Annotated in this window: 57 protein-coding genes and 1 riboswitch (1 of these 58 only partly in view); of the genes, 32 read left to right on the top strand and 25 right to left on the bottom strand. The window is 68.5% G+C overall.

The window, feature by feature from the left end; translation table 11 throughout:
* From VGC47_06260 to bmt, 3 genes are all read left to right on the top strand, one after another.
* A protein-coding gene (locus tag VGC47_06260; protein ID HEX9854897.1) for an electron transfer flavoprotein subunit beta/FixA family protein crosses the window boundary here: on the top strand, positions 1–657 show its 3' portion. It extends 108 nt beyond the left edge of the window; 657 of the gene's 765 nt are visible here — the last part of the coding sequence; the start codon falls outside the window, past its left edge; the stop codon is at positions 655–657.
* Positions 654–1610: an electron transfer flavoprotein subunit alpha/FixB family protein gene (locus VGC47_06255; protein HEX9854896.1), complete on the top strand. Its 957-nt coding sequence runs from the start codon at positions 654–656 to the stop codon at positions 1608–1610. Before VGC47_06260 ends, VGC47_06255 begins: the two co-directional genes overlap by 4 nt.
* A gap of 212 nt (positions 1611–1822) precedes the next feature.
* A complete protein-coding gene (gene bmt / locus VGC47_06250; protein HEX9854895.1) occupies positions 1823–2803 on the top strand; it encodes a betaine--homocysteine S-methyltransferase in 981 nt (326 codons plus the stop codon).
* On the opposite strand, the gene betA is transcribed toward bmt, so the two are convergent.
* Positions 2800–4443 carry a choline dehydrogenase gene (gene betA / locus VGC47_06245; GenBank protein ID HEX9854894.1) on the bottom strand — a complete coding sequence of 548 codons (1644 nt, stop codon included), beginning with the start codon at positions 4441–4443 and terminating at the stop codon, positions 2800–2802. The two genes, bmt and betA, sit on opposite strands and share 4 nt — an antisense overlap.
* 42 nt (positions 4444–4485) lie before the next feature.
* Here betA and VGC47_06240 point away from each other — a divergent pair, with 42 nt between their 5' ends.
* A complete protein-coding gene (locus VGC47_06240; GenBank protein ID HEX9854893.1) occupies positions 4486–4650 on the top strand; it encodes a hypothetical protein in 165 nt (54 codons plus the stop codon).
* A 25-nt stretch (positions 4651–4675) separates the two neighbouring features.
* Here the strand turns inward: VGC47_06240 and VGC47_06235 are convergent, their stop codons facing one another.
* Both VGC47_06235 and VGC47_06230 read right to left on the bottom strand, forming a co-directional pair.
* A complete protein-coding gene (locus VGC47_06235; GenBank protein ID HEX9854892.1) occupies positions 4676–6592 on the bottom strand; it encodes an ABC transporter permease subunit in 1917 nt (638 codons plus the stop codon).
* Positions 6589–7617: a glycine betaine/L-proline ABC transporter ATP-binding protein gene (locus VGC47_06230; GenBank protein HEX9854891.1), complete on the bottom strand. Its 1029-nt coding sequence runs from the start codon at positions 7615–7617 to the stop codon at positions 6589–6591. The genes VGC47_06235 and VGC47_06230 overlap by 4 nt, the downstream gene beginning before the upstream one ends.
* A gap of 55 nt (positions 7618–7672) precedes the next feature.
* Here VGC47_06230 and VGC47_06225 point away from each other — a divergent pair, with 55 nt between their 5' ends.
* From VGC47_06225 to VGC47_06215, 3 genes are all read left to right on the top strand, one after another.
* Complete coding sequence (locus VGC47_06225) at positions 7673–8683, top strand: glycine betaine ABC transporter substrate-binding protein (GenBank protein ID HEX9854890.1); 1011 nt, start codon at positions 7673–7675, stop codon at positions 8681–8683.
* Positions 8684–8810: 127 nt separating this feature from the next.
* Positions 8811–9305 (top strand): SigE family RNA polymerase sigma factor, encoded by a 495-nt coding sequence (locus VGC47_06220; protein HEX9854889.1) that lies wholly within the window; start codon positions 8811–8813, stop codon positions 9303–9305.
* A complete protein-coding gene (locus VGC47_06215) occupies positions 9305–11119 on the top strand; it encodes a hypothetical protein (GenBank protein ID HEX9854888.1) in 1815 nt (604 codons plus the stop codon). Before VGC47_06220 ends, VGC47_06215 begins: the two co-directional genes overlap by 1 nt.
* A 25-nt stretch (positions 11120–11144) precedes the next feature.
* Here the strand turns inward: VGC47_06215 and VGC47_06210 are convergent, their stop codons facing one another.
* From VGC47_06210 to hisC, 4 genes are all read right to left on the bottom strand, one after another.
* Positions 11145–12263: a DUF222 domain-containing protein gene (locus VGC47_06210; protein HEX9854887.1), complete on the bottom strand. Its 1119-nt coding sequence runs from the start codon at positions 12261–12263 to the stop codon at positions 11145–11147.
* Positions 12264–12941: 678 nt separating this feature from the next.
* On the bottom strand, positions 12942–13544 hold the full coding sequence (locus VGC47_06205) for an inorganic pyrophosphatase (GenBank protein ID HEX9854886.1): 603 nt from the start codon (positions 13542–13544) through the stop codon (positions 12942–12944).
* Between the two features lies 1 nt (position 13545).
* The gene (pdhA, locus tag VGC47_06200) at positions 13546–15651 is read right to left on the bottom strand and encodes a pyruvate dehydrogenase (acetyl-transferring) E1 component subunit alpha (GenBank protein ID HEX9854885.1); all 2106 of its coding nucleotides are present in this window, start codon (positions 15649–15651) and stop codon (positions 13546–13548) included.
* Positions 15648–16733 (bottom strand): histidinol-phosphate transaminase, encoded by a 1086-nt coding sequence (gene hisC / locus VGC47_06195; GenBank protein ID HEX9854884.1) that lies wholly within the window; start codon positions 16731–16733, stop codon positions 15648–15650. Before hisC ends, pdhA begins: the two co-directional genes overlap by 4 nt.
* A 247-nt stretch (positions 16734–16980) precedes the next feature.
* On the opposite strand from hisC, the gene VGC47_06190 reads away from it, so the two are divergent.
* The 16 genes from VGC47_06190 to VGC47_06115 all read left to right on the top strand — a co-directional run bounded on the left by VGC47_06190 (position 16981) and on the right by VGC47_06115 (position 34045).
* On the top strand, positions 16981–17475 hold the full coding sequence (locus VGC47_06190) for a GNAT family N-acetyltransferase (GenBank protein HEX9854883.1): 495 nt from the start codon (positions 16981–16983) through the stop codon (positions 17473–17475).
* Between the two features lie 11 nt (positions 17476–17486).
* Positions 17487–19166, top strand: coding sequence for an NAD-dependent malic enzyme (locus VGC47_06185; protein HEX9854882.1), 1680 nt, complete (start codon positions 17487–17489; stop codon positions 19164–19166).
* 108 nt (positions 19167–19274) lie between these two features.
* Positions 19275–19736 carry a prepilin-type N-terminal cleavage/methylation domain-containing protein gene (locus VGC47_06180; GenBank protein ID HEX9854881.1) on the top strand — a complete coding sequence of 154 codons (462 nt, stop codon included), beginning with the start codon at positions 19275–19277 and terminating at the stop codon, positions 19734–19736.
* Positions 19737–19778: 42 nt separating this feature from the next.
* Entirely contained in the window at positions 19779–20654 is an 876-nt protein-coding gene (locus VGC47_06175) for a MoxR family ATPase (protein ID HEX9854880.1), read from the top strand.
* Complete coding sequence (locus VGC47_06170) at positions 20651–21790, top strand: VWA domain-containing protein (GenBank protein ID HEX9854879.1); 1140 nt, start codon at positions 20651–20653, stop codon at positions 21788–21790. Before VGC47_06175 ends, VGC47_06170 begins: the two co-directional genes overlap by 4 nt.
* A 183-nt stretch (positions 21791–21973) precedes the next feature.
* Complete coding sequence (locus tag VGC47_06165) at positions 21974–22285, top strand: XdhC family protein (protein ID HEX9854878.1); 312 nt, start codon at positions 21974–21976, stop codon at positions 22283–22285.
* On the top strand, positions 22282–23067 hold the full coding sequence (locus VGC47_06160) for an XdhC family protein (protein ID HEX9854877.1): 786 nt from the start codon (positions 22282–22284) through the stop codon (positions 23065–23067). The genes VGC47_06165 and VGC47_06160 overlap by 4 nt, the downstream gene beginning before the upstream one ends.
* Positions 23068–23150: 83 nt before the next feature.
* Positions 23151–23564: a VOC family protein gene (locus VGC47_06155; protein ID HEX9854876.1), complete on the top strand. Its 414-nt coding sequence runs from the start codon at positions 23151–23153 to the stop codon at positions 23562–23564.
* A gap of 21 nt (positions 23565–23585) precedes the next feature.
* The gene (speB, locus tag VGC47_06150) at positions 23586–24563 is read left to right on the top strand and encodes an agmatinase (GenBank protein HEX9854875.1); all 978 of its coding nucleotides are present in this window, start codon (positions 23586–23588) and stop codon (positions 24561–24563) included.
* A gap of 149 nt (positions 24564–24712) precedes the next feature.
* Positions 24713–25627, top strand: a complete 915-nt coding sequence (locus VGC47_06145) for a xanthine dehydrogenase family protein subunit M (protein HEX9854874.1) — start codon at positions 24713–24715, stop codon at positions 25625–25627.
* Between the two features lie 14 nt (positions 25628–25641).
* Complete coding sequence (locus VGC47_06140; GenBank protein ID HEX9854873.1) at positions 25642–26112, top strand: (2Fe-2S)-binding protein; 471 nt, start codon at positions 25642–25644, stop codon at positions 26110–26112.
* Positions 26113–26125: 13 nt separating this feature from the next.
* Entirely contained in the window at positions 26126–28486 is a 2361-nt protein-coding gene (locus tag VGC47_06135; GenBank protein ID HEX9854872.1) for an aerobic carbon-monoxide dehydrogenase large subunit, read from the top strand.
* 7 nt (positions 28487–28493) lie between these two features.
* Positions 28494–29462 carry an XdhC family protein gene (locus VGC47_06130; protein HEX9854871.1) on the top strand — a complete coding sequence of 323 codons (969 nt, stop codon included), beginning with the start codon at positions 28494–28496 and terminating at the stop codon, positions 29460–29462.
* 120 nt (positions 29463–29582) lie between these two features.
* Positions 29583–32315, top strand: coding sequence for an ATP-dependent DNA helicase UvrD2 (locus tag VGC47_06125; protein ID HEX9854870.1), 2733 nt, complete (start codon positions 29583–29585; stop codon positions 32313–32315).
* 190 nt (positions 32316–32505) lie between these two features.
* Positions 32506–33204, top strand: coding sequence for a nuclease-related domain-containing protein (locus VGC47_06120; GenBank protein ID HEX9854869.1), 699 nt, complete (start codon positions 32506–32508; stop codon positions 33202–33204).
* A 43-nt stretch (positions 33205–33247) separates the two neighbouring features.
* Positions 33248–34045: an LLM class F420-dependent oxidoreductase gene (locus tag VGC47_06115; protein ID HEX9854868.1), complete on the top strand. Its 798-nt coding sequence runs from the start codon at positions 33248–33250 to the stop codon at positions 34043–34045.
* 66 nt (positions 34046–34111) lie between these two features.
* On the opposite strand, the gene VGC47_06110 is transcribed toward VGC47_06115, so the two are convergent.
* Positions 34112–34537 (bottom strand): SRPBCC domain-containing protein, encoded by a 426-nt coding sequence (locus tag VGC47_06110; protein ID HEX9854867.1) that lies wholly within the window; start codon positions 34535–34537, stop codon positions 34112–34114.
* Positions 34534–34830, bottom strand: coding sequence for a metalloregulator ArsR/SmtB family transcription factor (locus tag VGC47_06105; GenBank protein ID HEX9854866.1), 297 nt, complete (start codon positions 34828–34830; stop codon positions 34534–34536). The genes VGC47_06110 and VGC47_06105 overlap by 4 nt, the downstream gene beginning before the upstream one ends.
* 86 nt (positions 34831–34916) lie before the next feature.
* Between VGC47_06105 and VGC47_06100 the strand changes: the two genes are divergently transcribed.
* On the top strand, positions 34917–35351 hold the full coding sequence (locus VGC47_06100) for an SRPBCC domain-containing protein (GenBank protein ID HEX9854865.1): 435 nt from the start codon (positions 34917–34919) through the stop codon (positions 35349–35351).
* 43 nt (positions 35352–35394) lie between these two features.
* On the opposite strand, the gene VGC47_06095 is transcribed toward VGC47_06100, so the two are convergent.
* Entirely contained in the window at positions 35395–35706 is a 312-nt protein-coding gene (locus VGC47_06095; protein HEX9854864.1) for an AzlD domain-containing protein, read from the bottom strand.
* Positions 35703–36410: an AzlC family ABC transporter permease gene (locus VGC47_06090; protein HEX9854863.1), complete on the bottom strand. Its 708-nt coding sequence runs from the start codon at positions 36408–36410 to the stop codon at positions 35703–35705. Before VGC47_06090 ends, VGC47_06095 begins: the two co-directional genes overlap by 4 nt.
* A gap of 58 nt (positions 36411–36468) precedes the next feature.
* Here VGC47_06090 and VGC47_06085 point away from each other — a divergent pair, with 58 nt between their 5' ends.
* The 4 genes from VGC47_06085 (at position 36469) to VGC47_06070 (ending at position 40873) form a co-directional block, all read left to right on the top strand.
* The gene (locus VGC47_06085; GenBank protein ID HEX9854862.1) at positions 36469–37035 is read left to right on the top strand and encodes an SRPBCC family protein; all 567 of its coding nucleotides are present in this window, start codon (positions 36469–36471) and stop codon (positions 37033–37035) included.
* 96 nt (positions 37036–37131) lie between these two features.
* Positions 37132–37644 carry a (2Fe-2S)-binding protein gene (locus VGC47_06080; protein HEX9854861.1) on the top strand — a complete coding sequence of 171 codons (513 nt, stop codon included), beginning with the start codon at positions 37132–37134 and terminating at the stop codon, positions 37642–37644.
* Positions 37641–40022, top strand: coding sequence for a molybdopterin cofactor-binding domain-containing protein (locus VGC47_06075; GenBank protein ID HEX9854860.1), 2382 nt, complete (start codon positions 37641–37643; stop codon positions 40020–40022). The genes VGC47_06080 and VGC47_06075 overlap by 4 nt, the downstream gene beginning before the upstream one ends.
* 2 nt (positions 40023–40024) lie before the next feature.
* The gene (locus VGC47_06070) at positions 40025–40873 is read left to right on the top strand and encodes a xanthine dehydrogenase family protein subunit M (GenBank protein ID HEX9854859.1); all 849 of its coding nucleotides are present in this window, start codon (positions 40025–40027) and stop codon (positions 40871–40873) included.
* Positions 40874–40929: 56 nt separating this feature from the next.
* On the opposite strand, the gene VGC47_06065 is transcribed toward VGC47_06070, so the two are convergent.
* Positions 40930–42219, bottom strand: coding sequence for a HAMP domain-containing sensor histidine kinase (locus VGC47_06065; protein HEX9854858.1), 1290 nt, complete (start codon positions 42217–42219; stop codon positions 40930–40932).
* Positions 42216–42899, bottom strand: a complete 684-nt coding sequence (locus VGC47_06060) for a response regulator transcription factor (GenBank protein ID HEX9854857.1) — start codon at positions 42897–42899, stop codon at positions 42216–42218. The genes VGC47_06065 and VGC47_06060 overlap by 4 nt, the downstream gene beginning before the upstream one ends.
* Positions 42900–43010: 111 nt before the next feature.
* Here VGC47_06060 and VGC47_06055 point away from each other — a divergent pair, with 111 nt between their 5' ends.
* Complete coding sequence (locus VGC47_06055) at positions 43011–43589, top strand: hypothetical protein (GenBank protein HEX9854856.1); 579 nt, start codon at positions 43011–43013, stop codon at positions 43587–43589.
* A 13-nt stretch (positions 43590–43602) separates the two neighbouring features.
* On the opposite strand, the gene lon is transcribed toward VGC47_06055, so the two are convergent.
* Positions 43603–45912, bottom strand: coding sequence for an endopeptidase La (gene lon / locus VGC47_06050; GenBank protein HEX9854855.1), 2310 nt, complete (start codon positions 45910–45912; stop codon positions 43603–43605).
* Between the two features lie 185 nt (positions 45913–46097).
* On the opposite strand from lon, the gene VGC47_06045 reads away from it, so the two are divergent.
* The gene (locus VGC47_06045; GenBank protein HEX9854854.1) at positions 46098–46688 is read left to right on the top strand and encodes a DsbA family protein; all 591 of its coding nucleotides are present in this window, start codon (positions 46098–46100) and stop codon (positions 46686–46688) included.
* A 46-nt stretch (positions 46689–46734) separates the two neighbouring features.
* Here VGC47_06045 and VGC47_06040 read toward each other — a convergent pair whose 3' ends face one another.
* The 3 genes from VGC47_06040 to VGC47_06030 form a co-directional block, all read right to left on the bottom strand.
* The gene (locus VGC47_06040; GenBank protein ID HEX9854853.1) at positions 46735–48087 is read right to left on the bottom strand and encodes a dipeptidase; all 1353 of its coding nucleotides are present in this window, start codon (positions 48085–48087) and stop codon (positions 46735–46737) included.
* Positions 48087–48338, bottom strand: a complete 252-nt coding sequence (locus VGC47_06035) for a UBP-type zinc finger domain-containing protein (protein ID HEX9854852.1) — start codon at positions 48336–48338, stop codon at positions 48087–48089. The genes VGC47_06040 and VGC47_06035 overlap by 1 nt, the downstream gene beginning before the upstream one ends.
* A gap of 71 nt (positions 48339–48409) precedes the next feature.
* On the bottom strand, positions 48410–49171 hold the full coding sequence (locus tag VGC47_06030) for a dienelactone hydrolase family protein (GenBank protein ID HEX9854851.1): 762 nt from the start codon (positions 49169–49171) through the stop codon (positions 48410–48412).
* A gap of 140 nt (positions 49172–49311) precedes the next feature.
* On the opposite strand from VGC47_06030, the gene VGC47_06025 reads away from it, so the two are divergent.
* Complete coding sequence (locus tag VGC47_06025) at positions 49312–50172, top strand: haloalkane dehalogenase (protein ID HEX9854850.1); 861 nt, start codon at positions 49312–49314, stop codon at positions 50170–50172.
* 94 nt (positions 50173–50266) lie between these two features.
* Entirely contained in the window at positions 50267–50560 is a 294-nt protein-coding gene (locus VGC47_06020) for a hypothetical protein (GenBank protein HEX9854849.1), read from the top strand.
* A gap of 27 nt (positions 50561–50587) precedes the next feature.
* Here VGC47_06020 and VGC47_06015 read toward each other — a convergent pair whose 3' ends face one another.
* The 8 genes from VGC47_06015 to VGC47_05980 form a co-directional block, all read right to left on the bottom strand.
* Complete coding sequence (locus VGC47_06015) at positions 50588–51208, bottom strand: anti-sigma factor (protein HEX9854848.1); 621 nt, start codon at positions 51206–51208, stop codon at positions 50588–50590.
* Positions 51205–51735, bottom strand: a complete 531-nt coding sequence (locus VGC47_06010; protein HEX9854847.1) for an RNA polymerase sigma factor — start codon at positions 51733–51735, stop codon at positions 51205–51207. Before VGC47_06010 ends, VGC47_06015 begins: the two co-directional genes overlap by 4 nt.
* A 401-nt stretch (positions 51736–52136) precedes the next feature.
* On the bottom strand, positions 52137–52547 hold the full coding sequence (locus VGC47_06005; GenBank protein HEX9854846.1) for a hypothetical protein: 411 nt from the start codon (positions 52545–52547) through the stop codon (positions 52137–52139).
* Between the two features lie 79 nt (positions 52548–52626).
* The gene (locus tag VGC47_06000; GenBank protein HEX9854845.1) at positions 52627–53118 is read right to left on the bottom strand and encodes a CoA-binding protein; all 492 of its coding nucleotides are present in this window, start codon (positions 53116–53118) and stop codon (positions 52627–52629) included.
* A complete protein-coding gene (locus VGC47_05995) occupies positions 53115–54416 on the bottom strand; it encodes an O-acetylhomoserine aminocarboxypropyltransferase/cysteine synthase family protein (protein HEX9854844.1) in 1302 nt (433 codons plus the stop codon). The genes VGC47_06000 and VGC47_05995 overlap by 4 nt, the downstream gene beginning before the upstream one ends.
* Positions 54417–54485: 69 nt before the next feature.
* On the bottom strand, positions 54486–55799 hold the full coding sequence (locus VGC47_05990; protein HEX9854843.1) for an O-acetylhomoserine aminocarboxypropyltransferase/cysteine synthase: 1314 nt from the start codon (positions 55797–55799) through the stop codon (positions 54486–54488).
* A gap of 24 nt (positions 55800–55823) precedes the next feature.
* Complete coding sequence (locus VGC47_05985; protein ID HEX9854842.1) at positions 55824–56339, bottom strand: OsmC family protein; 516 nt, start codon at positions 56337–56339, stop codon at positions 55824–55826.
* Positions 56340–56613: 274 nt separating this feature from the next.
* A riboswitch (SAM riboswitch) is annotated at positions 56614–56716 on the bottom strand.
* Positions 56717–56889: 173 nt separating this feature from the next.
* The coding region (locus VGC47_05980) for a thioredoxin family protein (GenBank protein ID HEX9854841.1) at positions 56890–57177 on the bottom strand (288 nt) is incomplete at its 5' end.

Below are 57177 nucleotides of genomic sequence, written 5' to 3'. Positions count from 1 at the left end.
CCGCACGAGGAGTGCGCCGTCGAGGAGGCCATCCGGGTCGCCGAGGCGAGCGGCGGGGCGGCGACCGTGATGACGCTCGGACCGCCCCAGGCCGAAGAGCAGCTGCGCTACGCGCTGAGCCTCGGAGTGGCCGAGGCGGCGCTCGTGGAGACCGACGGGTCCGACTGGGACCCGCAGCGAACCGCGGCGGCGCTCACAGACGCCATCGTGTCCATCGAGGATCGTGCCGGCACGTTCGACCTGGTTCTCTTCGGCAACGAGTCGGCCGACTCCGGCGGCTTCCAGGTGGGCATCCGGGTCGCCACCGCGCTCGGAAGGCCGATGGTGAACGGGATCAAGGGCATCGCGTTGGGTGACGGCGTCGTGACCGCTCGCCGCGAGGCCGGCAACGGGGTCGAGGTCTACGAGCTCCCGCTTCCCGCCGTCGTCGGCGTCAAGGAGGGGATCAACCTTCCCCGCTATCCGACCCTGACGGGGAGGCTGGCATCGAAGAAGGCGCAGGTCGGAATGCTGGTGACTGCAGCCGCTCGAGGTGGCCTGGGACTCGCCGGGCTGCGCCGGCCGGTCGAAGAGGTGAGCGACACGGTGATCCTCGGGGAGGGAGCGGCGGCGGCGCCTGCCGTCGTCGACCTGTTCGAGGAGCTCGGTGTTCTGTGACCGTCCTGGCGTTCGTCGAGATGGAAGGAGCGGCGCCGAGCCAGTCGGGCCTCGAGGCGCTGGCGGCAGCGCGCCGTCTGGCCGGGCGCATGGGCCAGGAGGCTCATGCTCTCGTGATCGGCTCGGCACCGGACGACCCGGCGGCGCTCGGCGTCGACGTCGTCAACGTCGCCGAGCATGAGCTGCTGTCCGACTACGGGCCGGAGGCGTGGGGTGAGACTCTCGCCCAGGGGGTGACGTCGATCGCCCCGACCGCGGTCGTCGCCACCGGTTCGGAGCGCGGCAACGAGGTGCTCGCCCAGGCTGCGGCGCGGCTCGGTCTGCCGTTCGCAGCCAACTGCCTCTCGGTCGATCCGGGTCCGCCCTGGAAGATCGCCCGGGTCCGCTGGGGAGGCTCGCTGATCGAAGATGCCGAGCTCGCGTCGACTTCGACCGCCATCGTGTCCTTCGCCGAGCGCGCCGTCGCGCCCGACGGGGTGACCCGCGGCGCCGAGCTGCGGATGCTGGCGCCCCGGCTCGACCCGTCGCTGGCCAGGACCATCGTGAGATCGCGGGAGATCCGGTCGGAGGGAGTGACGCTGGCGACCGCCCGCGTCGTCGTCGGTGGCGGCCGCGGCGTCGGGTCGGCCGAGGGCTTCGCCGACCTCGAGAAGCTGGCGGGATTGCTCGGGGGCGTCGTCGGCTGCTCCAGGGTGGCCACCAACAACGGCTGGCGCCCGCACTCCGACCAGGTCGGTCAGACGGGTACCAGGATCGCCCCGCAGCTCTACATGGCGTGCGGCATCTCGGGCGCTATCCAGCATTGGGTCGGCGCCATGGGAGCGAAGCACATCCTCGCCATCAACACCGACCGCCAGGCGAACATGGTCGCCAAGGCCGACTACGCCGTCATCGGCGACCTCCACGACGTGCTGCCCGCCATCGTCGCCGAGGTGGAGCGCCGCAGATCCTGAAGGGCGTGGGCTTCGTCCTGGACATCCCGGCGTGCCTCGGATACGCTGCCGGTAGCGCCGATTTGATGTCAGCTTGCGGGCGCTCGAGAAATGCGGCTAAAGCGACGGGCGACCGAACCGCCCGGCGTTTGCTGAGGCGGTTCTCTCGTCTCCTGGCCCCCAGGGACAGACCGCCAACACGACGATTGGAGGTCGCCCTGGAAACGAACCCCTTGCAGGATCTGCTCGACGACCGCGGCGTCCTCGTCGCCGACGGCGCCATGGGTACCACGCTCTTCGCTCTGGGGCTCGAGGGAGGCGGCTCCCCCGAGCTCTTGAACGTGTCCGACCCGCAGCTCGTCGATCGGGTGCACGCCGGTTTCGTGGAGGCGGGCGCCGACGTCATCCTCACGAACACCTTCGGCGCCAACGGGCGGCGGCTGCGCCTCCACGGCCTCCAGCATCGGGTCGCCGAGTTGAACGCCGCGGCGGTCGCCATCGCCCGCCGCGTGGCGGACGCCGCCGGCCGCCAGGTGATCGTTGCCGGCAGCATCGGGCCGACCGGCGACCTGTTCGAACCACTCGGGCCGCTGAGTCACGACGAGGGCGTGGCGGCCTTCTCCGAGCAAGCGGCCGCCCTGGCGGCGGCCGGCGTCGACGTTCTCTGGATCGAGACCATCTCGTCGTGGGAGGAGCTCGCCGCCGCCGTCGAAGCGGCGGTTGCCACCGGCATCCCCTACGTGGCGACCCTCAGCTTCGACACTGCGGGCAGGACCATGATGGGCATCGCGCCGTCGGCCGTCGGCGAGTGGTACGCGTCGCTTCCCGTGAAGCCCGTAGCGTTCGGGGCGAACTGCGGGATCGGCCCGGGTGACGCCGTCGCCGCGGCGTTCGATATCACAGACGCCGTCCCGGGCGCACCCGTCGTCACCAAGGCGAACTGCGGGATCCCCCTCTACGAGACGGATCGTCTTGTGTACCCGGTGGCGCCCGACGGGATGGCCGGCTACGTCGACCTGGCGATTCGCTCGGGCGCCCGCATCATCGGCACCTGCTGCGGCTCCGTTCCGGAGCACACGGCGGCCGTGCGCGCCGCCGTCGATGCCCACCGGCACGGAGAGCGCCCGTCCCGGGCCGAGATCGAGGAGCGCCTCGAGGCGCACGTGCCCGTCGCCGCAGTCGGCCGGGAACGCAGGAGCAGGCGGCGCAGCTAGCCGGGGTGCCGGTACCAGTCGGTGTGCTCGGGCGGCAGGGGCGTGTTCCCGAGGATGAGGTCGGCTGCCCTCTCGGCCAGCATCATGACCGGCGCGTAGATGTTCCCGTTCGTCACGTAGCGCATCGCAGACGCGTCGACGACGCGGATGCCCTCGAGCCCGTGCACCCGCATCGTCGCCGGGTCGACGACCGACATGTCGTCCGTCCCCATCCGGCACGTGCACGATGGGTGGAGCGCCGTCTCGGCATCGCGGGCCACCCAATCGAGGATCTCGTCGTCGGTCGCCACCGCGGCCCCCGGCGAGACCTCGCCGCCGTTGTACGGCGCCATGGCGGGCTGGTTCAGGATGGCGCGCGCCACCCTGATCGCCTCGACCCACTCCCTCCTGTCCTGGTCGGTCGACAGGTAGTTGAAGCGCAGCGCCGGGTGGCGCCGCGGGTCGGAAGACGTGATCTTCACGGAGCCGCGGGCGTCCGAGTACATCGGCCCCACGTGGACCTGGTAGCCGTGCCCACCGGCCGGGGACGATCCGTCGTAGCGGATGGCGAGCGGCAGGAAGTGGAACATGAGATTCGGGTAGGCCACATCCTGGTTCGACCGCACGAACCCGCCTCCCTCGAAGTGGTTCGTGGCGCCGGGGCCTTTGCGGAACAGCCACATCAGCCCGACGATCGGCTTGCGCCACCAGGCCGTCCACGGCTGCATCGAGACCGGTTGGCGGGAGGCGTACTGCACGTACACCTCGAGGTGATCCTGGAGGTTCGCCCCCACGCCTGGCAGGTGGTGCACGACCTCGATGCCGAGGGATCCGAGGTGCTCGGCGTCACCTACTCCGGAGAGCTGGAGGAGCTGCGGCGAGTTGAACGCCCCGCCGCACAGGATCACCTCGCCCGCCGTCGCCGAGCGCCTCGACCCGTGCGTGACGTACTCGACTCCGCCGGCGCGCTTGCCGGTGAATGCGACCCTCGTGACGAGCGCCCGGGTGACGACGTCGAGGTTGTCACGGGACTCGACCGGGTGGAGGTATGCCTTGGAAGCACTGAGCCGCCGGCCGCGATGGATGTTCCTGTCGAACGAGGCGAAACCCTCCTGGCGGTGGCCGTTGACGTCTTCGGTTCGGGCGTACCCGGCTTCGGTGGCAGCCGTGAAGAATGCCTCGAACAGCGGGTTGTCTGCCGGTCCCCGCTCCAGCACGAGCGGGCCATCCCCACCGCGGTACTCGTCCGGGCCGGCGACGGACGACTCCATCTTCTTGAAGTAGGGGAGGCAGTGGGCGTAGTTCCACGTCTCCATCCCGGGATCGGCCGCCCAGCGCTCGTAGTCCATCGGGTTGCCGCGTTGGAAGATCATGCCATTGATCGAGGAGGAGCCTCCGAGGATCCTGCCCCTGGCGTGGTAGATCCGCCTCCCGTTCATGTGCGGCTCCGGCTCGGACTGGTACTTCCAGTCGTAGAGGCGGTTCCCGATCGGGTAGGTGAGCGCAGCCGGCATGTGGACGAAGACGTCCCACCTGCGGTCGCGCCTGCCTGCCTCGAGGACGAGGACCCGGTTCGACGGATCGGCCGAGAGGCGATTGGCGAGGACGCTGCCCGCCGAACCGCCGCCGACGATCACGAAGTCGTAGTGTCCCTGCGCCATGAGCAACGTCGGAAGCTATCACCTGGCGCGGCGGGGAGCCTCGTGACGGGCGGGAGCCGGTGGCTGACTGCGGGTTGGGCCGCCTTCGCGCTGAGCGGCGTGCTCTACCTCGTGTCGGCGCTGCGGTCCAAGGACTGGTGGAGCGGTGCGGGTGCCGTCGTGTGGATCTTCGGGGTCGGCGCCTTCGTGGCCGGCGCTCGACGATGAGTCGGCGCTCGACGATGAGTCGGGCTCAGGTCTCGGCGGGGGGCTGCAGCCGCTCGGCGGCGGCCTGCGTTGAGCGATCCAGGACCATGGCGATGAGCACGATGGCGAGCCCGACCTCTACGCCGTGGCCGAACTGTGACCTCGTCAGGGCGACGACGGTCTCGAAGCCGAGCGCGCCTCCTCCGACGAGCCCGGCGATGATGACCATGGCGAGCACCATCATGATCACCTGATTCACGCCGACCATGATGACGGGTGCGGCCAGCGGAAGGCGCACGCCGAACAGGGTCTGGCGCGGTGTTGCGCCGAACGTCTTGGATGCCTCGATGCTCTCGTCGGGGACGTTCCGGATCCCGAGGGCGGTGATCCGGACGCCCGGCACCATGGCGTAGAGCACCGAGGCGATCACGCCGGGCACGATGCCGACCGTGAAGAGGATGACGACCGGGATGATGTACACCAGGGAAGGGATCGTCTGCAGGGCGTCGAGGATCGGGCCGAGCGCCGACTCGACCCGCGGGCGCAACCCGGCCCAGACGCCGATCGGGACGGCGACGGCGACGGCGATGACCGTGGCGATCATCACCTGGACGAGGGTGTCGATCGACAGCTCCCACATCCCGACGAGCCCGATCATCGCGATGGCGGCGCCCGTGAACAATGCCAGCCGCCATCCCTTCACGCGCCACGACGCATACGCCGCCACCAGCACGAGCACCGGCCAGGAGACCGTGTCAGTCATGAAGTCCCGCAAGGGGATGTAGACGTCGGCGACGATGAAATCGTTGACCGGCCGGGTGAGCCACGTCAAGTTGTCCCGAGACCAGCGAACCGCCCCGTCGATCGGATCGAACACGGTCGTGTCGAACACGTGCGGGAAGGCGACCCAGCCGAGCGCCCGGCCTGCGATCACGGCGGCGGCGACGCCGAGTGCCGCGTACCGGATCGTCCTCCAGCTCACCCGCCTGCCGGGGTCGAGGGTGGCGATCGAGCGCCACACCCGGTCGAGCACCATCGCAACCGCCACGATGGCCAGGCCGGCCGCGATGCCTCGGCCGGTGCGTCTCTGGTTGAGGCTCTGCAGGACGGGCGAGCCCAGTCCGCTGGCGCCGATGAGCGTCGCCAGCACGACGATGCCGAGCGCCATCATGATGGTCTGCGACAAGCCCGTGAGGATGGTCGGGAGCGCCATCGGGAGCTGCACCTTGAGCATCGTCTGGCGGGGCGTCGATCCGAAGACCCGCGACGCCTCGACGGCCTGCGAAGGCACCTGCTTGATGCCCAGGGTCGTCAGCCGGACGACGGGAGGCAGCGCGTAGATCACGGTGGCGACCGCGGCGGGAACGTTGCCGATGCCGAGGAGGAAGAACAGAGGGAGGAAGTAGACGAAGGCCGGAACCGTCTGCATGGCGTCGAGCACCGGGCGCATCAAGTGCTCGGCTCTCCTGGAGAGCGCTCCCCACACACCGAGCGGGACCCCGATGACCACGGCGATGAGGACCGAGGCGGACATGAGGGCCAGTGTCTGCATGGTGGGAACCCAGAGACCGATGATCCCGGTGTAGAGCAGCACGGCCGAGGCGACGAGGCCCTGCTTCCACATCTTCACCCGTGCCGGAAGCATGAACGCAAGCGCCACGACCACGAACCAGGGGAGCCAGAGGAGGAAGCTCCCCAGCCCGCTGATGATCCCGTCGACGACTCCGGTCACCGGGTTGAGGAAACCGGTGAAGAGGGCGTGGCTGCGCCGGTTGGCCCTGATCCAGTTACCGGCGGACTCGACGGGGTTCGAGAGGGTCGTGTCGAGCCACGCCGGGAACGTCTCGGCGGTCGCAAACGCCACTTGGAGGGCGACGACGCCGGTCCCGAGTGCCAGCCACGACCAGAGGCTCCGCAGGCGATCGCTGAGCGCCCATCCGAAGGTGGTCGCAGACGTCGTCACGTGACCTCGCCGAGCATCGATGCCACCGCCGCCCTGTCCACCTGTCCGACGGCTTGGTTGAGCGCATCGACGACGGTGAGCGGGCGCGGGTCCTGAAGGAGCGATGGCAGTAGCGCCTCGACCGTCGTGTCGACCGAGACGGTTCGCGACCCGTCGACACCGTTGGCTTCGTGCATCACGTCCCCCGCCGTCAGCACCTTTGCCTTCGGGATGTCCCTCGTGAACTCCCGCACGTAGTCGGTCGCCGGACGGGTGATAAGCTCGGCAGCCGTCCCGACCTGGTCGAACGCCCCGTCCTTCATGATGGCGATGCGGTCCCCGAGCTTGATCGCCTCGGCGAAGTCGTGCGTGATGAACACCAGCGTCCTGCGCATGTCTTGCTGCAGTCGGATGAGCTCGTCCTGCATGTCGCGCCGGATGAGCGGGTCGAGGGCCGAGAACGGCTCGTCGAAGAAGAGGATCTCGGGCTCGACCGCAAGCGCCCTGGCAAGGCCGACGCGCTGCTGCATCCCACCCGAGAGCTGTTGCGGGTAGTGCTGGTCCCAGCCGCCGAGTCCCACCATGTCGAGCACTGCGAGCGCCTTCTCGTGCCGCTCATCCCGTTTCATGCCCTGTACCTCGAGGCCGTACGCGGCGTTGTCGATGACCCGCCTGTGGGGGAACAGACCGAAGTGCTGGAACACCATCGACAGCTTGCGGCGGCGTAGGTCGCGGAGCGCGGCGTCATTCATGGCGGTGACGTCTTCGCCGTCGATGAGAACGGTCCCGCTGGAAACGTTCGTGAGCCGTGAGACGCACCGGATGAGCGTCGACTTGCCGGAGCCGGACAACCCCATGACCACGAAGGTCTCACCGCGGTTCACGTCGAACGACACGTCGCGCACACCGATCGTGCATCCCGTCGCGGCCAGGACGTCGGCGCGGCTCGAGCCGTCGCGGGACATCTCGAGGGCTCGCTCTTGGCGTGCCCCGAACACCTTCCACACGTTGCGCACCTTGATGGGCATGGGGCCGGTCTCGGGCATCCGGGTAATGTAGTTGGCCAGTCACCCGGCGGTCGGGTGACCCGGAGGAGTACCAATGAAAAGAACCCTGTTGTTGATCGCGGTGCTGGCGTTGCTGGCTGCCGCGTGCGGAGATGATGGCGGAGGTACCACCGCGGCCCCCAGCGGCGATACCACCGCGGCCCCCAGCGGCGATACCACCGCGGCGCCGGCCGGCGACAAGCCGACCATCACGCTGATAGTCAATCCATGGTCTGCATCCCGGCTCAATGTCGAGGTCGCAAAGAACATCATCGAGAGCGAGTTGGGGTATCCGGTCGAGATCACCGAGGTGAACGAGAACGACGCCATGTTCACCGGGATGGCCGACGGCACGCTCGACGCCGTCCTCGAGATCTGGCCGTCCGGTGTCACCGACGCCGAGACGGCTTACTTCGACGACGGGTCGGTCGTCGACATGGGCGAGCTCGGGGCGATCGGAAAGATCGGCTGGTTCGTCCCCAGCTTCGTGATCGACGAGCATCCCGACCTGGCGACCTGGGAGGGCTACGCCGATCCGGCCAATGCCGCCCTGTTCGCCACGGCGGAGACTGGAGATCAGGGCCGTTTCCTCGGAACCGACCCTTCGTACTCACAGTACGACGAGCAGATCATCGAGAACCTCGGGCTTCCGTTCGAGGTGCAGTTCTCCGGGTCCGAGCCTGCGACGGTCGCCGAGCTCGATGCCCGGTTCGCCGCCAACGAGCCGATTGTGATGTACTGGTGGACGCCGACGGCGGCGGTCGCCAAGTACGACCTCGTCAACGTGGCACTGCCCGAGTACACGGAGGAGTGCGGTGCAAGCGCCGCTGCCGGTGACGGGGGCGTGGACTGCGACTACCCGGAGGACGCTCTGTTCAAGGCGGCCTCGGCGATGCTCGAGGAGAAGGCTCCCGACGTCTTCGCCTTCCTGCAGGCGTTCACGATCACGACGGACGATCAGCTCGAGATGCTGCCCTCGTTCGAGATCGACGGGGACGATCCAGCAGCGGTCGCCGCCGAGTGGGTCGCCAACCACGAGGACGTGTGGAGCGCCTGGCTCCAGTAGCAGGCCCGTCCCGCGGGCGGAGTGAGATGGGTGAGGGGCCCCGCCGGGCTCCTCACTCGCGTTCTGGCGCTGACCACTTGGCGACTGCTCGTGCGATTCACTTCGTGTGGCGATGGTCCAGCGACACGTGAGTGACCCGGTTGTCCGGGCGGCTCGGGACTTCGGGCAGTTCTATCGCTCCGAGTACCGGGCGGTGCTCGGGCTGGCCTTCGCCCTGTGCCGTGACCGGGGCGTCGCCGAGGAGCTCGTCCAAGAGGGGTTCACCGCGGCGTTCCGGCGGTGGGACGAGGTCGGCCGCATGGATCACCCGGGCGCCTGGGTGCGCAGGGTCGTGACGAACCATGCCGTGTCGCGGTTTCGCAGGCTCGGGGCCGAGGCCCGCGCCCTCGTGCGGGCGCGCCGCGCCCAGTCGGCGCCGGCGCTGTCGCCGGACGCGGTCGCCGTGTGGGACGCCATCCGGGCGTTGCCCGCCAGGCAGGCCGAGGTGGTGGTGCTGGCGTACTTCGCAGATCTGTCGCACGGCGACATCGCAGACGTCCTCGGTTGCGCCGTCGAGACGGTCAGGAGCCATTTGAAGCGGGGCCGTGCTCGGCTCGGAGCGCTGCTCGGGGAGGAGTCGTGATGCTCGACGAACGGATCCGGCGCAGCCTCGCAGAAGCTGACTCGCTGTTCCCGGACGAGGCGCCCGAGCTCGACGACCGGCGGCGTTCACCTCTGGTCGTCGCTCTCGGCGCGGCCGCCTTCGCCGTGGTGGTCGTGGTGCTGGCGACGGGGCTGTTCCGCGGCTCCGAGGAGCCGGATCCCGTCGTGACCGTCCCGACCACCGCCGGCACCACGGTCACGACGACGGTGCCTACGACGACGGTGCCGTCGACGACGGTGCTGGCCGGTCCTTCGCCCGAGTCCACTGTCTCCGGCCGCCTGCCCGACGGCACGCAGTTCCGGGCGCTCTTCGAGCCGGCGATCGAGATGACCCGCCTGCCGGCGGGCATCTCGGCGGCCATCGCCGTCGACCTCGCCGACGGTACGTCGCCGGTCGTCGGCATCACCACCTTTTCGCACGGGCGGATCGACGCGGGGTCCTTCGAGAACGACAGATATCTCGTTCCGACGGGCGACTGGACCATGCGCATCGAGGTGTACCCGCACGTGCTGGCGGCGCTCGGTTCGGGTCCCCTCGGATGGCAGGCCTTGCAGGCCGGGATCGAGGGCTCGCCTGCCGGCGGCTTGCCGGCCCCGCAGCTCCACCCGCCGTTCCGGTGGACGTCCGACGACGAGGTCCCCCTCCAGATGTCGCTGGACTTCGGTCCGTTCGTGGTGCAGCGGGGCTGCGGCGAACTGGCCGTGGCTTGCAATGAGACCCGGGCCGTGCAGGTGATTCCGGCCGACCGCGTCTTCGCTCCGGCGCCCGAGTGGCCCGACGTCGACGTGTGGGTCGAGTCACCGGAGCCGCGACCTGAGACCGACGAGTACTACCTCCCTCCGGGCCTTTTCGCCCCGCGCGGCGGCCACGACGTTCTTTGGACCGGGTCCGAGATGGTCGTCTGGGGCGGCGCCGAGGGCGACCGACCACCCGATCTCGTCGACGGCGCCGCATTCGATCCGGAGACGTCGGCGTGGCGGATCCTGCCCCGTGCGCCGCTCGAGCCGTCGACACTCACTCGCGCCGTCTGGGCAGGCGACGAGATGGTGGTGATCTCGGAGGAGGCGACCGCCGCCTACGACCCGGTCTCCGACGGTTGGCGGATCGTCGCCGAGGGTCTGGCGCCGCCACATGCTCCCGGTCTGGTCGTCTGGACCGGCGACGCCGTCGCCCTGTGGAACGACGTCGGCATCCACGTCCTTCCTCAGGGTTCCGACGCCTGGGTCCAACTCCCCGACGTCGGCTTCGGTGAGGGAGGCGACACCTACCAGGGCGCCCTGCGCGTTCTCGATGGCGTCCTGTACGCCATCGGCAACGCCAGCGGGATCTGTGAAGGGAGGGAGGCGGCGGCCTGGACCTCCGACGGGTGGTTCACGGTGCCTGCCGTGTCACTACGCACCGCGGAGCTCGCCGACTGCTCCTTCCCGAATCAGACGGCCGTCGTGGGCGGCCGAATGATCGTGTGGGAAGACGAGACGCACCCGACCATGGCGTACGACCCAGCCACCGACTCTTGGTCCGAGATCGCCACGATCACGCTTCCCGGGACGGAAGGCGCCCAGGGTCCCGTCGCCATCGGCGACCGAATTCTCGTCCCACAGTGGGGAATCGCAGCTGTCTACGACCCGGTCACGGGCGAGTGGACCCAGGTACGGCTCCCCGGTTCGGGCCTCTCCACCGACATGGTGTGGACGGGCGACGAGGTTCTGATGTGGGGCGCGGCCTGCTGTTACGGAGACGGATCCGGCGGGTTTCGCAGCGTCGATGCGTGGCGTTGGCGTCCGGGGGACTGACCCGCCCCCCGCACCGCTGGCAGGTTCACGGGTCGTCGAATTCCGGCGGGAGGACCCGGCGGCGTTGTAGCGGGCTCGACGGGTCGATCGTGTAGCCGCGCAAGTGAACAACGACGTGGTGGTGATACCAGCACAGTGTGGTGAGGTTGTCGACATCGTGGCTGCCGCCGTGCGCGAACGGGACCACGTGGTGCGGCTGTAGCCGGTAGCGCGACGAGCACCCTTCGATCGCGCACCCGCCGTCACGGTGCAGCACGAAATCCCGGATGGCTCGCGGGATTGCCCGACTCCTGGGCGTTGCCCACACCGGTTTGCCGTCGCGGACCCCCACGACGCCGATCGTACCGCCGCACAGGATCGCCTCGAGGGCGGCCGGGCCGAGTCTGAGGCCGTTGCCAGCGATCTCGGCACCGGCCTGGCCGCCTGTCGCTGCCGCGAGCTCGGCGTCGACGAAGACCGTCACCGACGGTTGCGACGCATCGTTCGGCGGGTCGCGATCGAGCGAATCCTGGACGATCGACACCAGCGCATCGGCGAAACGCGCCGCGAGCGCCTGGCCTGCTCCGTCGGGAGGCCGCGGTAGCTCATCGGCGCGCTGGTGTAGGCCTTTCTCGAACACACTCCAACCGACCGCGTCGAGCTCGAGCCAGGCGGCGCCGCCCAGGCCATCCAGAGCAGGCTGCAGATGCACGTGTCGCTCCTCGGCGACTTCTCGCTCCCTGCGAGGTTGCAGGCGCCGGTGGCGCGAAGTGAGGCGACGGACACCGGCGATGTCGAAGCCGGCCGACGCCTTCACCAGGTCGTCTTCGCCGCCGGCCTCCACGAGCTTGGCTGTGGTGACTGCTCGATCGAACGAGATCTCGCCTTCCGACAGCTGCGCCTCGAGGTTCGGATGGTTGGCGAGGAGGGAGGCGGCCCGGGTGAGCTCTCCGGCCACGTCGGTCGACATGTCGAGCTTCGCAGCCACCCATTCTCTGAGTGATCGGGCGCCGTCCATCTGCGGAACGGAAGCTGCCGCGATCCAACGGAAGTCTGCGAGCTGGTCGGCGACGAGCTGGCGCATCAGACGCTCCCTCGCCTCGAGGCGTTGCTCGACCGCGTCCACGGTCTGCAAACCGTTCGATCGTTCGAGCAACGTTTCCATAACCACACCGTACGACCCAGGTATGACAGAAACCGGCTGCCGTGCCTCAGCCTTACCGGCGTCCAAATGCGCGGCGGCGAGCACGCATGGCTGGGGCCCCCTCGGCTCGGCCTGCGGCGCTCGCCGATCCCCCTGAGGACAGGGGGATTGCGTTTTTGGGGGTGACGTCTCTCTCGGTTCCAGTGCGACGCTCACGGGTTCTGGGCGCCCCGATGCTGCGGCCACGCGCAAAGGCTGTGCGCCGAAGCCGACGACCCTGGTCGTCGATGCCCTTCGAACGTACGGAAGGGGCCGCCCGGCCCGGACGTGTGCGACCGGCCGCTGGGCCGCCGGCTTCCATTCTTCGGTGCCTTCGAACATACGGATAGCGCCGCCCCGGCCCGGACGTGTGCGACCGGCCGCCGAGCCGCCGGCTTCCATTCTTCGATGTCCTTCGAACGTACGGAAGGCGCCGCCCTGCCCGGACGTGTGCGACCGGCCGCCGAGCCGCTGGCTTCCATTCTTCGATGTCCTTCGAATGTACGGAAGGCGCCGCCCCGCCCGGACGTGTGCGACCCTCCTCGAGCGCGCCCGACGCTTTCCTTCGATGCCCCCGAACATACGGATAGCGCCGCCCCGCCCGAACGTGTGCGACCGGCAACTGATGCCGCCCGACTCGGGGCGGCCGTTGCCAGCGCCTCAGCCAACGAACTCGGCGTTGTAGTCGGCGATGGAGGCGTTGACGACCTCGTATGCCTCGTCGCGTCCGTAGCTCGACTCGATCGTCACGACGACCTCCTGGCCGGGCATCTGCTTGTACGTCAGCAGATAGTGCTCGAGCCGCTCGACGAGCGGAACCGGCATGTCGCTGAGGTCGTCGACGGCGGCGTAGATCGGGTCGTTGGCGAGCACGGCGACGATCTTGTCGTCCGCCTCGCCGTTGTCGATCATGCGCATCCCGCCGACGACCCTGGCCGGCAGGATGATGTTCGAGTGGCTGATCGGACGCTCGGAGAAGACGCAGATGTCGAGCGGGTCACCATCGGCGAGATTGGCGACGCTACTGAGGGCGGCGACGCGGTCGCCGCACAGCGTCCGCGGGACGAGGCCGTAGAGCATCGGGGGCGAGCTGCTGCGAGCCTGTGGTCGATCGACCTTCAGCAGCCCGCTCGGCTTGTCGAGCTCGTACTTGATCACGTCGAACGGCGTGATCTCGATGTAGGCGGTGACGAGCGCAGGTGGCTCGGGTCCCGGCTCGAGTCCGTGCCAGGGATGGACCCGGTAGAGGGGCGCCTCGGCCACTTCACCCCGCCATCGACTGGCGCAGCGCCGCCAGGACGTGGTGCGGCGTGATCAGGGCGTGGCGCTCGATGGCGAACTGCGGCCACGGGGCGTCGGTGGCGGTGACGCGGCGGATCGGGCTCAGTAGCGAATAGCCGGCGCGCTCGGCCACCTCGGCGGCGATCTCGGCGGCGATCCCCCCCGTCCGCTGCGGCTCTTGGACGAGGACGAGCCTGCCCGTCCGCTCGACGGAGTCGACGACGGTCTCGACGTCCCACGGGTAGACGGTCCTCAAGTCGATCACCTCCGTCGAGATGCCTTCCGCAGAGGCGGCCTCCGCCGCGGCGAGCGAGACGGGGACCATCCCCCCATACGTGACGAGCGTGACGTCGTCGCCCGGACGGCGCAGGCGCGCCCTGCCGATCGAGATCGTGTAGTGGTCCGTGGGGACCTCCTCCTTCATCGCCCGGTAGAGGACCTTCGGCTCGAGGAAGAGCACGGGGTCGTCAGCCTCGAGCGCCGCCGCCAACAGGCCCTTGGCATCGAACGGAGTGGAGGGAACGATGACCGTCTGTCCGGGGGCGTGGGCGAAATACGCCTCGGGGCTGTCGCAATGCTGCTCGTGAGCGCCGATGCCCGCTCCGTTCGGCCAGCGGATCACGAGCGGGAGGCTCACGTGGCCCTGGCTGCGGAACCGGATGCGGCCGACGTGGTTCACTATCTGGTCGAACGCCGGGTACACGAACCCGTCGAACTGGATCTCGGCGATGACCCTCGTGCCCGAGACCGCCATCCCTATGGCGGTGCCGACGATCCCGGACTCGTTGAGCGGCGTGTCGATGACCCGCTCCTCGCCGAACTTCGCTTGGAGACCCTCGGTGATCCTGAAGACGCCGCCGGTGAGGCCGACGTCCTCGCCCATGACCACCAGATGCGGGTCGCGTTCCATCGCATCCGCCATCGCCATGTTGATGGCGTCCGCCATCGTCATCGTCACCGTCGGGCCGGAAGGCTCCGGGTCGTCATCGAGCTGCCACACGTCGGATGGGTCGAATCGGGTGGGCTCCTCTCCGACACCCCGCTCCAGGGCGTTGATCTGATCGACGAGCAGCCGTGGGATCCGCGAGTACGCGTGGCGGACGATGTCGCCCCTCGGCGGGATCGCCGTCTCGTCGAGCGAATCCATCGCCGCCGAGAAGTCGGCCGCGGCGGCGGCGAGCAGCGCCTGCTCGTCGTCTTGGCGCCACAGACCGCGCGACTCGAGGAACCGCCGGTAGCGGACGAGCGGGTCGCGCGGCCGCCACATGTCCTCCTCGTCGGCGTCGCGGTAACGGCGGGCATCGTCCGCCGTGGCGTGGGCGCCGAAGCGATAGCAGAGGGCTTCGATGAGGGTCGGCCCCCCGCCGGAGCGAGCCACGTCGGCGGCCTGCTTCGTGGCGGCGTACATGGCGAGCACGTCCATGCCGTCCACCCGGACGCCCCGGATCCCGTAGGCGATCGCCTTCTGGGCGATAGTGGCTGCTGCGGACTGTTTCCGGTACGGGACCGAGATGGCGTATAGGTTGTTCTCGCAGATCATCACCGTCGGCGCGTTCATGACGCCTGCGAAGTTGAGCCCGGCGTGGAAATCCGTCTCCGAGGTCGCCCCGTCTCCGAAGTACGTCGCGGTGACGATCGGCTCGCCTCGGAGCCTGGCGGCGTAGGCGTGGCCGACAGCGTGCGGGATCTGGCTGGCGATCGGGACCGCGATCGTCATCATCTTGAGAGCGTGCACGTCCCACTGCTTCGTGGGTAGCCCCCGCCAGTACGACAGGATGACGTCGAGCGACATGCCCCGGGCGATCTCGACGGCGCGCTCGCGGTAGCCGGGGTAGATGAAGTCGTCCGGTTCGAACGCCGTGGCCGATCCGACCTGGGCGGCCTCGTGGCCCTCCAGCATCGGGTACGTCCCGATCCGGCCCTGGCGTTGCGCACCGGTCGCTCGGCGGTCGAAGTCGCGGCTGCGCGCCATGAGCCGGTACATCTCGACGAGGCGGTCGTCCGCCAAGTCGGGGAGCTCGCCGACCACCGCCCCGGTCTCGTCGATCACCTGGAGCGGATCGAGGGATACGAGGTCCTCCATCGTCATCCGGCACTCCCTCCGGCCCGCCACTCGTCGATCGCAGCCAGCATGCGTTCGTTCTCGGCGGGCAACCCGACCGAGATACGGACGATGTCGCCGAGGGCTCTGATGATGACCCCGGTCGCTTGGAGCGCCGCGGCGATGGCGCCGCTCTGCTCGTGCCGGAAGGCGACGAAGTTCGTCTGCGACTCGAACACCTCGAATCCCCTGTCACGCAATTCGGCGGCGAGCATCTCCCTGCCGATCTCGTTGTCCTCCACCCGTTCGATGAGGCGCTCCTCGTGGCGGAGCGCCTCGAGGGCCGCCGCCTGTGCCACGACGGAGACCGCGAACGGGAGCTGCGCCGAGCTGAGCCGCAGGAGCGTCTCCGGTGTACCTATGGCGTAGCCGATGCGGAGCCCGGCGAGACCGTAGACCTTCGAGAAGGTCCTCAGCACGACGACGTCGTCGTTCGAGAGGGCCAGCGGGATGGCGCTCGCGTAGTCCGGCGCCGTTGCGAAGTCGGCGTACGCCTCGTCGACGAGAACGAGGGTTCCCGCCGGCAACGAGGCGACGAAATCGGAGACGGACTCGCCGGAGAGATGGGTGCTCGTCGGGTTGTTCGGGTTGCACAGGAACACGACGGTCGTGTCGCCGCGAACCGCGGCCCGCATCGCGTCGAGGTCGAGCCGCCCGGCGGCGTCGGTGGCCACGGTGATGCCCTCCCCGCGGGCGATGGTCGTGGCGATGTCGTACATGACGAACGACGGGTCGGCATACACCGACGATGTGCCCGGGCCGAGGACCGTGAGGGCGACCGTGCCGATGATCGAGGCTCCCCCCGGAGCAACCCAGACGTTGTCGGGCGTCGTGTCGTGACGGGCGGCGACGGCTTGACGGACTCGCGGGCTGGTGGTCTCCGGGTAGCGGTTTCCGGCGGCGGCCGCAGCCGCGATCGCCGCGACGACCTCGGGAAACGGCGGCAGCGGCGACTCGTTCGACGCCAGCTTGATGATGTCCGTGATTCCCATCTCCCTGGCCAGCTCCTCGATCGGCTTGCCGGGCCGGTACACCTTGATGTGGTCGAGGTCCTCGCGAAACTTCGGCACGCCCGACGGTACCTCCAAAATCTCGTCAACCGGCTCGTCAACTGGCTCGTCCGCTGGCAAGCCTATCGGGCTTCGATCTCGCGTTCCGGCGTCCCGGTGTCGCACATGTGCGATGGAGGTACGCAAGAGCGGAAGGTGCAGGACCCGTTCTCGTTCCGGCGTCCCGGTGTCGCACATATGCGATGGAGGTACGCAAGAGCGGAGGGGTGGGATATCGTCTGGGCGAGGAGGGAGCCTCGTGGGAGACGTGACGATCGAGAGAGTCGACGATGCGGCCGGGTTCGCCGTCGTCGCCCAGCTCATGACCGAGTACGTGGCGTGGCTGCCGTTCGAGCTGTGCTTCCAGGACTTCGACGCAGAGGTTGCCCGCCTCCCCGAGATGTTCGGGCCGCCCGGTGGAGCCGCGTACGTGGCCAGGCTCGAAGGCATCCAAGCCGGCGTCGTCGGCTACCGGGCACTCGACGAGGGAATCGCCGAGCTGAAGCGCATGTGGGTGCGACCCGTGGCCCGCGGCCACCGCATCGGCAGGCTCCTGGCGGAGCGAGCGATCGGAGACGCTGCCGCGACCGGCTTCCGGGCGATGCGGCTCGACACCGTCGCCCCCGCGATGGGAGGCGCCATCGACCTCTACGAGTCCCTTGGTTTCGTCGATATCGAGCCCTACTACGGAAACCCGCTCGACGGAGCCCGTTTCATGGAGCTGTCGCTGGCGACGTGGCGCGCCGCGGCGCCCTCGCAATAGTCTGAAGCCCTATGGCCGACCCACCCCTTCCCGTCGTCAGCATCTCTCTCACGGGATCCGCCCTCGTGAAGGATCCCCTCCTCAACAAGGGGACTGCGTTCTCGCGCGAGGAGCGAGAGACGTTCGGATTGCTCGGAATGCTGCCGGATCACGTCAGCACGATGCAAGAGCAGATGCTCCGGGTACGCGATCAGTTCGACCGCAAGCCGTCGGACATGGAGAGGAACATCTATCTGAACAGCCTCCTCGACCGGAACGAGACGCTGTTCCACCGGTTCGCACTCGAGAATCTCGAGGTGATCGTCCCGATCATGTACACGCCGACCGTGGCGTACGCCTGTCGACACTGGTCGCGGATCTATCGGAGGGCCCGCGGTGTCTACCTGACACCGCGGGACCGTGGTCGCATGGTGGACGTGCTCAGCGCCCACCCGACCGGGGATCGCCCTGTGATCGTCGTCACAGACAACGAGAGGATCCTGGGCATCGGCGACCAGGGCGCCGGAGGCATGGGCATCCCGATCGGCAAGCTGGCGCTCTACACCGCCGGGGCGGGCATCCACCCGTCTCGTTGCCTCCCGATATCACTCGACGTCGGAACGAACAACGCCGAGTTGCTGGCCGATCCGCTGTATCTCGGGTACCGCGAGCCCCGCATCCGAGGCGAGGACTACGACTCCCTCGTCGATGAGTTCGTCGAAGCGGTCAGGCTCGTGTACCCGAGGGCGCTCGTGCAATGGGAGGACTTCGCCAATCTCAACAGCTTCGACATCCTGCAGCGCTACCGCGAGTCGATCCTGTCGTTCAACGACGACATCCAGGGCACGGCGGCGATCGTCACGGGTGGCCTGCAGGCGGTCGAGGCCCACACGGGTGTTCGCCTGCGTGATCACCGCATCGTCATCGTCGGCGCAGGATCCGCCGGCGTCGGGATCAGGGACCTGCTCGCCCTCGGCATGAAGGCCCAGGGGGCGACCGACGAGGACGTCGCCGCCCGCCTCTGGGTCCTCGACAGTCGCGGCCTGCTCGTGGACGGCCGAGGTTCCCTCACGCCGATGAAGCAGCGGGTGGCGGCGCCGCGCGCCGCCGTCGAGGCATGGCCCGTCGCCGATGAGCCGATCGGGCTCGTCGACGTCGTGCGCAACACCGAGGCGACGGTCATCATCGGTGTGTCGGGCGTTCCGGGCGTTTTCAGTGAAGACGCCATCCGGATGATGGCCAAGGCAACCGACCGGCCGATCGTGCTCCCGCTGTCGAACCCGACGAGCCACTCGGAGGCGATCCCGTCCGCCGTCGCCGAATGGTCCGATGGAGCCGCCATCGTGGCCACGGGAAGCCCTTTCGCCCCGGTGGCGCGCGGGAGCACGATCCAGGAGATCGGGCAGGCGAACAACGTGTTCGTCTTCCCAGGGATCGGCCTCGGGGCGCTCGCCGTGGGAGCGACCCAGGTGACGGACGCCATGCTGCTCGCGGCGGGCCGGGCGCTCGGGGGCGCCGTCGACCGCGAGGCGTTCGACAGCGGACGAGTCTTCCCGAACATCACCGCGGTGCGCGATGTCTCGAGGGCGGTCGCCCTCGCCGTTGCCCAGCAGGCAATCGCAGACGGTGTCGCAGAGCCGCAGAGCGATCTGGAGCAGCTCATCGAGCGGGACATGTGGTACCCCGTGTACCCGATCTACGAGAAGCGCTGAGGCGACCGGCCGCCACTGGCATGTCGCTCGACGCCGGGGCGTGCCCCAAGAACGCCTCAGGACGGCGCTCCATCACTCCGATACTCGTTCGTGCCAGGCGAAATGCACATGAAACGTATCTCATCCGAACAAGGCTTCACCCTCGTCGAGCTGCTCACCGTGGTGCTCATCATGGCCGTGCTCGTGGCGATCGCCATCCCGACGTTCGTGGGGCACGTGAATCAAGCGAGAGACACGAGCGCCAAGGGCGAGTTGCGCGACCTGCTCCCGGCGGTGAAGTCCGTCATCGCCGATCCCGACCCGTCGCTCGGGCTCGAGTCGAACGTCAAGGCCGTCTCGCCGAGCGCCCCCCTCGACAGCTCGGCGGTCGACGGCATCAAGCTGCAGGCCTCGCCGGACGACGACGTGTGCATGTGGCGGATCTCTGACAGCGGGAAGGTCTACGGCATCTGGGAGCCCGGTAGCGGCGTCGGCCTGGCGACGCTGTACGGCGAGTTCACCACGCTGCCTGCTGGCTGCCCGATCCTCGCCGATGCGCCCGACATCGGCTTCGCCGCCGAGCTCTGGTAGCGCGCCAGCCGATCTGCGGCACCGCCACTACCCTCGCCGCTTGTGATCCCCACCACCGTCGACGAGGTCCAAGCGGCGCTCGACCGCGAGCAGTACGTCGCCGACCGCGCGCTCGCAGTCGTCATCCATTTGGCCCTTCAGCTCGGTAGGCCGATATTCCTGGAGGGCGAGGCGGGTGTCGGAAAGACCGAGGTCGCCAAGGTCCTCTCCAAGGTGCTCGAGGAGGATCTCATCCGCCTGCAGTGCTACGAGGGCCTCGACGTCAGCCACGCTCTGTACGAATGGGACTACGCCAGGCAGATGCTCGCCATCAGACTCGCCGAGGCAGGTTCGCAGGCGACGGATGTCAAGGACATCATGAGCAGGGATTTCATTGTTGCCAGGCCGCTGCTGCAGGCGATCGAGCAGGGTGCGGAAGGCAAGCGCCCGGTGCTCCTGATCGACGAGCTCGACAGGGCGGACGAGGAGTTCGAGGCGTACCTGCTCGAGCTGCTGTCTGACTATCAGGTGACCATCCCCGAGGTCGAGACGGTCAAGGCCAAGCAGCCGCCGGTCGTCGTGATCACGTCGAACCGGACGAGGGAGATCCACGACGCCCTCAAGCGGCGGTGCCTGTACCACTGGATCGACTATCCGGACTTCGCCCGCGAGCTTGCGATACTGCGGCGCAAGGCTCCCGAGGTCCCGTCGCGGCTCGCCGAGCAGATCGCCAAGACGATGCAGCGGCTGCGGGCCATGGACCTGTTCAAGCCTCCAGGGGTTGCCGAGACGCTCGATTGGGCGGCAGCTCTCGGGGTGCTCGGCGCCACGGAGCTGACGCCGCAGGTCGTCACGGACACCCTCGGCGTCGTCCTCAAGTACCAGGAGGACGTCGATCACGTGCGGGCCAGCATCGGGCAGGCGCTCGAGTCGGTGTGAGCGAGACCTTCGCAGCCAACCTGGTCCATTTCGTCAGGTACCTGCGCGGCCGCGGCTTGACGGTGGTCCCGGCGACGGCGAGAGAGCTCGCCGCTGCCATCGACGTCGTCGGCCTCGATAGGAGAGACGACGTTCACGATGCTCTGCGCTCGCTCACCGTGGTTCGTCCCACCGAGCGCGAGGCGTTCGAGGATGCGTTCGCGCTGTTCTTCGGGCGCGGAGGCGCCGAGGTCCGGCCGCCCGAGGAGCTCGAGGTCCCCGTGCGGGTCACCCCGGATGCGCAGCTGCGCGCCTCGCTCCCGATCCTGTCGGCTCGCGCCGCCGGGCGCGACTCGTCCTCCGGTGAGGTCACGGAGATCGCAGGCGGGTCGTACACGGAGAGGCTGTCGCATCGCGATTTTCGCGATCTGGATACGGATGAGCGGGAGGAGGTGCGCAGGCTGATCGCCCGGATGCTGTGGCGAGCGGCCGACGCCCCGTCGCGGCGGTGGGTCTCCGCCAAGCAGGGAACCCGGCCCGACATGCGCCGCACCTTTCGCAACGCCGTGCGGCCCGAGGGCGACCTGATGCGGCTCGCCATGGCACGCCGCAGGCCGCGTCGCCGTCCCCTCGTGGTCATGGCCGACATCAGCGGGTCGATGGAGAGGTACACCGAGATGTTCCTGTACTTCATGCACGCCGCCCAGGGTCGCCTCGGGAGGGTCGAGGCATTCGTGTTCGCCACCAGGCTGAGCAGGATCACCCGGCCGTTGCGCCAGAAGCTTCCCGAGGTGGCCCTGCAGCAGATCTCCAAGTCGGTCAGCGACTGGTCGGGGGGCACCCGCATCGGTGAGGCGCTCGAGGAGTTCAACGACTACTGGAGCAGGCGCGTCACCCGGGGAGGCGCCATCGGCCTGATCATCTCCGACGGTTGGGACACCGGCGACCCGGCGCTGCTCGCCGCCGAGATGGCGCGGTTCTCGCGCACCATGCATCGAGTCGTGTGGCTCAATCCGCTCGCAGGACGGCCCGGGTTCGCCCCGGAGACCCGCGGTCTACAAGCCGCCCTTCCACACGTCGACCACTTCCTGGCAGCTGGTACGCTGAACGACTTGCGCGATGTGGTCAGGCTCCTCGACTCCGTCCCGGCCCGCTGACCGTTCTAGCGTCCCCGCGACGCGTCTGTGCGATGGAGGGACGCAGGAACGCATGGCGCGCCGGCCTCATCCGTTCTTGCGTCCCCGCGCCGCGTCTGTGCGATGGAGGGACGCCGGAACGGATAGCGCGTCGGCCTGGCGCCCGGTGAGTCGGCATAATGCGATCGAGGAGGCAGGAGAAACATGATCAGAGAAGCCCTCGACATCACCGATCGCTGGAAGGCGGAAGGCAAGGACGTCGCGGTCGCCACCGTCGTGCGTGTCCAGGGCTCGGCGCCTCGCCCAGAAGGATCGAAGTTCCTGGTGTCGTCGGACGGCGACATGGAGGGCTCGGTCTCCGGCGGTTGCGTCGAGAACGACGTCGCGCTGCACGCCAAGAGCGTCCTCGAGAGCGGTGAGCCAAAGCTCGTGACATACGGGATAGCCGACGAGGACGCCTTCGAGGTCGGGCTGACGTGTGGCGGGACGATCGACGTGTTCATCGAGAAGCTGTGAGCGACACTCTCGAAGCGATCCGCAAGCTGACCACCGACGAGCGGCTCGGCGCCGCCGTGACGATCGTGGCCGGAGCCGGGATCGGTGCCAAGGGGGTGCTCGACGCCGACGGCGCCTGGCTGGCGGGGTCGATCCCGGAGGACGTCGCCGACGACGTGGTCACCGACGCCGTCGAGTTGATGCTGCGCGAACAGAGCCGCACGCTGTCCTACGGCGAGCGCGACGTCTTCATCGAGACGATCGCCCCGCAACCTCGGATCATCGTCTTCGGCGCAGGCCACATCGCCCAGCCACTCGTGAGGATCGCCAGGGAGCTCGGGTACCGGGTGACGATCGCAGATGCTCGCAAGGCGTGGGCGACGCCCGAGCGGTTCCCCGACGTCGACGAGCTCATCGTCGGATGGCCCGACGCGGTCTTCGAGCGATACGAGCTCGACGGGCGCACCTACGTCGTGCTGCTCAGCCACGACGCCAGATTCGAGGACCCGGTGTTCCCGGCGATCCGCAATTCGCCGATTCGCTACATCGGCGCCCTCGGCAGCAGGCGCACGGCCACGCTGCGAGAGGAGCGGCTCATCGGCGAGGGTTGGGCCGCAGAGGAGATCGCCAGGATCCACGCACCCATCGGGATCGACATCGGGGCCGAGGAGCCCGCCGAGGTCGCCGTCGCCATCATGGCCGAGATCACCAGGGTGCGATACGGCCACGGCAGCGGTCTCTCGCTCAAGGGCCAGCAGGGCAGGGTGCACCCCCAGCGGGGCGACGAGCCAGGCACGACGTGACGGCCGGCGCCTCCGCCGACTGATCCCAACCCACCGCGACCGCGACGGCGATACGGTTGGGTCATCGAGAAAGGGAGCTGGCGATGCCGTCGACCGTGATACCCGCTCTGCGATACCGGGACGCCCACAAGGCCATCGACTTCCTCGTCGAGGCGTTCGGATTCGCCCGGCACGCCGTATATGAGAGCGAGGGCGGCGCGGTGGTCGAGCACGCCCAACTGACGCACGGAGCCGGCATGATCATGCTCGGCAGCGAACGGCCCGGCGAAGACGACTACGGACGCCACGTCACTGCCGGATCCGGGTCGAGCATCGGCATCTACGTGGTCGTCGACGACGTCGCAGCCCACGCCCAGCGCGCCAGGGCTGCCGGTGCCGAGATCGTGATGGACCCCGAGGAGCAGGACTACGGCGGCAGCAACTACACCTGCAAGGACTTGGAGGGCATCGTGTGGTCGTTCGGGAACTACGACCCGTGGGCGGAAGCATCCGGCTGATCGCCGCGTCAGAATGCCCGGGTGACCGACCCGTTCCAAGCCTCCGCCAACTACGCCTTCGCATCGAGGTCCTCGTACGCCGGGGTTCCCGCTCGCCCCCTCGACGACCTCGGGGACGCCGGCGTCGTCATCATCGGGGCCCCCTTCGATTGGGGGACGAGCTATCGCCCGGGAGCCCGTTTCGGGCCCAGGGCGATCCGGGGGGCCGACTACCTTCCGTACGACGGGTCGAGGCCCCACCTGCCGACGGGGATCGACCCGCTCCGGGTGCTTCGGGTCGTCGACGCCGGCGACGTCGACCTCGTGGCTGGTGACGTCGAGCAGAGCCTCGGCCGCATCGTCACCGCCGTCGAGACGATCAGCAGGCACGGGGCCGTGCCGGTCGTGCTCGGCGGTGACCACACGATCACATACGCCAACGCAACGGGTGTCGCCAGAGCGAGAGGCGATGGCACCTTCGCCCTCGTCCACTTCGACGCCCACGCCGACACGGGCCAGCCCCATGCCGGCCTGTACGGGCACGGCACCCCGATGCGCCGGCTCATCGAGTCGGGGGCCGTGCCGGGACGGCGGTTCGTCCAGATCGGGTTGCGCGGGTACTGGCCCGAGCCCGAGACCGTTGCGTGGATGCGAGAGCAGGAGATGCGCTCGTTCATGATGAGCGAGATCGTCGACCGAGGGCTGGATGCCGTCGTCGACGACGCCATCGCCCACGCTTCGGGCGACGCCGGCGGCGTGTTCGTCTCGGTCGACATCGACGTCGTCGATCCGGGCATGGCGCCCGGCACCGGCACGCCCGAGCCGGGCGGGATCCTCGCCAGAGAGCTCCTCGACACGCTCAGGAGGCTCGGGCGGCAGCTCGAGGTGATCGGCGCCGATGTCGTGGAGGTGTCGCCGCCGTACGACGGACCTGGGGAGATCACCGCCCACCTTGCCAACCGGGCGGTCTTGGAGCTCCTCAACGGCATGGCCGAGCGTACGACCGAGGCCGGCTCGTGACGGGCCGTCGAGGTCGCCCCGACGTCGAATCTCGGCGCCGGAACCACCGGGCACGCTCATGACGTAGCTTCTAGTGTTCGGAAGAGCGGGGGGCGGGAGCGCCGCGGGCGCGACCGATCGGATCTGCGCGGCGACGGCGGGAGGTGTCCATGTACCCGAGGGCGTTCGACTACATCGCTCCGGAGACGAAAGAGGAAGTACTCGACGTCCTCGCCGAGCGGGGAGATGAGGTCAAGATCCTGGCAGGCGGCCAGAGCTTGATCCCGATGATGAAGCTGCGCCTCGCCTCCCCGGCGACCCTGGTGGACATCAACCGGCTCCAAGGGTTGGACGCCGTCGACGTCGTCGACGGGCACCTCAGGATCCAGGCGCTCGCCAGGCACGCCGACGTCGCCAAGTCGGACGTCGTCAAGTCGGAGAACGGCGCCATGGCATCGGCCGCCCCGTGGATCGCAGATCCGATCGTCCGCAACCGCGGAACGCTGTGCGGCTCCGTTGCCCACCACGACCCGGAGGGCGACTGGGCGTCCGTGATGCTCGCCGTGGGTGCGGAGGTGGTCGCCGAGTCGAAGGCAGGAGAGGTCCATTACCACCCGGGCGCCGACGGCACCAGGCACAGCGGGGGCACCAGAGTGATCCCCATCTCCGAGTTCCTCGTCGACATGTTCACCACGTCGCTGCACCCATCCGAGCTGCTGACCGAGGTGCGCGTCCCGCGGTACGAGCGTGGCGGCGGCAACTACCAGAAGCTCGAGCGCAAGGTCGGCGACTATGCAACCGTCGGCGTCGCCACCCACCTCGAGCTCGACGCAGCCGGGAAGATCTCGAAGGCGGGGATCGCGCTCACGTCGGTGCACCCCTACAACCTCGAGGTGGTGGCGGCAGAGCAAGTGCTCGTCGGCGAGTCGCCGAGCACGGAGCTGTTCGCCGAAGCAGCGCAGATCGCCAAGGGGGCGTGCAGTCCCAGCTCGGACGTCCGCGGGTCCGAGGCATACAAGAGAGACGTCGTCAGGGTGTTCGTCGAGCGTGGTCTGGCGGCTTCGCTGGCCGAGGCGCAAGGCTGAGAGGGAGGCGCCACATGGAGATCACAGTCAACGTCAACGGCACCGACTACACACGAGACGTCGAGCCGAGGCGACTGCTCGTCGACTTCATCAGGAGCGATCTCGACCTCACCGGCACGCACATCGGTTGCGACACGACCAGTTGCGGGGTCTGCACGATCCTCGTCGACGGTACCCCGATGAAGTCGTGCACGATGTTCGCGGTGCAGGCGAACGGTGCGTCGCTCACGACGGTGGAGGGGCTCAAGAAGGACGGGCAGCTCCACCCGATCCAGGCGGCGTTCAAGGAGGAGCACGGCCTGCAATGCGGGTTCTGCACTCCTGCGATGATGCTGGTCGGCACGGCACTCCTGGCGGAGAATCCCGACCCCAGCGAGGACGACATCCGCTGGGCGATCTCGGGGAATCTGTGCCGCTGCACCGGATACATGAACATCGTCAAGTCGATCCAGGTCGCGGCGCAATCGATGGCTGCGTCGAGCTGAGGAGGCCAACCGAATGACCACCACCGAGCACAAGACCACGACGGCCCCCGAAGTCGGCGGCGTCGGCCACAGCGTCAAGCGGATCGAGGACGACAGGTTCATCCAGGGTGCCGGAAACTACCTCGACGACATCGAGCTGCCTGGAATGCTGCACATGGCGATCGTGCGGAGTCCGCTGGCCCACGCCACGATCAAGTCGATCGACACGACCGCCGCCAGCGCCGTGGAGGGCGTCGTCGCCGTCGTGACCGGCGAGCTCCTGGCCGGCTACAACCTGGCGTGGATGCCGACGCTCTCCGGCGACACGCAGGCAGTCCTCGCCACCGACAAGGTGCGCTTCCAGGGCCAGGAGGTGGCCGCCGTCATCGCCACCGACCCGTACGTCGCCCGTGACGCCGCCGAGCTCGTCGACGTCGACTACGACCCCCTCCCGGCCGTCGTCAACCCGATGCGAGGTCTCGAGGCCGATGCCCCGGTGATCCGCGACGACAAGGAGGACAAGACCGACAACGTCGCCTACGAGTGGGAGTCCGGTGACGCCGCCGCCACCGACGAGGCGTTCGCCCGCGCCGACAGGGTCATCGCCCTCGAGACGTTCTACCCACGGTCGCACCCGGCGCCCCTCGAAACGTGCGGCGTCGTCGCCGACGTGAGCCCGGCAGACGGGGCGGCGACGATCTACATGACCTCGCAGGCTCCTCACGCCATTCGGACCGTGTTCGCGCTCGTCACCGGCCTGCCCGAGCAGAAGATCCGCATCATCTCGCCGGACATCGGAGGCGGGTTCGGGAACAAGGTGCCGGTATACCCCGGGTACGTCGTGGCCACCGCGGCCTCGCTCGTCATCGGTAAGCCCGTGAAGTGGGTCGAGAGCCGCACCGAGAACCTCATCTCGACCGGCTTCGCGCGCGACTACTACATGAAGGGCGAACTGGCGGTCACCAACGAGGGCAAGATCCTCGGGCTCAAGGTCGACATGCTCTCCGACCAGGGCGCCTTCTTCTCGGATGCGCAACCGTCCAAGTTCCGGGCGGGCCTCTTCCACATCGTCACCGGGTCCTACGACTATCCGGCGGCGTACGTGAAGACGAAGGGCGTCTACACGAACAAAGCCCCCGGCGGGGTCGCCTATCGGTGCTCGTTCCGGGTGACCGAGGCCTCCTATCTCATCGAACGTCTCGTGCAGAACGCCGCGTACGAGTTGGACATGGACCCGGCCGACTTCAGGGTCAAGAACTTCATCCAGCCCGGCCAGTTCCCGTACACGTCGCCGACCGGTTTCGTCTACGACTCGGGCGACTACGAGAAGGCCCTCGACGTCGCCAAGGAGATGGTCGGATACGACGCCCTCCGCAAGGAGCAGGAGGAGGCCCGCAAGGAAGGCCGCTACATCGGCATCGGGATGGCGTCGTTCACGGAGGTGGTGGGCGCCGGTCCTTCACGTGACTTCGACATCCTCGGTCTGAAGATGTTCGACTCGGCGGAGCTTCGCATCCACCCGACCGGCAAGGCCATCCTCAAGCTCGGCACGAAGACGCAGGGGCAGGGCCACTACACCACGTACGGCCAGATCGTCGCAGAAGAGCTCGGGATCCCGTTCAGCGACGTGAAGGTCGTCGAGGGCGACACCGACAACACGCCGTACGGGCTCGGCACCTACGCATCCCGGTCGACGCCGACGTCCGGCGCGGCGACGTCGATGGCGTCCCGCAAGATCCGGGAGAAGGCGAAGAAGATCGCAGCTCACCTCCTCGAAGTGTCGGAGGACGACCTGGAGTGGGAGACCGGCAAGTTCTTCGTCAAGGGCTCACCGGACTCGTCCGTGACGATCCAGGACATCGCCTTCGCGGCGTACACGAACCATCCGCTCGGAATGGAGGCGGGCCTCGAGGGCGTCCACTACTACGACCCGCCGAACATGACGTACCCGTTCGGCACGTACATCGTCGTTGTCGAGGTCGACCCGGGCACGGGGGTGTGGAAGGTGTTGCGCATGGTCGCCGTCGACGACTGCGGCGTGCGGATCAACCCGATGATCGTGGAGGGGCAGATCCACGGAGGCCTGGCGGAGGGTTTCGCCATGTCGAACATGCAGTGGATCACCTTCGATGACGAGGGCAACTGCATCGGGTCGAACTTCATGGACTACCTGGTCCCGACGGCGTGGGAGACGCCCCGGTTCGAGCTCGGCGCCACGGTGACGCCGTCGCCGCACCACCCGATCGGCGCCAAGGGAGTGGGCGAGTCGGCCACCGTGGGTTCGCCGGCGGCATACGTGAACGCCGTCATCGACGCTCTCCGGCCGTTCGGCGTGAAGAACATCGACATGCCGGTTCTGCCGGACAGGGTGTGGGCGGCCATCCAGGAGGGGTGACACCGCGGTGAATCGTGAGCTGCTCGACGTCGCCGCCTCGCTGCACAAGCGGCACAAGCCGTTCGTGATCGCCACGGTCGTCTGGTCGCGGGCGCCGTCTTCCGGCAAGGAGGGCGGCACGGCAATCATCGAGCCGGATGGGACGATCCACGGCTGGATCGGCGGTGCCTGCGCAGAGCCGGCGGTGCTGCGGGAAGCGCGCCGCGTGCTCAGGGACGGCGAGCCCCGGCTGATGTACCTCGGCCCGGCCGAGGAGCTCGACGGGAGTGCTCGTGACGGGGTCATGACGGTCCCGATCGCCTGTGCCAGCGAGGGTGCCCTGGAGGTGTTCATGGAACCGATGTTGCCGCAGCCGCATGTCGTGGTCGTCGGCCGATCACCGGGAGTGAGGACGCTCGTCCGTCTTCTCCAAGGTCTCGACTGGCGGGCCACGGTGGTCGACGACGGTGGTGACGCTACCGGCTGGGAGGGCGTCGAGGTGGTGACGTCACTGGGCCACTTCGAGCATCTCGGCGTCGACGAGTCGGCAGCCGTCGTGGTCGCCACGCAGGGTCATTACGACGAGCCGGCCCTCGAGGCGGCGCTCGCATCGCCGGCCGGGTACATCGGGCTGGTGGCGTCGCGCAAGCGGTCCGACACCGTCCTCGGTTACCTGAGCGACAAGGGATACGGCCGCGAGGCGCTCGCCAGGATCGACACCCCGGCCGGGATCGACCTGGGGCACATCGAACACCGGGAGATCGCGGTGGCGGTGCTCGCCGAGCTAGTGCGTCGCAGGGCGGCCGGCGCCATCGGCGGAGGCACGGTGTCTCGCGCGGCGGACGCGCCGAGGACCGCCGTCGATCCGATCTGCGGCATGACGGTCGAGGTCGCCGGCGCCCGCTTCACCGCGGAACGCGATGGCGAGACGTTCTACTTCTGCTGCCCTGCCTGCAAGAAGATGTTCGAGGACCAGTCCTCACAGGTGCAGGGCTAGGGACCCCACACCGTTCCGGCGTCCCCCCACCGCCCATAGGCGATGCCAGGACGCAAGAACGGGTTGGTCCCGGACCCCGGTGACCCAACTCGTCACGCCGGCGCCGTACCCTGCCCGAGCATGGTTCTCCCGGGGCCCCCGCTGCTCGGCCGAGGCGTGGTCGTCCGCGCCGGTGCGCCGGTGCCGTCGGCCTGGCGAGGCCTCGACCTCGTACGGCTCGACGCTCAGTCGATCAGCGACGACGAGAGGCTCGGCGACCTCGTCGACGGGCTCCACCGCAGGTGGGTGGCCAGCCAGCCGGTCGTGGTCGAGTGGGACGTCGCCGACGACACCCTCGCAGTCGACGAGCAGTACGACGGCCCGGTGTGGCGGCTCGACGCCTCGTTCCTCTTCCCGTTGGAGCGGCTGCGATTCCTTGCGTTCTCGAACAACTATGACGCTCGGTCCGGCGACCCCCGATGGTGGTGGGCCCACAAGGCGGCCGCCCGGATCGGCGGCACCCCAGGGGGACCTGCCGACCTGACTCTCCCCGACGGGACCGACGTGTGGATCGACGGCGGCCCTCGTCGTCCGCTCGCCGGCCTCGACCACCCCGTCATCCACGGTGAGTCGGCGGAGCTCGGGCAGGCGGACCACGTCGCGCCGAGGGTGGCGCCGGATGACGGCCTGGCCGCCGACCAGCTGGCGGCCGTGACCACCGAGATCGGGGCGGCGCGGATCATCGCTCCGGCGGGCTCCGGCAAGACGCGAACACTCGTCGCCCGCTTCCGCCACCTGGTCGATGGAAGGCAGGTCTCGCCCCGGCACGTCATGGCGGTGGCTTACAACGCCAGGGCGGCGGATCAGATGCGGCAGCGACTCGGAACGGGGCGTGACAGCGTGCGCACCATCCACTCGCTCGGCTGGGCGATCCTCGCCGACGCCAGGCCCGGGCTCTCCCTCGTCGACGAGCGAGAGGTTCGCGACCTCCTCGGCAGCCTCGTCACCGTCCCGGCGCGCACCAACACGGACCCGCTCGGACCGTACATCGAGGCGCTCGAGATGGTCCGGGCCGGGTTGCGGAGCCCGGCGGCCGTCGAGTCGGAACGAGATGACGTCGAGGGGTTCGCCGACGCCTTCGAGCGATACCGCGCCTTGCTGTACGACCGGTCGCGGGTCGACCATGGAGAGCAGGTGTACGGGGCGATCGAGGCGCTCCTCGGCGACCAGGTATTGCGCAGCCGCTGGCAGGAGCGCTGCAAGCACATGCTCGTCGACGAGTTCCAGGACCTCACCCCGGCATACCTGCTGCTGCTGCGCCTCCTGGCATCACCCCAGCTCCAGGTGTTCGGCGTCGGCGACGACGACCAGGTGATCTATGGCTACGCCGGGGCCGACCCCGGTTTCCTCATCGACTACGACGCCTACTTCCCCGGCGCCGATCACCACGCCCTCGCCGAGAACTACCGCTGCCCCCCCGACGTGGTGTCCGCCGCCACCCGCCTCCTCTCGTACAACGAGCGGCGGATCGCCAAGACGATCACGTCGGCGAGCGGGCGAGCGGATGGACTCACCTGGCGCGCCGCGCCCGGTCCGGGGCTGGCAGCCGAGGCGGCCGCGATCGTCGCCAAGTGGCTCGACGATGGAGTGTCTCCCGCGCAGGTCACCGTGCTGACCCGCGTCAACTCCGCCCTGATCCCCGTCAAAGCGGCCTTCGTCCAATCCGGGATCGCCACGAGCGACCTGCTCGGGGAGGACAGCCTGCGGCGCACGCTTGTGCGGGCGCTGTTCTCCTGGATCCGCCTGGCAACGGACAGAGAAGCGATGCGGCGAGCGGACCTGCTCGAGGCGATACGGCGTCCCGGCAGGGGCCTGACGAGACTGAGCCGCGAGCTCCTCACCCGGCAGCGATACGACCTCGCCGACTTGAGGGCGGCGGGAGAGGTCCTCGACGCTGCCCAGGCAGAGCGCTGGTCTGGGTTCGTCGCCGACGTGGCCGCTTGCGCGTCGGCGGCGGGGGGAGGGGCGGGGGCGCTCGTCGACATGATCGTCGATGACATCGGTCTCGGCTCGGCGGCGCGGACGCTCGACTCCGGCAGGTTGAACGCCGCCCGCTCCGGCCACGTCGACGACCTGGTTGCGATCAGGCGCGCCGCCGAGCTGCATACCGATGCGTCCGACCTCGAGGCCTGGCTCACGATGACGGTGCGTGCTCCCTCGGATGCGAACGGGGCCACTCTGTCGACGGTTCACAGGGTCAAGGGAATGGAATGGGACAGGGTGATCGTCTTCGGGGTCGACAGGGGATCGATGCCGCACACCCTCTCGGACGACGTCGAGGAGGAGCGGCGCGTGTTCCACGTAGCCGTGACGCGAGGCGCCGTCGAGGTGGTCGTGCTCTACGACTCGTCCCGGGCGTCGCCGTTCATCGCCGAGCTGGCAGGGACTGCTCCCCGGCGCGCCCCACAGCCACCGCGTCAAGAGCCCCGGCGCATCGCCGTTGCGACGGGTGACACGGTGCGGGTCCTCGGGGGCCATGCGGGGCAGGTCTCCGGTATGGACGAGACGGCGATCTACGTCGAATTGGCGACCGGCGCCCAACTCGCAGTGCCCCGCGACGAGATCCTCGAGGTCACGCCGAGGTCGAGCGGGAGGGCCGACACCGGTTTGGTCGAGGCGCTCAAGGCGTGGCGGCTCGAGACGAGCAGGCGGCTGGGAGTACCCGCCTACGTGCTCCTCCACGATTCCACGATCGAGGCGATCGCCACTGCCCTGCCCGGTGACGAGCAAGGCCTTCTGGCGGTGCCCGGCATCGGCCCGAGCAAGCTCGAGAGCTACGGCGACGAGATCCTCGGCATCGTCGCCGCCCGCTGACCCCTCTCGTTCTTGCGTCCGTCCGTCGCATCCCTGCGATGTGGGTACGCCAGAACGGTCAGGGGGTTCGTTCTTGCGTCCGTCCGTCGCACCACTGCGATGTGGGTACGCCGGAACGGGGAGGGGGCATAGGTCGATCGACCTATACAACCGCTAAACGTTCCGCCGGCTGCGGTCGATGCATTTCGGGATGGAGCATGTCATCACGATGCGGTATCCGGCGCTCTGCTCGATGTGCGGCACCGGCATCGAGCCGGGGCTGCGCGCCGCCTGGGATCGTGACTCTCGGGTGGCGACGTGCGAGGCGTGCGTCTACGGCACTGCTGATCCATATGCGGCTCCCATGCGCAACCGTCCAGGGGCGTCTGCACTGCGCGAGGGGGAACGAAGGCGCAACGGTGAAACCTGGACGATCGGGGGAGAGGCCGAGCGGACCGTGGGCAACCTCCTCAACGGCATGCGCGGCGTCCTCGCTCTGCACGACAGGCAGATGCCGGGCTCCAAGGCGAACATCGACCACGTAGCCGTCGCCCCTTCGGGGGTGTGGGTCATCGACACCAAGCGCTACACCGGCAGGGTCGAGAGGAACCACCGCCGAGGAGGCAGGCTCGAAGTCGCAGGCCGGAACCGCACCAAGCTCGTCGAGCAGGTCCACCGCCAGGTAGGCGTCGTCACGACGTGCCTCGACGGGCTCGGCATCCCCATCCAGGGCGTGCTGTGCTTCGTCGACGGACGGCTGCCCTTCCTGATGTCCCGGTTCAAGGTGGACGGTGTCATGATCACGACTCCCGAGGCGCTCGAGCGCAGGATCATGCGATCGGGCCCGCTGTCGCTTGAGGCGATGCGGGCGGCCCACGACACGCTCGACCTGACGTTCCGTCCCGCCTGACGTCGCAACCTGCACCCCACGACCGCGTCTACGATCGGGCGCCGTGCACCCGATCCGCATCGCCGCCCAACTCCACCCCCAGCACGGCTCGTACTCCGACCTCAGGGCGGCCGTCGGCCGGGTCGACGAGCTCGGCTACGACCTGTTGTACACGTGGGACCACTTCTTCCCGCTGTACGGCGAGCCGGACGGAGCCCACTTCGAGTGCTGGACGATGCTGGCCGCTTGGGCTGAGCAGACGGACGGCGTCGAGATCGGAGCGCTCGTCTCGTGCAACTCGTACCGCAACCCGAGCCTGCTCGCCGACATGGCGAGAACGATCGACCACATCTCAGGCGGCCGGTTCATCCTCGGGCTCGGGTCCGGGTGGTTCGAGAGGGACTACGACGAGTACGGGTACGAGTTCGGGACCACGGGGGAACGGCTCCTGGCGCTCCGCGCCGCCATCCCCGTGATGCAACGGCGGCTGGCGGTCCTCAACCCGCCGCCGACGAGGAGCATGCCGATCATGATCGGCGGCTGGGGCGAGCGGCTCACGCTCCGAATGGTGGCCGAGCACGCCGACATCTGGCACGCCCGGTTCCCCGACAGCCCCGACGAGGTGGTCCCGAAGATCGCAGCCCTGCGCCGCTGGTGCGACGAGGTGGGACGCGACCCGGGCGACATCGAGTGGAGCCTCGGGCTAGATCCCGACGACCTGGACCGCTTCCTCACGGAGGACGTGGATGACTACGTCGACCTGGGGTTCACCCAGTTCACGCTGGGCTTCAACGGGCCGGGTTGGGGTGTCGACCGCGGGGCAGACTGGCTCGCGTGGCGCGACGAGCGCAACGGCGCTTGAGCCGATCGGCGTCCCTCTCCGGGCGTGCGGGCCCGATCACGTCACAGCGGGTGGTCGTGCGCCACGTCACGACGGGTCGGGGCCGGGGTCCCCGCCCTCCGCCACGATCGCCAACCTCGGGAGGTAATGGTCCCACCCCGCCACGTGGATGGGGACCTCGGCTTCGGGTAGCCCGGTGTGAGTCAGCTTGACGATCGTCCCGGTTCCCTCGGCCACGAGGTCGATCTGCACGGTGCTCGATCCCGGCGGGACGGCCGGATGATCGATCCACCCCCAGGTGAAGACGACGCGGCTGTCCTCGACCAGCTCGACGAACTGGCCGCGGGCCCGCATCCCGTTGCCCATCGCCATCGAGAAGATCCCGCCGGGTGCCGCCTCGATGGCCGCTCCGATCCCTTGCCAGCGAGCCCACAGCTCCGAGTCGGTCAGGTAGGCGTACACGACTGACGGCGATGCAGAGATGCGGCGCTCGACGGTGATCGGAGGGCTCATGGCTCTTGGCCCTCGATCGAGTCGGCGAGCCGGTCGAGCGTATCGCGCCACATCGCCTCGAGCATCGGGCGCAACGGTCCGAGCGCTTCCTTGTCCGCTGTGTAGAAGCGCCGGTTGCCGTCCCTGCGCACGGACACCAGGCCGGCACCGCGCAGCACCGCCAGGTGCTGGGAGACGGCCCCGAACGTCATGTCGAAGTGGCCCGCGATCTCGCCCGCAGCCAGCTCATGCTCCCAGACGAGAGAGAGGATCTGACGGCGACGCGGTTCGGCGACCACCTGGAGGACGTCCACCACGCCATTTTAGCCGACTTTGAAATAGCGGAGGCAGCGCGATATAGTCGCCACTGAAATAGGTTCCGATCACGGGAGGTTCCACCATGGGCGACTATGCGATCAAGGCTCAGTTCGAGACGTCGTGCCCACCGGCCGACGTCATGCACTGGCTCGACGACCCGGCTGGGATCGCCGGTTGGTGGTCGGACCGGGTCGAAGGCGCCGCCGGCGCTCCCGGTGACTCGTTCCAAGTGACGTTCCCGACCTCGCCGGTAGTCTTCGAGCTCTCAGTGACCGCGATCGGCGAGGCCGAGGTCGAGTGGCACGTCCCCGAGAGCCCTCCGTGGTGGAAGGGCACCACGATCCGGTTCGAGCTCGGAGAGTCCGACGGAGGCGGCACGCAGATCACGTTCACCCACGGCGGGTTCGACGCCGACGATCCGATCATCGCCGTCATCACCCCGGCGTGGGTCAGGTTCCTCGACAATCTCGTGGCGGTCGCCGAGTCGGGGAAGCCTGATCCTGCCGTGAGGAACTGACCGCCGGAGAGGCGCCGATCGGGCACCCCACCGACGAGACCGCTCACAGCAGCCATTCGAGCACGGCGAGGGCGCCCAGCCCACCGACGATCACCAGGGCGACGCTCTTCGTGCGCCAGGCGATGACGAAGGCGACGAGGAGCGCCCAGATGCGCAGGTTGCCCGGCGTGATGGCGATCTCGCCTTGGCGCACGAGCGTCGGTTGGAAGGCGAGAGCCGCCATGGCGGCGGGGGCGACGTAGCGGAGGGGCCGCTCGATGTACGAAGGCACCCGCCGGTCTCCCAGGAAGCCGATGAACGACAGCCGCATGGCGTACGTCCCGGCGCCGATGACGACGATTGCCAGTGCCGTCACCCTCGCCACCAGCGCTCGGCGAACACTCCGGCTGCGATGCCGAACCCGATCCCGGTGACGAGGCCGAGGCCATACGGCATCCCGTGCCCGAGCGTGGCGACGGTGGCTGCCGCCGCCGCTGCGACGAGCCCCGGGCGGCTCTTGACGCTCAGCACCAGGAGTGCCAGGAACACCGCCGGAATGGCGAAGTCGAGGTTCCAGTCGCTCGGGATGCCGGCGCCGAGGACGATCCCGAGGGCCGTCGTGGCTTGCCACCAGACCCACAGGGTCATCCCGACCCCGAGGTAGTACCAACGCTTGTATGAAGGGTCTTCGCTGTGCTCGAAGCGAGTCGCCGCCATGGCGAACGTCTGGTCGGTGAGGAGGTAGGGCAACCCCACGCGCCACGGCCGCGGGAACCGCCGGAAGTCCGAGGCGAGCACTGCGCTGTACATCACATGACGCAGGTTGATCATCAGGCCGGTGGCGGCGACGACGAGCAACGACGTGTCCGACGAGAGGAGTTGGACGGTGGCGAGCTGCGCCGCCCCAGCGAAGATGATCGGCGAGGTCGACCAGGCGAGCTTCACGTCGATGCCGCTCCCGGCGGCGGCGACGCCGAATGCGAATCCGAACGGGATGACTCCGATCATCAGCGGGAGGATGGCGACCACGCCCTCTCGGAGCGCGGTCGCGGGGCGGGAGGGCGGCGGCTCGGTCTCCATCGTCGAACGATAAACACCCTCCAGGCAGCCGCCGACGCCTCGTCGGTATGATCGCCCCATGAAGATCAACGAGGTCATCGAAGTCGACCGCAAGCTCGACGACGTTTGGGCGCTGTTCCAGAACGTTCCAGAGCTCGCCATGTGCCTCCCGGGCGCCGAGCTCACAGAGGCGAAGGGCGACAACGTCTATGCGGGCAACGTCAGCGTCAAGCTCGGGCCGATGACCGCCAAGTTCGAGGGGGAGGCGACGGTCGCCTCGGACGTCGCGGCGCGGACCGGATCGGTCAACGGCAAGGGCGTCGACAAGCGGGGCGGTTCCGTCGGGCAGGTCAAGGTGGCATACGCCCTCGAGCAGGTCGGCGGCAGGACTCGGGTGACCGTCGACGCCGACGTGCTCCTGTCTGGTGCGGCCGCCCAGTTCGGCAGGACGGGGCTCATCAAAGAGATGTCGAGCCGCCTGATCGGCGAGTTCGTGTCGTGCCTCGAGGCGAAGCTGGCTGCCAGCAGCAACGAAGAGGCCGCCCAGGTCCGAGCAGGTGACGTGAAGGGCTTCTCGCTCTTCTTCGCCAGCCTGCTCGCCGGCATCGGACGCTTCTTCAAGCGCCTGTTCGGAAGCAGGAGCTAGCAGGCCCGGCCGGGGCAACTCCAAGGCGGCTTTCTCCGACACGCGGCCCGGCGTGTTGCTACCTTCGGAAGTGATCCGAGGCATGAAAGGGGTGTCATGGAGATCACGGTGACGGTGAACGGCACGGATGTCACCGCCGACGTAGAACCCCGCACACTGCTCGTCCACTTTCTGCGCGAGAACCTGAGGCTCACCGGCACCCACGTCGGATGCGAGACCGGGTACTGCGGCGCGTGCACGGTGCAGGTCGGCGGTGTGACGACGAAGTCGTGCACGATGCTGGCGGTCCAGGCGGACGGTGCCGAGGTGCGAACCATCGAAGGCCTTGCGTCGAACGGCGATCTCCATCCCGTTCAGGAGGGCTTCTGGGAACGGCACGGGCTGCAGTGCGGGTATTGCACTCCCGGGATGATCATGTCGGCGGTGGGTCTGCTCGAGCAGAACGACGATCCGTCCGAGGACGAGATCCGCCACGCGCTCGAGGGCAATCTCTGTCGCTGCACCGGGTACCACAACATCGTCAGGGCGGTCGAGTACGCCGGCGCCAAGATGCGCGGCGTCGAACCACCGCCCCCCGACTGGACGACGGACTTCGAGGGGGTGTCATGACGACCACCACGAGCGTCATGGGCGGGATCGTCCGCCGCAAGGAGGACCCGGCGCTCATCCAGGGCCACGGCAGGTTCGTCGACGACATCAAGCGGGCGGGGGAGGCGGCGACCGCCTTCGTACGAAGCCCGTTCGCCCACGCCAGGATCAACTCGATCGACGCCTCCGGGGCACTGGCGATGCCGGGAGTGCTCGCCGTCTACACCATCGACGACGTTCGCCACCTCGGCCCGCTGCTGGCGCAGGTCCCGGTCGGTAAGCTCCGCCCGCTCCTCGCAGACGGCGTCGTCAAGCACGCCGGCGAGGCCGTTGCGATGATCGTCGCCGAGACGCCGACGATCGCTGCGGACGCCGTCGAGGCGGTCGACGTCGACTACGAGCCGCTCCAGGCCGTCGTCGACTTGAAGCAGGCCGCCTCCGACGAGGTCAAGGTCCATGATGACCTGGACTCGAACGTGCTCGTGACCTGGGTGGCGCACGACTGGTGGCCCGGCGTCTTCGAGCTCACAGACCACAGGCCGGCCATCGAGGAGGCCAAGAAGCGGGACGACTCGGTCATCGTCAGCATCGAGATGACGAACCAGCGTCTCATCCCCGTCGCCATCGAGCCCCGTTCCGTCGTCGCCGACTGGAACCGGGGGTACGGGCGCTTCGACGTGTGGAGCTCGTCGCAGATCCCGCATGCCCTCGGCGCCGCCATCGGCAAGACGTTCGGCGTCGCCGGAAATGACGTGCACGTCATCGCTCCCGAGGTCGGGGGAGGCTTCGGGTGCAAGCTCAACGTGTACCCCGACGAGATCCTGGTGTGCTTCGCCTCGCAAAGACTCGGCAGGCCTGTCCGGTTCACGGAGACCCGCCGCGAAGCGGCGTACTCGACCATCCAGGGGCGCGGCTGGATCGGCACGGCGACGATCGTCGGAACGAAGGACGGCGAGATCCTCGGGTACGAGCTCGACGCCATCGCCGACATGGGCGCCTACTCACAGAACTTCACCGTCGCCATACCCGTGCTCGGGCTGTTCGTCGCCAGCGGCCAATACGACATCCCGACCGCGTGGCAGGTGAGGTGCGTGACGACGAACACCCAGACGACGGACGCGTATCGCGGAGCCGGTCGCCCCGAGGCGGCCTACTACCTGGAGCGCATCATCGACGCCTACGCCCGCGAGATCGGGATGGACCCGGGGGACGTCAGGAAGAAGAACTACTGGGGAGCCGACCAGTTCCCTGCGACGACGAACGTCGGCTTGGCGATCGACAGCGGCAACTACGAGGTCAACCTCGACACGCTGCTGGCGCACGCCGACTACGAAGGGTTGCGCAAGAAGCAAGCCCAGGCCCTCCAGGAGGGCAGGTATCTCGGCATCGGGTTGGCGACCTATGTGGAGGTCTGCGGGTTCGGCCCTTCGGTGCTCAGCGAGTTCGGGTTCGGGTGGGACGCATACGGCATGCCGTCGGCGTTCAGCGGCTCGGGGCTCGTCAGGGTCAATCCCGACGGATCGGCGACGGTGATCATCGGGACGGGGCCGAGCGGCCAGGGTCACGAGACGACGTGGGCCCAGGTCGTGCACGACCGGCTCGGGATCGATTACGACACGATCAGGGTGACACACGGTGACACCGCCGAGTCGCCGGCCGGCATCGGCACGTTCGGGAGCCGATCGGCGGCCGTCGACGGAGCTGCGACGTGGCAGGCGGCCGAGAAGGTGCGGGCCAAGGCGGCAGACATCGTCGCCCACATGCTCGAGGCCTCGACAGAGGACATCCGGTTCGGCGACGGCGGCGGGTATGTCGCCGGGGCACCGGGCAACAAGGTGTCGTGGGCCCAGATCGCCGAGGTCGCCTACAAGCCGCACAAAGGCCCCGACGGCCTCGAGGCGGGCCTCGAGGCGCACGCGGTGTTCTCGCCGGGCAACGCAACCTGGCCGTTCGGATCGCACCTGGCGGTCGTCGAGGTCGATCCGGAGACAGGCGACGTCGACTTGATGCAGTACATCGCCGTCGACGACTGCGGCAACCGCATCAACCCGATGATCGTCGACGGTCAGCTCCACGGCGGGATCGCCCAGGGGGTCGGGCAGGCGATGTTCGAAGAGGCGATCTACGACGGCGACGGCAACCTGCTGACGGGCTCGCTCGTCGACTACCCGCTGCCGACGGCGTCGGATCTGCCTGCCTTCGACCTCGGTTGGACCAACACCCCGACGGACGTCAACCCGATGGGGGTGAAGGGCATCGGCGAGGCCGGCACGATCGGGTCGGCGCAGACCATCGTCAACGCCGTCGTCGACGCGCTGGCTCCGCTCGGGGTGAGGCACATCGACATGCCGCTGAGGCCCCGCAAGGTCTGGCAAGCGATTCAGGATGCGAGGGGATAGGCATGTACCCACGTGAGTTCGACTACATGGCCCCGTCATCGCTGGACGAGGCCGTCGATGCCCTGGCAGCGAATCCCGGCGCCAAGGTGATGTCCGGCGGGATGAGCCTCATCCCGATGATGAAGCTCCGGCTGCTGTCTCCCGAGTTGGTCATCGACATCGGCCGGATCCAGGGCCTCGGTGCGATCGAGGACCAGGGCGACCACATCTCGATCGGGGCGCTCGTTCGCCATGGGCAGACTGCGGCGGATGCGCTCGTTCGCCAGCACGCCGCGGCGTTGGCTCAGGCGGCGGCGTGGACCGGTGACGTGCAGGTGCGCAACCGCGGCACCACGTGCGGCGCGCTCGCCCACGCCGATATCGCCGCCGACCAGCCGGCCGCCGCTCTGGCGTGCGGGGCGACGCTGGTGGCCCGATCGGCAAGAGGGACGAGGGAGATCGCCGCTGCCGACTTCTTCGTCGACACGCTCACGTCGGCCCTCGAGCCCGACGAGATCCTCGTCGAGGTACACCTGCCCAAAGGCGGCATGTCGGCGTACGACAAGCTCGGACGGAGGGGCGGACACAGCGACTACGCGGTCGCCGGCGCCGCTGCCTGGGTTCGCAAGAGCAACGGCACGGTCGAGGACGCCCGGGTCGCCCTCACGGGCGTCGGCACGAAGCCGATGCTCGCCGCCGGGTCGACCGAGGCCATCGTCGGCTCGGACGGATCGGCAGAGGCGATCGCGGCGGCGGCCGAGCGAGCCGTCGAAGGCGTCACCGTGCTCGAGGACCTCTACGGCTCGGAGGAGTACAAGGCGCACCTCGCCAAGGTCTACGTGAAGCGGGCGCTCACGAGCGCCTTGGGCTGACGGGGTCCGTGGGAGGAGACTCGGGGGACCACGTGGGTGGTCCCCCGAGGCGCGCCTCAGTCTGGCGGCGCTTCGTCGGTCGTTCGCAGTGACATGCTGATGGACGCCCCTCCTTCGGCGAGCGTCTCCAGCCGGATCCTGCCGCCCGCTGCCTCGGCCGTCCTCCGGGCGATGTCGAGGCCGAGCCCGGTCGAGCCGGCGCCGCTGGCGCCCCTTTCGAGAGGGTCGGCCACCGAGAAGCCGGGACCGGTGTCGGCCACGGTCACCCGAATCCACCCGTCGCTCTCGGGCTCGACCAGCAACGAATAGCCGGTCCCCTCGGGGGTGTGCGCGAAGACATTCCCGAGCAGCGCGTCGATCGCCGCCTCCAGGTCGGCGGCCGGTGCCGTCACCAGGACGGGCTCGGGCAGCGACACCACGAGGTCGCTCTTGCGGTCCTGCTCGTCGCCGAGGGCGCTCCAGAACGCCATGGATCGGCGTGCGATGGCAGCGACGTCCACGGGGTGCGCCCCTCCCTGGCGCACCGTCCTGCGGGCCTCGCCGATGATGTGGTCGACGCTCCGGGCGAGCTCGTCGATGTCGCCGAGGAGGCGGTCTCTGGCGGGGGAGCCGGGCAGCGCCTCGGCGTCGAGGCGGGCTGCCATGAGCGGTGTCCGCAGCCGGTGCGAGAGGTCGGCCGCCGTCTCCCTCTCTTGCTGGAGCAGCCCGGCAACGCTGGCGGCGAGACGGTTGAACTCGTTGCCTACGTCGACGAGCTCTTGCGGGCCGCTCGGATCGACGCGTGCCTCGAGATCGCCCTCGCCGAGGCGGTTGGCGGCGGCCGACAGGTCGTCGACCGACCTCACGACCGACCTGCCGAGACGGTCGGCCGCCGCGACCCCTATGAGCACCAGGATCACGCCGAGACCCCCCAAGACGAGCCACGCGCGGACGACGTTCGAGGACAGCTCGGCATCGGCCACGAAGAGCCGTACCGTTGCGATCTCCCCGTCTCCGGCGATCGCAGGAACGTACACGGCCTCGCCACCCGGCTCGCCTCTGCGAAAAGCGGCCGTCGTGTTCAGGTCGGATGTCAGTTCGGGGTCGAGAGGGGCCCCGAGCACGGAGCCGTCGTCGAGGACGATCGAAAGGCCCGCCTCGGCTCCCCCGAATGTGTCGAGTGCCAGGGCGGGCCCCGAGGCCGGATCCGACGTGATCAACAACGCCACGAGCTGGGCATCTCGCTCCGCCCGCGTGAGCGCCCTGTCGCGGGCCAGTTCTCGCACGAGGGCCGCCAGCGGGAGGAGGAACGCCATGACCACCATGGCGGTGACCGCCAAGCTCACGAGGCGCAGCCGCGATCTCACTTGGCCGGGTCGACCAGCTTGACGCCTACGCCCCGCTTGGTGTGCAGGTAACGGGGCGCCAGCGCGGTCTCTCCGAGCTTCTTGCGGAGCCACGACAAGTGGACGTCGACGGTCCTGTCCGCCCCGCCGTACGGCATTCGCCACACCTCTGCGAGGATCTCGCGCTTGGTCACCATCGCTCCGACACGCGATGCCAGGTAGGCGAGGAGATCGAACTCCTTCGACGTGAGGTCGAGCGGCTTCCCCTCGAGGGTGGCTTCGTGGGCGTCCACGTCGATCTGGAGCCCGCCGACCACGAGCGGCGGCTGATCGTCCGACCCGCCGACCCGGCGCAGCACGGCGCGGATCCGCGCCTCGAGGTGCTCGGCCGAGAACGGCTTGACCACGTAGTCGTCGGCGCCCAGGTCGAACAACCGGACGATCTCCCTCTCGTCGTCGCGGGCGGTGGCGACGATCACCGGGACGGAGGCGACGGCCCGGATCATCTGGAGCGCCTTGGCGCCGTCGACGTCGGGCAGGCCGAGGTCGAGGACGACCACGTCGGTATCTCCCCCGATGGCCTCCTGCACTCCTGCCATGCCGGTGCTCGTCGAGCGGACGTCGTAGCCGCGAGCCGCCAGGGCGCCTGCCAGCGCCTCGCGGATCCGCTGGTCATCCTCGACGAGTAGCACGGAAGGCATGCGAGAGACGATACAGACGAAGCCTGCGATCCAGGGCCCCGCGACGGACAATTGAGCCCTGGTTGACCCTCGCTTATCCATGAAATGCCCCGGCTGCGGCATCATGGTGCCGTGAGCCGCAAGTTCATGTTCGTGCTCGGCTGGGCTGCAGCCTCGGTGTTGTCGGCGGCCGTCGCATGGGCGGCGGTCGGGATCGTTCGCGACGCGGTCACGGACCGGCCGTCCGAGCTCTCGTCCGGTGCGGTGGCCGCCGCCGGCACCGTGTCCGGCGAGACGACGACGCCGTCGGACGCGCCCTCTTCCGGGGAGACCGGTCCGACGACGGGTGCACCGTCGACCGATCCGCCTTCGATCGTCACGACGACGACCGACGCCCCCTCCACCACGTCGGCCACCGAGCCTCCCGAGACGAAGACCACGACGCCGCCGCCGCCGCCGCCGACGACCCAGCCGGAGGACGAATGGACCACGAAGTCCTATTCGATGCGAGGAGGGACGGTGAGCATCAGGTATCGGCAGGGCGAGGTCCGGTTGCAGGGGGCGGTCCCCGCCCCAGGGTACGAAGCCGACATCGACCACGAGGGGCCCGACGAGGTCCGGGTGACCTTCGACGGCGATGAGCACGAAACCGAGTTCCGGGCGAGATGGCGGGACGGGCAGCTCGACGTCGACATCGAGCAGGACGACTGAATCTCGGGCTGGGTCAGCCCATCGCCACCTCGAGCACCTCTCCGATCTCGCCGAAGGTGTGGAACCTCATCTCTTCACGAACCTGCTCCGGGACGTCGTCGAGGTCGTCGGCGTTGCGAGCGGGGAGGATCACCTCGGTGAGCCCGGCGCGGTGGGCGGCGAGCACCTTCTGCTTCACGCCTCCGATCGGCAGGACCCTTCCTTGCAGTGTCACCTCGCCCGTCATGCCCACCGTCTCGCGCACCTTTCGGCCGGTGAGCAGGCTGACGAGCGCCGTCGTTATCGCGATGCCGGCGGAGGGCCCGTCCTTGGGGATGGCGCCCGCCGGCACGTGGATGTGGAACCTGCGATCGAGCGCAGCCGAATCGATGCCGAGCTCGGCTGCGTGTGACCGAACGTACGACAGCGCGATCTGGGCGGACTCCTTCATCACGTCCCCGAGCTGACCGGTCAGCATCAGGCCGGGCTCGCCGCTCATGGCGGTCGCCTCGATGAAGAGCACGTCCCCGCCGCTCCCCGTCACCGCCAGGCCGGTCGAGACGCCCGGGACGCTCGTCCTGTCCTTCGCCTCGTCGTGATGGATCGGCCGCTTGCCGAGCAGCTCCTTGAGTTGGTGTTCCTCGGCGACGATCGGTGGCTCGGCCTCTTGGGTGGCGAGGCGGGTGGCGGCCTTGCGGGCGAGCTTGCCCAACTGTCGCTCGAGCCCGCGCACCCCGGCCTCCCGCGTGTACCCGTCGATGACTGCGGCGAGCACGTCATCCGACGCGATCAGCTCGCCTTCTTCGAGGCCGGCCTGCTCGATCTGACGCGGGAGGAGGTGGTCGCGAGCGATGGCGACCTTTTCTCGGTCGGTGTAGCCGTCGAGCCGGATGACCTCGGTCCTGTCGAGGAGCGGCGCAGGGATGGTGTCGAGCACGTTCGCCGTCGCCACGAAGAGTACGTTCGAGAGGTCGAGATCGAGCTCCATGTAGTGGTCCCGGAACGTGTGGTTCTGGGCCGGGTCGAGCACCTCGAGCAGGGCCGACGAGGGGTCGCCGCGCCAATCGGCGCCGACCTTGTCCATCTCGTCGAGCAGGAAGACCGGGTTCATGGACCCGACCTCGATGAGGGCGCGGACGACACGGCCGGGACGCGCCCCCACGTACGTCCGGCGGTGGCCGCGAATCTCCGCCTCGTCCCTGATTCCGCCGAGGGCGACACGGACGAACTTCCTGCCGAGCGCCCTCGCCACCGACTCGCCGAGCGACGTCTTGCCGACGCCCGGAGGGCCGACGAGCAGGAGGATGGCGCCGCTGCCCCGACCGGACGTGACGGCGTCGAGGCCGCGTTCGGAGCGGAGCTTGCGGACCGCCAGATGCTCGACGATACGTTCCTTGACGTCGTCGAGCCCGGTGTGGTCGTCGTCGAGCACGCCGCGGGCCTTGACGAGGTCGAGGTCGTCCTGTGTGGTGGTCTCCCACGGGACGTCGAACACGGTATCGAGCCAAGTCCTGATCCACGAGTGCTCGGGGCTCTGCTCGCTCATCCTCTCGAGTCGATCGATCTCTCGCTCGATGGACGAAGCGACGGAGTCATGCAGGTGGCGCGCCGCGAGCTTCGCTCTGTACTCGGAGGCGACGTCCGACTCGCCCTCACCCAGCTCCGACCGGATCGCATCCATCTGCTGCCTGAGCAGGTAGTCCCGCTGCGACTTGTCGATGCGCTCGGTGGCGTCCTCGCGGATCCGCTGCCGTATCTGCAGCTCGGCCAGGGTCTCGTTCATCCAGTCGAGGACGATCCGGAGCCGCTCCTTGACATCCGTCGTCGTCAACACCCGCACACGCTGCTCCAGGGTGAGGTCGGGTGAGTAGGCAGCGAGGTCGGCGAGCCTGCCGGGGTCCGACGAGTCCAGCATGCGCTCTACGGCGCCTCCGATCCCGCGATGGCTCATGATCTCGGTCACGACCGCCTTGAACTCGGTCGCCATCCGTCTCGTCTCCTCGTCGTGGTCCGCCTGCTCCTCCACGGGGAGCGCCTCGACCCAGAGCACGTCGTCTCCCCGTGGCGTGGCGGCGCCGATGGTCGCTCTGGAGACCCCGGAGATGAGAGCGGACGTCACGCCTCCCTGTGACAGCTCCTGGATGTCTGCGACCGTCCCGACCCCGGCGTACTCGCCGTCGACGACCGGAACGAGCAGGATCTGCGAGCCGGAGCTCTCGGCGGCGGCGATGGCACGCCGCGCCTCGTCCGACTCGACGGCGACCGTCACGACCATGTGAGGGAAGACCGCCCCGTTGCGGAGCGGCAGCACTGGCAGGGTCAGGGTGGAGAGGTCGTTCGCCAATGTGGTGCTTCCTTTCCTGGCGGCGTGTCGAATTGTAATGCTGTAATCCGGCGACCTATTCCCAAATCTGATAGAAAGCCGCTCATATAATGCCTGTTCCAGACTGGTAGCTGCGATCCGTAGACACCTCGTCGTTGCCCGGACGGTGCCGCGCTACCGTGGCGGGATCCGCACGAGGAGCGCACATGGCCCGCACGTTTCAGGTGACCTTCGACTACCTCTGCCCATTCGCCCGGATCGCCAACGAAGTCGTCGTCGATGCAATCGAGGACGGTGCAGGCTGGGACGTGTCGTTCGTGCCCTTCTCGCTCGCCCAGACGAAGGTCTCCGAGGACGAGACTCCCGTCTGGGAGCGGCCCGACGGAGCCGAAGGAACGAGGGGCGTGCTGGCTCTCCAGTGGGGCATCGCGGTCCGCGACGAGTTCTCGGAGGCATTCGGCGCCTACCACAGGGCCTTGTTCGACGCCCGCCACAGCGACGCGGCAGACATCAACGAAGAGGCGACGATGCGCAGTGTCGCCGAGACCGTAGGGCTCGATCCCGACGAGGTCAGTGCCGTCGTCGCAACCGGGCAACCGCTCGCAACACTCGGCGAGGAGCACACGGAGGCCGTGAAGCGCCATGGCGTGTTCGGCGTTCCGACGTTCATCGACGGGGACGACGCCGTATTCGTGCGCCTCATGGACCGGCATTGCCGCGGCGACGTCGAGCGCATCCTCGACATGCTCGCCTGGACGAACGTCAACGAGTTCAAGCGGACTCGGATCCCCAGATGACGCAGCGATCGCAACGACTCGGTCGGTGGTTGTGCCGGCGGTGAGCTCAGCCGTCGTCTCGCCGGTCCTCGGCGAGGAGCCGCATCGCGATCGCTTCAGCGACGATTCCCCGCTGCAGCTCGAGGAGGTCGAGGCTCTCGTCAGGACCGTGGGCGCGGCTCCCTGGGTCTGCCACACCCGTGAGGAGGATGGCGGCTTGCGGAAAGAGCTCTGAGAATGCCGCCACGAACGGGATCGAGCCCCCAGCCCCGATGTCGACCGCGTCGGTGCCCCACGCTTCTGCGAAGGCGTCGCGGAAGGCGGAATGAGCCACCCCGGTCGCATCGAGGTCGAAGGCCTCGCCGGTGGCACCGGGAGTGATCGTCACCTCGGCCCCCCAGGGCACGTTCTCCTCGAGGTGGGCCACGAGGGCTGCCATGGCGGCGTCCGGATCCTCGCCGGGAGCGATCCTGAGGCTCACCTTGGCTCTGGCCACGGGGACGAGCTGGTTGATCGCCTGAGAGACCGGTGGAGCGTCTACGGCCAGCACCGACACCGCCGGCTTCGTCCAGATGCGTGACGTGAGGCTCCCGATGCCGAGCATCTCCACGGAGTCGAGCGCCCCGGCGAGCTCGCGCAGCTCATCCTCTCCGAGGTCGAGTGGATCGGCCTCTCCCGACGTCAGGCCCGGGATCGCCACCTCCCCAGCCTCGTCGTGGAGCGACGCGATCATCCTGCCGAGGCAGGTCAGAGCGTCCGGGAGTGCGCCGCCGAAACTACCGCTGTGAACGGCATGGCGCAGCGTCCTCACCTCGACGACGCAGTCCACGAGTCCACGCAGCGAGACCGTGATGGCCGGAACTCCAACCCTCCAGTTCCCCGAGTCGGCGATGACGATGACGTCCGAGTCGAGGAGATCCTTGTACGCCGAGAGGAACGCCGACAGGTGGCGTGACCCGATCTCCTCCTCGCCCTCCACGAACAGCTTCACGTGGAGGGGAGGGGCGCTCTCGTGCGCCCTGACGGCGCCGAGGTGGACGGCGATCCCCGCCTTGTCGTCGGACGTGCCCCGCCCGTAGAGGCGCCCGTCTCGCTCGGTCGGATCGAAGGGCGGCGTCTCCCACTCGGTGTCCGGTCCGGGGGGCTGCACGTCGTGGTGGGCATAGAGCAGCAGGGTCGGCGATCCCGGTGGACCAGCGATCTGACCGAACACCGCCGGGTGCGCCCCTTCGATCTCCAACAGCCTGACGTCCCGGAATCCTGCCGAGAGCATGAGCTCCGCCGTGAGGTCTGCGGACTGCCTGACATGGGCGTTGTCGAACCCGTCGGCCGACACCGATGGAATCCTGACGAGAGCTTCCAGGTCGTGGCGTGTCCTCGGGAAGTGACGGTGGGCGGCCGCTTTGATGTCGTCGTGCATCAGTTGAGGCTAGGCGGGATCGGCTCGAGGATGGTCTCGTCCTGGTAGCACCACGCCCAGCTCTCTCCACGCTCGGCCGAGCACGCCACGGGGTGGCCTGCCTCGAGGGCGTGCCGGCGGGCGTGCCGGTTCGGCGAGCCGTCGCAGCACAGCTTGCGGTCGCACTCGTAACAGAAGCGGAGGTGCAGCCAGCTCCCACCGATGGCGAGGCACTCTTCGCACCCTCCGTCCGGAGCGGGCCGGGCGGTCACGCCGGCGAGGTGGCCGCAACCCGCCCTCACGGTCCGCCCTTCATCGGGCGGCGGGGGACGGCGTCGGGGCATCACCCGTTGGCCTCGATGAACGCCAGCACCCTCTCCCATGCGTCGGCCGAGTCGGCGGCGTAATCGTCCTGCTTGCGGTCGAAGAAGCTGTGAGGCGCTCCCTCGTACACCACGATCTCGTTCTTCACGCCTGCGGCGTCGAGCGCCTCCCGGTAGGCGTCGACGTCGGCCTGCGGGATTCCCGGGTCGTCGCCGCCCATGAGCCCGAGGATGGCGCCCCGCATCTCACCCACCCTGGCGACGACGGGCGGGGCTCCCTTCGGGCGGTCCGGCCGGCTCGGGTTGCCGTAGAACCCGACGGCTCCCGCCAATCCGAGTCCGTTGGCCGCTTGGTGCCACGAGTTGCTGCCCCCGAAGCAGAACCCAACGGTGAACAGGGACATCGGCTCTCGCCCCGACCGCAGGCGATGGATCGCCGCCACCACATCCGCCTCCAGCCCCTCTTGGGTGACCAGTTCGACGTGCGGCATGTACTCCCAGTCGTCGGTGCGCTTCGAGATGCCCGCTGTCCTGCCGAAGTAGTCGATGACGACCGCATCGACTCCTCTCTCTGCGAAGCGCAGCCCGAGCTCCTCGTAGAACCTGAACAGGCCTCGCACGTCCGGTAGCACGACCACGCCCGAGCGCGGATGGTGCTCGGCCCGCGCCTCGAATGCGGCGAACTCCGCCCCGTCGGCGGCAGTCAACACGAGGTCGTCGTGATGGATCGCGGCCCCGGAGATCGGGGTGATCGGCGGCAGGGCGTCCGTGTCGAAGCACATGTCGTTCCTCACGATCGGTGACCGACGAGCGTACCCATGACCGTGGACGCAAGCCATTTCGATCCGGCGTCGACCCGGGGTAAGTTCTCGGCCGGCCGGCATGGCCCATTCATCGAGGAGCCATACACCGAGGAGAGGGTGTGGAGAAGAGGCGGGCAGAGGTTCTCGGGCATTCGATGGCGTACGTCGAGGTCGGCGAGGGCGATCCGATCGTCTTCCTACACGGGAACCCGACTTCGTCGTACCTGTGGCGGAACATCATTCCGCACGTCTCGCACCTCGGACGGTGCGTCGCCCCCGATCTGATCGGCATGGGAGACTCGGACAAGTTCGACGACAGCGGAGCGGACCGTTATCGGTTCGTGGAGCACCGTCAGTACCTCGACGCCTTCTTGGAGCACGTCGGTGCACGCCGGCGTGTCGTGCTCGTCGTCCACGACTGGGGCTCTGGCCTCGGCTTCGACTGGGCGAACCGGCACCGTGACTCGGTTCGCGGCATTGCGTACATGGAGGCCATCGTCACCCCGGTCACCTGGGACGACTGGCCGGATGCGGCACGCCCGATCTTCGAGAGCATGCGCTCGAGCGCAGGTGAGGTCATTGTGCTCGAGAAGAACGTGTTCGTCGAGAGGATCCTCCCGGCGTCCATGCTGGGCGAGCTCACCGCCGAGGACATGGACGTGTACCGGGCGCCTTACCTCGTTGCCGGCGAGTCGAGGCGCCCGACGCTCACGTGGCCTCGCGAGATCCCCATCGAAGGGCACCCTGCCGACGTGACCGAAATCGTCGCGTCGTACGAGGCATGGCTGGCGGAGAGCGACGTGCCGAAGCTCTTCGTCAACGCCGATCCGGGGGCGATACTCGTGGGTAGGCAGCGAGAGCGGTGCCGGGCGTGGCCGAACCAGACCGAGGTCACGGTGCGCGGCGGCCACTTCCTCCAGGAGGACTCGCCGGATGACATCGGAGCCGCTCTCGAGGCTTGGCTGCAGTTCCTCGGCTGACCTGCCGATGATCATTCGAAGAGCTCCCGAAGGCTCCCCGATGTGTCGAGACGATGCGACTACTCTGCGTAGCGTCCAGATCGAAGGAGGAGGCGTGCAGGGATCGAGGCGTTCACGCCGCTTGCGCAGGGCGCTCCGGCGCGCCGGCTACCGCGGCGTCCATGTCGACGGCTTGGAGGCACAGGCGCTGTCATCGTCCGTCGCCCCGCAGCCGTCCCGCCCGATGAGCACGCCGTTCGTCGTCGCCCCCGGCAAGACCCGTTACCAGCGCAGAAGCGCCGGTCTGCCGAGGGGCATCGTTGGATTCCCCGGTCTCGGTGTCGAGGCACCTCAGTTCACCATCGACCTCACACAGGTGGACGCCGAGCTGGCCGAGTGGACGAGCTGACCTCGGGTCAGCCGTCCTGACCTCGGGTCAGCCGTCGACCGTGTCGAGCACCGTGACGTAGTCGTCGTAGGCGCCGACCGGTTGGAGCGTGACCCACAGTCGCGGATAGTCACGTCGGCTGACGGCGGTCCACAGCTCCACGTCCCCCGCAGTGCGAAACGTGCCGGCCGAGACCCTGGTGGCCGGGTTGGAGAACCACAACTCGTAGACGTATCCCTCGGGCGCAGGGTCCAGGCCGCTCACGGCGAGGGTGACTCTCGTACCCGAGTCCTCCCGCCACCCGGAAGCCAGGGCGCCGGCGCCGGGCGCCGAGCCGGTCGCCGCCAGCGTCACCTCCCAGTCGGGACCGGCGCCCCTCGTCGACGCGAACAACACGCCGAGCACCAGCGCGACGACCCCGGCGGCCGCGAGCCACGACAGCCAGTACCGCCCGGCCGGCTCTGCAGGAGCCCCACCGACGGCTGCCATGACCCTCGACTCGAGATCGGCGCTCGGCTCGATCCACACCGAAGGGTCGGAGAGCTTCGGCCCGACTGCCGTCAGCGCATCGTCGATGAGCCGGCAGTCGGGGCACCCGGCGAGGTGTGCCCGGCTCTCCTGGGTCTCGATGCGGCGGGAGCGGGCGCTACGGAAGTCGTCGCAGTTCATGCCGACGCCTCCTCGAGGTGGGCCAGCACCTCGGCGAGCCTCCGGTATGCGCGGAAGGAGCGCGACTTCACGGTTCCGATCGGGATCCTGAGCAGCTTGGCGGCCTCGTCGTGCGTCAAGCCGTCGAAGTGTGTCGCCCGCAAGACCTCGCGCTCCTGAGGGGGGAGCTCGTCGAGTGCCCGCCTCACCTCCCACGCGGTCCACGCCTGCTCGATCGACGGTGGCAGGGTGGCGATCTCGCGATCGCCGAGGTCCTCGGCTTGGTGGCGACGCTCCCTGCGGTAGAGGTCGATGGCGACCCTCCGGGCGATGGTGAACAGCCAGGGTGCGATGTCGCGCTGCGGGTCGAACCGGCCTGCCGCTTGCCACGCCTGCAGGAACGTCAGCTGGACGGCCTCCTCGGCAAGGCTTCGGTCGCCGAGCACGCGGTACGCCACGCTGAAGACGGGACGCCCGAGCCGGGCGTACATGTCACGGACGGCGCCCGGCTCTCCGGCGGCGAATCGAGCGCTGAGTGGATCGTCCATGGGCTCCAACGGTCGCTGCGAGCCCGACATGCGGTAGGGCTCCGCCCGTAGCCTATTGGCCCCCGCGACAGAGCGCGCCGGCGCGCCGGCCACCGTTGCCCCACTCGTTCCTGCGTCCGTGCGTCGCGGTGATGCGACGTGGGGACGCAGGAACTGTTCATCTCGAAGGTCGATCATCCCGATCGGGCCTGGCTCATCCTGTCAGGGATTACGCATGTTCCCGTGCACGCGGTTCACGCACGCCGGTCGGGACCCGGGTCGGGTGGCTGAGGGCCCAGCCGCCTGACTCGTCGAGGGACTGTGCCCGGCACCTTGCCGCCGCCCGACGGGGCAGGCGAGTCTGGCGCTTCGCGCAACGACCGGCGCCGACGGCGCCGGTCGTTCCGATCAGGTTCGTCGGATCAGGCTCCCTGCTTGGCCAACGTGTAGCCGCCGAACAGCAAGAGCCCTGCCGCCACGTACTCGACGATGGCGTAGAAGATGTCGGCGCCGTCGAAGAATCCGTTGCGGAGGTCGTACAGGAAGAAGTAAGCGACAACACCGCCGGCGAGGAGTGCGAGCCGCGAGACCCACCACCCGTAGTCGATCGGCATCGTCGAGCCTCGCATCCTGTGAGCAAACACCGCGAGCACGATCAGCACGCTGAGGAACCAAGGCAGTGTGCTCACGAAGTACTCGTCGGCGATCAGCCCACCGATCAGGTCGATGGCCACGATGACGAGGGCGCCGAGCGCCACGAGTCTCTCAGCCTGCCCCATCGAGCCCATCGCCTTGTTGATGGCGTCGGACGATGACGATTCTGGTGCCGTCACACCCACCTCCAGTCGAGTTGCTCAAGCGTAATCGGCAGAGGGTGGCCGATGCTGTCATCAGCGCGAACGGAGGGCGCACTCAGAGGGGCCGGCGTCTCCTCGACGAGATGACGTGCGTGTCGAAGCCGGCGTAGTGGAGGCCACCGTGCCAGCGGGCGTGCTCGATTTTGAGGCAGCGGTCCTGGACGACCTGGAGCCCGGCGGCTCGCGCAGTCCGAGCCGCTTCGTCGTGGCGGAGCCCGAGCTGAAACCACACCACCTTGGCGCCGACGGCGATCGCCTCGTCGACGACCTCTGGTATCGCGTCGTGCCGCCTGAAGACGTCGACGATGTGGGGGGCCTCCGGCAGGTCTCTCAGGGACGGGTAGCACTGCAGGCCGAGCACCGTCTCGTACATCGGGTTGACCGGATAGGTGCGCATCGATGTGCGAACCAGGTAGGCGGCCACGAAGTTCGATGACCTGATCGGGTTCGACGAGACCCCGACGAGTGCGATCGATTCGGCGTTCTGAATGATGTGGAGCCGCTCTCCCGCGGTGGCGTCCGGCACGGGCTCGACGGTCGTCGTCACGCCGTACCTCGGTGGCCGAGCGCCGCGTCGAGATCGGCGACGATGTCGTCGACGTCCTCGATTCCTACGGATATGCGGATCATGTCGTCGGTGACTCCCATCCCGGCCCGATCCTCTTGCGGAACCTGCTGGTGCGTCGTGGACGCCGGGTGGATGACGAGGGTCTTGGCGTCGCCCACGTTGGCGAGATGAGAGGCGAGCTCGACGCCCTGGATGAAGGAAACCCCGGCATCGAAGCCCCCTGCCACGCCGAACGTGAAGATCGCCCCCGGGCCCTCCGGCGCGTAGTGCCGGGCGTTGGCGGTCCACGGGTTCTCGGCGAAGATCGGGTAGCTGACCCACGCCACCCTCGGGTCGTCGTCGAGGAACTCGGCCACCCGGCGGGCGTTCTCGACGTGGCGAGCCATCCGCAGCGGCAGCGTCTCGAGGCCGATGAGCATCAGGAAGGAGTTGAACGGCGAGAGGGCGGCACCGATGTCGCGCAGCAGCTCGGTCCTCGCCTTCATCAAGTACCCGTACTCACGGAAGTTCTCCCAGAACCGCAGATCGTGGTAGGCGGGTGACGGGTCGGTGAGCAGCGGGAAGTTGCCGTTGTCCCACGGGAACGTGCCGCTCTCGACGATGACGCCCCCGATGACGACCCCGTGCCCTCCGATGAACTTCGTGGCCGAGTGCACGACGATGTCGGCGCCGTGCTCGATCGGGCGGCACAGGTAAGGCGTGGCGAACGTGTTGTCGACGATGAGCGGCACGCCGCGCTCATGGGCGATCGCCGCCACGGCGGCGATGTCCGGCACGTCTCCTCTCGGGTTGCCGATGGTCTCGGCGTAAACCGCCTTCGTGCGAACGTTGACCGCCTTTTCGATGGCGTCCGGGTCGTGGATGTCGACGAAGGTGACGTCGATCCCCATCCTGCGCAGCGTCACGTCGAACTGGGTGTAGGTGCCCCCGTAGAGGCTCCGCGAGGCGACTATCTCGTCACCTTGCTTCGCCAGAGTGAGTACGGAGATGAGCTGTGCCGCCTGCCCGGACGACGTCGCCAGTGCGCCGAGCCCGCCCTCGAGGGACGCCATCCGTTCCTCGAATGCGGCGTTCGTCGGGTTGCCGATCCTCGAGTAGATGTTCCCGAACGTCTGCAACGCGAACAGGTCGGCGGCATGCTGAGCGTCGTCGAACACGAACGACGTCGTCGCGTAGATCGGCTGGGCTCTGGCGCCGGTCTCGGGATCGGGGCGCTGCCCGGCGTGGACTGCTCGCGTCGAGAAGCCGTACCGGCGGTGGTCCTGATCCTGAGTCATCCGGGGGCCGAGCGTACCGTGGACCGGGGCGGCGTCGATGCGGCCCCGGTCCACACTTGCGTCTGCGGGCTATGCGGCCGCGGCTTTCGTGACCGCCGCGAACCCGCGTTCGAGGTCCGCTTTGATGTCGTCGATGTGCTCGATGCCGACGGACACCCGGACGAGATCCGCCGTGACCCCGGACGACCGTTGTTCCTCTTCGTCGAGCTGCTGATGGGTCGTCGACGCCGGGTGGATGATCAGTGTCTTGGCGTCGCCGACGTTCGCTAGGTGGGATGCCAGCTCGAGCGAGTCGATGAACGTCTTGGCGTCCTCGTAGCCACCTGCGATGCCGAAGCTGAGCACTGAGCCGAAGCCGTTGCGCATGATCCTCTTGGCGACGGCATGCGACGGGTGGGATTCCAGCCCGGTGTACGTGACCCAGGCGACCTGATCGTGCCCTTCGAGCCACTGAGCGAGCTCTGCAGCATTGTCCGAATGGCGCTGGACGCGCAGCGACAGCGTCTCGAGGCCCTGCAGGAACAGGAAGGCGTTGAAGGGCGAGAGGGCGGGACCGAAGTCCCGCAGCCCTTCGACCCTGACGCGGATCGCGAAGGCGATGTTCCCGAATGGTCCTCCGGGCCCGAACACCTCGGCGAAGTTCAGGCCGTGATAGCCGGGCGCCGGCTCGGTGAACAACGGGAACTTCTCGCTCCGCCAGTCGAACGAGCCTGCATCGACGATGACGCCTCCGATCGAGTTGCCGTGGCCCCCGATCCACTTCGTCGCCGAAGCGACGACGATGTCGGCGCCATGTTCGATGGGGCGGATGAGGTAGCCGGCGGCGCCGAACGTGTTGTCCACGATGAGCGGGATACCGGCTGCGTGCGCCACCTCTGCGATCCTCGGTAGGTCCGGCACGTTGTACTGGGGGTTGCCGATCGACTCGACATAGATCGCCTTCGTGTTGTCCTGGATGGCCGCCGCCAGGTCATCGGGATCGTCGCCGTCGACGAACGTCACCCCGATTCCGAGGCGCGGGAAGGCCACCTTGAACTGGTTGTAGGTGCCGCCGTACAGGTAGCTCGTCGAGACGATGTGATCGCCGGACTGCGCCAGGGTGGTGACGGCGAGCAGCTGTGCCGCCTGTCCCGACGCCGTGGCAACTGCGGCGACACCTCCCTCCAGCGCGGCAACTCTCTTCTCGAACACGTCGTTGGTCGGGTTCATGATCCTGGTGTAGATGTTGCCGAACTCCTGGAGCCCGAAGAGTCGGGCAGCGTGGTCGGCGTCATCGAACACGTACGACGTCGTCTGGTATATCGGAACCGCCCTGGCGTGCGTCGTCGGGTCGGCATCCTGCCCGGCGTGGACCTGCAGGGTCTCGAATCGATACTCGGTCATGTTCGTCTCTCCTCGATGGGTGGTTCAGGCGAGGTCGATGCTGAGCGGGATCGCCCTGCTGAGGGTGTGTCCGACGGGCGACGTGCCGACGACCTTGGCGTGGAGCGCCTCGACCGCAGCGCGGTCGGCGTCGGTGTCGAGGTGGACCGAGACTCGCAGGTCGTCGTATCCGGCGTGTCCGTCTCGCAGGCCGAGGAAGGCGTGCAGGTCGAGGTCGCCCTCGAGGTCGATCCGCAGGTCCTTGATCTCGATGCCCGCGGCAGACGCTCCGGCGGCGTACCCGACCGCCAGGCAATTGCCGAGGGCGGCGATGACCTGCTCGACAGGATTCGGGGCCGTGTCCGTCCCGCCGAGTGCCGGCGGCTCGTCGGATGGGATGGGAGCGAAGTCCCGGATGCGGGCGACGGAGCGAAAGCCGCCGTCCCACTCGACGGTCGCCTTCCAGGTCGTCGCCGCCGTGATCGGACTTTCCACGATCGCCTGGGCGAGGCCGCCGACGGCCTCGAGGTCGACCTCGTTCAATGCATTCGTCGTCGTCATGCTGTTCCTTTGGTAGGCCCGGAGTCGTCCGGGGTGAACGTCGTCAGAGAACGCCGAGGCAGAGCCTCAGGTGACCTCTCGGGTGGTGGCGTTCGCTACGAGCGTCGTCCGCTCGGGTGAACCACCCGAGAGCGCGGACAACACATGGAACAGACATGCGACGGCCCGAACGTACGGGCCGCTGATCCGGCGGGTCTTCGATACGACTCCATCTGCGGTCTCCTCTCACTCGACGCGCTCTTCGAGCGCCGTGAGCGGGAGTCCCGCTGCCGGCTACTCATCGATCAGGCATTGGCACCGCCCTACGGAGGGTGTCACCCTCCTCGTCGGTTGCCGCGGTTTCACAGGGCCTGTCCCTCCACCGCTCTGGATGAGCGCGTTGTCAATGGCGGGGAAGTATTCGGCAATCGGGACCGGATGTCAAGCCCAGACCATCTCCGCCCGTTCACGCATGGCTCGGCGACGGGTGGTTTGCGGAGTGAAGGCTCCGGGTCTCGACGACGCTTATGCCATCGAACAGGGCCTGAGCGACGAGACATGGACGTCGCCTCTATTTGGCGGCCGACTCCTGGTCATGTTCTGCGATCTGACGTCGGACGTCGTCCATGTCGAGATCCCGTACCTGACCGATGAGGTCGTCCAGCGCATTGCGGGGAAGAGCCCCCGGCTGGGAATACAACATCACCTGATCGCGGAAGATCATCAGGGTCGGGATCGAGCGAATGCCGAACGCGCCGGCAAGTTGCTGTTGGTCCTCGGTGTCGACCTTGGCGAAAACGATGTCGGGATTGTCTTCGGCGACGGCCGAATACGTGGGTGCGAAAGCGCGGCACGGCCC

Source organism: Acidimicrobiia bacterium (assembly GCA_036396535.1).
In the GTDB taxonomy this organism is placed as follows: Bacteria; Actinomycetota; Acidimicrobiia; order Spongiisociales; family UBA5794; genus DASWKR01.
Note: the sequence above shows the minus strand (reverse complement) of the source record. Positions and strands in the feature narration are given on the sequence as shown.

Bases quoted from the DNA above. Each gene is read 5' to 3' on its own strand.
- betA (HEX9854894.1), bottom strand. From the start codon at position 4,443: ATGGCGCAGGGACACTACGACTTCGTGATCGTCGGCGGCGGTTCGGCG.
- VGC47_06230 (HEX9854891.1), bottom strand. From the start codon at position 7,617: ATGCCCGAGACCGGCCCCATGCCCATCAAGGTGCGCAACGTGTGGAAG.
- VGC47_06225 (HEX9854890.1), top strand. From the start codon at position 7,673: ATGAAAAGAACCCTGTTGTTGATCGCGGTGCTGGCGTTGCTGGCTGCC.
- VGC47_06215 (HEX9854888.1), top strand. From the start codon at position 9,305: ATGCTCGACGAACGGATCCGGCGCAGCCTCGCAGAAGCTGACTCGCTG.
- VGC47_06210 (HEX9854887.1), bottom strand. From the start codon at position 12,263: ATGGAAACGTTGCTCGAACGATCGAACGGTTTGCAGACCGTGGACGCG.
- pdhA (HEX9854885.1), bottom strand. From the start codon at position 15,651: ATGACGATGGAGGACCTCGTATCCCTCGATCCGCTCCAGGTGATCGAC.
- VGC47_06185 (HEX9854882.1), top strand. From the start codon at position 17,487: ATGGCCGACCCACCCCTTCCCGTCGTCAGCATCTCTCTCACGGGATCC.
- VGC47_06180 (HEX9854881.1), top strand. From the start codon at position 19,275: ATGAAACGTATCTCATCCGAACAAGGCTTCACCCTCGTCGAGCTGCTC.
- VGC47_06165 (HEX9854878.1), top strand. From the start codon at position 21,974: ATGATCAGAGAAGCCCTCGACATCACCGATCGCTGGAAGGCGGAAGGC.
- VGC47_06155 (HEX9854876.1), top strand. From the start codon at position 23,151: ATGCCGTCGACCGTGATACCCGCTCTGCGATACCGGGACGCCCACAAG.
- VGC47_06145 (HEX9854874.1), top strand. From the start codon at position 24,713: ATGTACCCGAGGGCGTTCGACTACATCGCTCCGGAGACGAAAGAGGAA.
- VGC47_06140 (HEX9854873.1), top strand. From the start codon at position 25,642: ATGGAGATCACAGTCAACGTCAACGGCACCGACTACACACGAGACGTC.
- VGC47_06135 (HEX9854872.1), top strand. From the start codon at position 26,126: ATGACCACCACCGAGCACAAGACCACGACGGCCCCCGAAGTCGGCGGC.
- VGC47_06125 (HEX9854870.1), top strand. From the start codon at position 29,583: ATGGTTCTCCCGGGGCCCCCGCTGCTCGGCCGAGGCGTGGTCGTCCGC.
- VGC47_06120 (HEX9854869.1), top strand. From the start codon at position 32,506: ATGGAGCATGTCATCACGATGCGGTATCCGGCGCTCTGCTCGATGTGC.
- VGC47_06110 (HEX9854867.1), bottom strand. From the start codon at position 34,537: ATGAGCCCTCCGATCACCGTCGAGCGCCGCATCTCTGCATCGCCGTCA.
- VGC47_06100 (HEX9854865.1), top strand. From the start codon at position 34,917: ATGGGCGACTATGCGATCAAGGCTCAGTTCGAGACGTCGTGCCCACCG.
- VGC47_06090 (HEX9854863.1), bottom strand. From the start codon at position 36,410: ATGGAGACCGAGCCGCCGCCCTCCCGCCCCGCGACCGCGCTCCGAGAG.
- VGC47_06085 (HEX9854862.1), top strand. From the start codon at position 36,469: ATGAAGATCAACGAGGTCATCGAAGTCGACCGCAAGCTCGACGACGTT.
- VGC47_06080 (HEX9854861.1), top strand. From the start codon at position 37,132: ATGGAGATCACGGTGACGGTGAACGGCACGGATGTCACCGCCGACGTA.
- VGC47_06075 (HEX9854860.1), top strand. From the start codon at position 37,641: ATGACGACCACCACGAGCGTCATGGGCGGGATCGTCCGCCGCAAGGAG.
- VGC47_06070 (HEX9854859.1), top strand. From the start codon at position 40,025: ATGTACCCACGTGAGTTCGACTACATGGCCCCGTCATCGCTGGACGAG.
- VGC47_06060 (HEX9854857.1), bottom strand. From the start codon at position 42,899: ATGCCTTCCGTGCTACTCGTCGAGGATGACCAGCGGATCCGCGAGGCG.
- VGC47_06045 (HEX9854854.1), top strand. From the start codon at position 46,098: ATGGCCCGCACGTTTCAGGTGACCTTCGACTACCTCTGCCCATTCGCC.
- VGC47_06040 (HEX9854853.1), bottom strand. From the start codon at position 48,087: ATGCACGACGACATCAAAGCGGCCGCCCACCGTCACTTCCCGAGGACA.
- VGC47_06030 (HEX9854851.1), bottom strand. From the start codon at position 49,171: ATGTGCTTCGACACGGACGCCCTGCCGCCGATCACCCCGATCTCCGGG.
- VGC47_06015 (HEX9854848.1), bottom strand. From the start codon at position 51,208: ATGAACTGCGACGACTTCCGTAGCGCCCGCTCCCGCCGCATCGAGACC.
- VGC47_06010 (HEX9854847.1), bottom strand. From the start codon at position 51,735: ATGGACGATCCACTCAGCGCTCGATTCGCCGCCGGAGAGCCGGGCGCC.
- VGC47_05995 (HEX9854844.1), bottom strand. From the start codon at position 54,416: ATGACTCAGGATCAGGACCACCGCCGGTACGGCTTCTCGACGCGAGCA.
- VGC47_05990 (HEX9854843.1), bottom strand. From the start codon at position 55,799: ATGACCGAGTATCGATTCGAGACCCTGCAGGTCCACGCCGGGCAGGAT.
- VGC47_05985 (HEX9854842.1), bottom strand. From the start codon at position 56,339: ATGACGACGACGAATGCATTGAACGAGGTCGACCTCGAGGCCGTCGGC.